The organism is Glycomyces tritici, from assembly GCF_030403505.1.
This window is the reverse complement of sequence record NZ_JAUEMJ010000005.1, coordinates 263,504-320,194: the sequence shown is the minus strand read 5'-3', so window position 1 is coordinate 320,194 and position 56,691 is coordinate 263,504. Positions and strand designations below refer to the sequence as shown.

The 56,691-nt window shown below is 71.4% G+C and carries 50 protein-coding genes and 2 pseudogenes (1 of these 52 running past the window's edge); 21 read left to right on the top strand and 31 right to left on the bottom strand.

The features are described from left to right. The 7 genes from QWI33_RS18300 to QWI33_RS18270 form a co-directional block, all read left to right on the top strand. A protein-coding gene (locus QWI33_RS18300) for an enolase C-terminal domain-like protein (RefSeq protein ID WP_289958588.1) crosses the window boundary here: on the top strand, positions 1-29 show its end. 1,333 nt of this gene lie to the left of the window's left edge; 29 of the gene's 1,362 nt are visible here — the last part of the coding sequence; its start codon lies off the left edge, out of view; its stop codon occupies positions 27-29. A 37-nt stretch (positions 30-66) separates the two neighbouring features. Continuing rightward, positions 67-1,068: a Bug family tripartite tricarboxylate transporter substrate binding protein gene (locus QWI33_RS18295; protein WP_289958587.1), complete on the top strand. Its 1,002-nt coding sequence runs from the start codon at positions 67-69 to the stop codon at positions 1,066-1,068. Between the two features lie 11 nt (positions 1,069-1,079). Continuing rightward, a complete protein-coding gene (locus QWI33_RS18290) occupies positions 1,080-1,580 on the top strand; it encodes a tripartite tricarboxylate transporter TctB family protein (RefSeq protein ID WP_289958586.1) in 501 nt (166 codons plus the stop codon). Positions 1,581-1,604: 24 nt separating this feature from the next. Beyond that, positions 1,605-3,122, top strand: a complete 1,518-nt coding sequence (locus QWI33_RS18285; protein WP_289958585.1) for a tripartite tricarboxylate transporter permease — start codon at positions 1,605-1,607, stop codon at positions 3,120-3,122. Between the two features lie 120 nt (positions 3,123-3,242). After that, positions 3,243-4,526, top strand: coding sequence for an MFS transporter (locus QWI33_RS18280; RefSeq protein WP_289958584.1), 1,284 nt, complete (start codon positions 3,243-3,245; stop codon positions 4,524-4,526). Between the two features lie 169 nt (positions 4,527-4,695). Further along, positions 4,696-5,739 carry an NAD(P)-dependent alcohol dehydrogenase gene (locus QWI33_RS18275; protein ID WP_289958583.1) on the top strand — a complete coding sequence of 348 codons (1,044 nt, stop codon included), beginning with the start codon at positions 4,696-4,698 and terminating at the stop codon, positions 5,737-5,739. Between the two features lie 411 nt (positions 5,740-6,150). After that, on the top strand, positions 6,151-8,754 hold the full coding sequence (locus QWI33_RS18270; RefSeq protein ID WP_289958582.1) for a S8 family serine peptidase: 2,604 nt from the start codon (positions 6,151-6,153) through the stop codon (positions 8,752-8,754). 45 nt (positions 8,755-8,799) lie between these two features. On the opposite strand, the gene QWI33_RS18265 is transcribed toward QWI33_RS18270, so the two are convergent. From QWI33_RS18265 to QWI33_RS18255, 3 genes are all read right to left on the bottom strand, one after another. Continuing rightward, positions 8,800-9,831 (bottom strand): type III polyketide synthase, encoded by a 1,032-nt coding sequence (locus QWI33_RS18265; RefSeq protein WP_289958581.1) that lies wholly within the window; start codon positions 9,829-9,831, stop codon positions 8,800-8,802. Further along, positions 9,825-11,030, bottom strand: coding sequence for an acyl-CoA dehydrogenase family protein (locus QWI33_RS18260; protein ID WP_289958580.1), 1,206 nt, complete (start codon positions 11,028-11,030; stop codon positions 9,825-9,827). Before QWI33_RS18260 ends, QWI33_RS18265 begins: the two co-directional genes overlap by 7 nt. Positions 11,031-11,156: 126 nt before the next feature. Continuing rightward, positions 11,157-11,978, bottom strand: coding sequence for a UbiA family prenyltransferase (locus QWI33_RS18255; RefSeq protein ID WP_289958579.1), 822 nt, complete (start codon positions 11,976-11,978; stop codon positions 11,157-11,159). 26 nt (positions 11,979-12,004) lie between these two features. Here QWI33_RS18255 and QWI33_RS18250 point away from each other — a divergent pair, with 26 nt between their 5' ends. The 4 genes from QWI33_RS18250 (at position 12,005) to QWI33_RS18235 (ending at position 16,411) form a co-directional block, all read left to right on the top strand. Beyond that, the gene (locus QWI33_RS18250; RefSeq protein ID WP_289958578.1) at positions 12,005-12,721 is read left to right on the top strand and encodes a methyltransferase domain-containing protein; all 717 of its coding nucleotides are present in this window, start codon (positions 12,005-12,007) and stop codon (positions 12,719-12,721) included. Between the two features lie 146 nt (positions 12,722-12,867). Beyond that, complete coding sequence (locus QWI33_RS18245) at positions 12,868-14,541, top strand: extracellular solute-binding protein (protein ID WP_289958577.1); 1,674 nt, start codon at positions 12,868-12,870, stop codon at positions 14,539-14,541. Further along, on the top strand, positions 14,538-15,524 hold the full coding sequence (locus QWI33_RS18240; protein ID WP_289958576.1) for an ABC transporter permease: 987 nt from the start codon (positions 14,538-14,540) through the stop codon (positions 15,522-15,524). Before QWI33_RS18245 ends, QWI33_RS18240 begins: the two co-directional genes overlap by 4 nt. Further along, a complete protein-coding gene (locus QWI33_RS18235; protein ID WP_289958575.1) occupies positions 15,521-16,411 on the top strand; it encodes a carbohydrate ABC transporter permease in 891 nt (296 codons plus the stop codon). Before QWI33_RS18240 ends, QWI33_RS18235 begins: the two co-directional genes overlap by 4 nt. Here the strand turns inward: QWI33_RS18235 and QWI33_RS18230 are convergent. From QWI33_RS18230 to QWI33_RS18190, 10 genes and pseudogenes are all read right to left on the bottom strand, one after another. Continuing rightward, positions 16,408-16,809, bottom strand: coding sequence for an arsenate reductase ArsC (locus QWI33_RS18230; protein WP_289958574.1), 402 nt, complete (start codon positions 16,807-16,809; stop codon positions 16,408-16,410). The genes QWI33_RS18235 and QWI33_RS18230 overlap by 4 nt on opposite strands. Further along, the gene (gene arsB / locus QWI33_RS18225) at positions 16,802-17,884 is read right to left on the bottom strand and encodes an ACR3 family arsenite efflux transporter (protein WP_289958573.1); all 1,083 of its coding nucleotides are present in this window, start codon (positions 17,882-17,884) and stop codon (positions 16,802-16,804) included. The genes QWI33_RS18230 and arsB overlap by 8 nt, the downstream gene beginning before the upstream one ends. Continuing rightward, entirely contained in the window at positions 17,881-18,267 is a 387-nt protein-coding gene (locus tag QWI33_RS18220; protein ID WP_289958572.1) for an ArsR/SmtB family transcription factor, read from the bottom strand. The genes arsB and QWI33_RS18220 overlap by 4 nt, the downstream gene beginning before the upstream one ends. 297 nt (positions 18,268-18,564) lie before the next feature. After that, the gene (locus QWI33_RS18215) at positions 18,565-19,344 is read right to left on the bottom strand and encodes a MerR family transcriptional regulator (protein WP_289958571.1); all 780 of its coding nucleotides are present in this window, start codon (positions 19,342-19,344) and stop codon (positions 18,565-18,567) included. Positions 19,345-19,348: 4 nt separating this feature from the next. Beyond that, the gene (locus QWI33_RS18210; protein WP_289958570.1) at positions 19,349-20,164 is read right to left on the bottom strand and encodes an alpha/beta fold hydrolase; all 816 of its coding nucleotides are present in this window, start codon (positions 20,162-20,164) and stop codon (positions 19,349-19,351) included. Positions 20,165-20,250: 86 nt separating this feature from the next. Continuing rightward, positions 20,251-20,358 (bottom strand): annotated as a pseudogene (locus tag QWI33_RS18205) (transposase); the annotation flags it as partial. Then, positions 20,359-20,451 (bottom strand): annotated as a pseudogene (locus QWI33_RS29590) (IS5/IS1182 family transposase); the annotation flags it as partial. A gap of 28 nt (positions 20,452-20,479) precedes the next feature. Continuing rightward, complete coding sequence (locus QWI33_RS18200; protein ID WP_353895513.1) at positions 20,480-22,522, bottom strand: alpha/beta hydrolase family protein; 2,043 nt, start codon at positions 22,520-22,522, stop codon at positions 20,480-20,482. A 267-nt stretch (positions 22,523-22,789) separates the two neighbouring features. Next, positions 22,790-23,299, bottom strand: coding sequence for an AAA family ATPase (locus QWI33_RS18195; RefSeq protein ID WP_289958567.1), 510 nt, complete (start codon positions 23,297-23,299; stop codon positions 22,790-22,792). Positions 23,300-23,320: 21 nt separating this feature from the next. After that, positions 23,321-24,811 (bottom strand): NAD(P)-binding domain-containing protein, encoded by a 1,491-nt coding sequence (locus QWI33_RS18190; protein WP_289958566.1) that lies wholly within the window; start codon positions 24,809-24,811, stop codon positions 23,321-23,323. A 102-nt stretch (positions 24,812-24,913) separates the two neighbouring features. On the opposite strand from QWI33_RS18190, the gene QWI33_RS18185 reads away from it, so the two are divergent. Continuing rightward, on the top strand, positions 24,914-25,267 hold the full coding sequence (locus QWI33_RS18185) for an ArsR/SmtB family transcription factor (RefSeq protein ID WP_289958565.1): 354 nt from the start codon (positions 24,914-24,916) through the stop codon (positions 25,265-25,267). Between the two features lie 67 nt (positions 25,268-25,334). Here the strand turns inward: QWI33_RS18185 and QWI33_RS18180 are convergent, their stop codons facing one another. Continuing rightward, positions 25,335-25,967 (bottom strand): GTP cyclohydrolase II, encoded by a 633-nt coding sequence (locus QWI33_RS18180; RefSeq protein ID WP_289958564.1) that lies wholly within the window; start codon positions 25,965-25,967, stop codon positions 25,335-25,337. Positions 25,968-26,058: 91 nt separating this feature from the next. On the opposite strand from QWI33_RS18180, the gene QWI33_RS18175 reads away from it, so the two are divergent. Both QWI33_RS18175 and QWI33_RS18170 read left to right on the top strand, forming a co-directional pair. Continuing rightward, entirely contained in the window at positions 26,059-26,538 is a 480-nt protein-coding gene (locus QWI33_RS18175) for a MarR family winged helix-turn-helix transcriptional regulator (protein WP_289958563.1), read from the top strand. 145 nt (positions 26,539-26,683) lie between these two features. Beyond that, the gene (locus QWI33_RS18170) at positions 26,684-28,201 is read left to right on the top strand and encodes an alpha/beta hydrolase (RefSeq protein ID WP_289958562.1); all 1,518 of its coding nucleotides are present in this window, start codon (positions 26,684-26,686) and stop codon (positions 28,199-28,201) included. 50 nt (positions 28,202-28,251) lie between these two features. Here QWI33_RS18170 and QWI33_RS18165 read toward each other — a convergent pair whose 3' ends face one another. The 4 genes from QWI33_RS18165 to QWI33_RS18150 form a co-directional block, all read right to left on the bottom strand. Continuing rightward, positions 28,252-29,307, bottom strand: coding sequence for a glucose 1-dehydrogenase (locus QWI33_RS18165; protein WP_289958561.1), 1,056 nt, complete (start codon positions 29,305-29,307; stop codon positions 28,252-28,254). Positions 29,308-29,667: 360 nt separating this feature from the next. Further along, positions 29,668-30,597, bottom strand: a complete 930-nt coding sequence (locus tag QWI33_RS18160) for an alpha/beta hydrolase (RefSeq protein WP_289958560.1) — start codon at positions 30,595-30,597, stop codon at positions 29,668-29,670. A gap of 29 nt (positions 30,598-30,626) precedes the next feature. Continuing rightward, positions 30,627-31,790, bottom strand: coding sequence for a damage-control phosphatase ARMT1 family protein (locus tag QWI33_RS18155; RefSeq protein ID WP_289958559.1), 1,164 nt, complete (start codon positions 31,788-31,790; stop codon positions 30,627-30,629). Beyond that, on the bottom strand, positions 31,783-32,373 hold the full coding sequence (locus QWI33_RS18150; protein ID WP_289958558.1) for a TetR/AcrR family transcriptional regulator: 591 nt from the start codon (positions 32,371-32,373) through the stop codon (positions 31,783-31,785). Before QWI33_RS18150 ends, QWI33_RS18155 begins: the two co-directional genes overlap by 8 nt. Positions 32,374-32,469: 96 nt before the next feature. Between QWI33_RS18150 and QWI33_RS18145 the strand changes: the two genes are divergently transcribed. Further along, the gene (locus QWI33_RS18145) at positions 32,470-33,642 is read left to right on the top strand and encodes an FAD-dependent oxidoreductase (protein WP_289958557.1); all 1,173 of its coding nucleotides are present in this window, start codon (positions 32,470-32,472) and stop codon (positions 33,640-33,642) included. On the opposite strand, the gene QWI33_RS18140 is transcribed toward QWI33_RS18145, so the two are convergent. Further along, positions 33,634-34,182, bottom strand: a complete 549-nt coding sequence (locus tag QWI33_RS18140) for a TetR/AcrR family transcriptional regulator (RefSeq protein ID WP_289958556.1) — start codon at positions 34,180-34,182, stop codon at positions 33,634-33,636. The two genes, QWI33_RS18145 and QWI33_RS18140, sit on opposite strands and share 9 nt — an antisense overlap. A gap of 93 nt (positions 34,183-34,275) precedes the next feature. Here QWI33_RS18140 and QWI33_RS18135 point away from each other — a divergent pair, with 93 nt between their 5' ends. Further along, positions 34,276-35,643, top strand: a complete 1,368-nt coding sequence (locus QWI33_RS18135; RefSeq protein WP_289958555.1) for a carotenoid oxygenase family protein — start codon at positions 34,276-34,278, stop codon at positions 35,641-35,643. A 6-nt stretch (positions 35,644-35,649) separates the two neighbouring features. On the opposite strand, the gene QWI33_RS18130 is transcribed toward QWI33_RS18135, so the two are convergent. Beyond that, positions 35,650-36,309: a TetR/AcrR family transcriptional regulator gene (locus QWI33_RS18130; protein WP_289958554.1), complete on the bottom strand. Its 660-nt coding sequence runs from the start codon at positions 36,307-36,309 to the stop codon at positions 35,650-35,652. Positions 36,310-36,390: 81 nt separating this feature from the next. On the opposite strand from QWI33_RS18130, the gene QWI33_RS18125 reads away from it, so the two are divergent. Both QWI33_RS18125 and QWI33_RS18120 read left to right on the top strand, forming a co-directional pair. After that, a complete protein-coding gene (locus QWI33_RS18125; RefSeq protein ID WP_289958553.1) occupies positions 36,391-37,329 on the top strand; it encodes an alpha/beta fold hydrolase in 939 nt (312 codons plus the stop codon). Positions 37,330-37,400: 71 nt separating this feature from the next. After that, the gene (locus QWI33_RS18120; protein WP_289958552.1) at positions 37,401-37,715 is read left to right on the top strand and encodes a DUF6355 family natural product biosynthesis protein; all 315 of its coding nucleotides are present in this window, start codon (positions 37,401-37,403) and stop codon (positions 37,713-37,715) included. Positions 37,716-37,758: 43 nt separating this feature from the next. On the opposite strand, the gene QWI33_RS18115 is transcribed toward QWI33_RS18120, so the two are convergent. The 5 genes from QWI33_RS18115 to QWI33_RS18095 form a co-directional block, all read right to left on the bottom strand. Next, positions 37,759-38,829: a LacI family DNA-binding transcriptional regulator gene (locus tag QWI33_RS18115; RefSeq protein WP_289958551.1), complete on the bottom strand. Its 1,071-nt coding sequence runs from the start codon at positions 38,827-38,829 to the stop codon at positions 37,759-37,761. A 130-nt stretch (positions 38,830-38,959) separates the two neighbouring features. Further along, positions 38,960-39,760: an SDR family NAD(P)-dependent oxidoreductase gene (locus QWI33_RS18110; RefSeq protein ID WP_289958550.1), complete on the bottom strand. Its 801-nt coding sequence runs from the start codon at positions 39,758-39,760 to the stop codon at positions 38,960-38,962. A gap of 106 nt (positions 39,761-39,866) precedes the next feature. Continuing rightward, positions 39,867-41,159, bottom strand: coding sequence for an ABC transporter substrate-binding protein (locus QWI33_RS18105; protein WP_289958549.1), 1,293 nt, complete (start codon positions 41,157-41,159; stop codon positions 39,867-39,869). Positions 41,160-41,311: 152 nt separating this feature from the next. Then, on the bottom strand, positions 41,312-43,000 hold the full coding sequence (locus QWI33_RS18100; RefSeq protein ID WP_289958548.1) for a DUF2264 domain-containing protein: 1,689 nt from the start codon (positions 42,998-43,000) through the stop codon (positions 41,312-41,314). A gap of 68 nt (positions 43,001-43,068) precedes the next feature. Further along, positions 43,069-45,303, bottom strand: a complete 2,235-nt coding sequence (locus QWI33_RS18095; protein WP_289958547.1) for a rhamnogalacturonan lyase family protein — start codon at positions 45,301-45,303, stop codon at positions 43,069-43,071. A 186-nt stretch (positions 45,304-45,489) separates the two neighbouring features. Here QWI33_RS18095 and QWI33_RS18090 point away from each other — a divergent pair, with 186 nt between their 5' ends. Then, complete coding sequence (locus tag QWI33_RS18090) at positions 45,490-48,258, top strand: exo-rhamnogalacturonan lyase family protein (RefSeq protein WP_289958546.1); 2,769 nt, start codon at positions 45,490-45,492, stop codon at positions 48,256-48,258. 257 nt (positions 48,259-48,515) lie between these two features. Here QWI33_RS18090 and QWI33_RS18085 read toward each other — a convergent pair whose 3' ends face one another. The 3 genes from QWI33_RS18085 to QWI33_RS18075 form a co-directional block, all read right to left on the bottom strand. Continuing rightward, positions 48,516-49,106, bottom strand: coding sequence for a DUF2017 domain-containing protein (locus QWI33_RS18085; RefSeq protein WP_289958545.1), 591 nt, complete (start codon positions 49,104-49,106; stop codon positions 48,516-48,518). Then, positions 49,106-49,402: an ATP-dependent Clp protease adapter ClpS gene (gene clpS / locus QWI33_RS18080; RefSeq protein ID WP_353895512.1), complete on the bottom strand. Its 297-nt coding sequence runs from the start codon at positions 49,400-49,402 to the stop codon at positions 49,106-49,108. Before clpS ends, QWI33_RS18085 begins: the two co-directional genes overlap by 1 nt. A 116-nt stretch (positions 49,403-49,518) precedes the next feature. Further along, positions 49,519-50,262, bottom strand: coding sequence for an SDR family oxidoreductase (locus tag QWI33_RS18075; RefSeq protein ID WP_289958543.1), 744 nt, complete (start codon positions 50,260-50,262; stop codon positions 49,519-49,521). Between the two features lie 134 nt (positions 50,263-50,396). Here QWI33_RS18075 and QWI33_RS18070 point away from each other — a divergent pair, with 134 nt between their 5' ends. After that, positions 50,397-51,224: an MmyB family transcriptional regulator gene (locus QWI33_RS18070; RefSeq protein ID WP_289958542.1), complete on the top strand. Its 828-nt coding sequence runs from the start codon at positions 50,397-50,399 to the stop codon at positions 51,222-51,224. Continuing rightward, entirely contained in the window at positions 51,224-52,033 is an 810-nt protein-coding gene (aac(3), locus tag QWI33_RS18065) for an aminoglycoside 3-N-acetyltransferase (protein WP_289958541.1), read from the top strand. The genes QWI33_RS18070 and aac(3) overlap by 1 nt, the downstream gene beginning before the upstream one ends. A 1-nt stretch (position 52,034) precedes the next feature. On the opposite strand, the gene QWI33_RS18060 is transcribed toward aac(3), so the two are convergent. The 3 genes from QWI33_RS18060 to QWI33_RS18050 form a co-directional block, all read right to left on the bottom strand. Beyond that, the gene (locus tag QWI33_RS18060; protein ID WP_289958540.1) at positions 52,035-52,223 is read right to left on the bottom strand and encodes a hypothetical protein; all 189 of its coding nucleotides are present in this window, start codon (positions 52,221-52,223) and stop codon (positions 52,035-52,037) included. A 296-nt stretch (positions 52,224-52,519) separates the two neighbouring features. Next, on the bottom strand, positions 52,520-54,334 hold the full coding sequence (locus QWI33_RS18055; protein WP_289958539.1) for a YcaO-like family protein: 1,815 nt from the start codon (positions 54,332-54,334) through the stop codon (positions 52,520-52,522). Beyond that, positions 54,327-56,555, bottom strand: a complete 2,229-nt coding sequence (locus QWI33_RS18050; protein ID WP_289958538.1) for a YcaO-like family protein — start codon at positions 56,553-56,555, stop codon at positions 54,327-54,329. The genes QWI33_RS18055 and QWI33_RS18050 overlap by 8 nt, the downstream gene beginning before the upstream one ends. Positions 56,556-56,691 lie beyond the last annotated feature (136 nt).

The following is a 56,691-nucleotide window of genomic DNA, read 5'->3' as shown; positions in this document are numbered from 1 at the left end:
TCAACCCGAAACGCCCCTCCCTGGGGTGAATTCGTGGCTATTCGATCACTAAGAGGAGCAGACACAATGCAACACCCCCTCCCCCGACGCGGACTGCTCGCCGGTCTTGCCGCCGTGCCCCCGCTCGTCGCGCTGTCGGCCTGCCAGGTGCAGGGCGGCGCCGACGAGGCGAACGCGACCTTCCCGACCCGCGCGGTCGACTTCTGGGTGCCCTTCGACGCCGGCGGCTCCGGCGACCTCATCAGCCGCGCGGTCGCCAAGGCCGCCGAAGAGCCGCTGGGCGAATCGCTTCCGGTCACGAACAAGCCCGGTGCCAACGGCGCCGTCGGACTCAAGGAGCTGCTGGCCGGCAAGGCCGACGGCTACACGATCTCCCTCGCGGTCAAGTCGCTGTTCGCCATCGGCCCGCTCATCGTCGACGACCCCGACGCGGTCGTGATCACCGACCTGCGGATCATCACCACGTTGACCAACGAGGGCTACGTGCTCGTGGTGCACGCCGACTCGCCGTACCAGACCCTTGAGGACCTGCTCGCGGCCGACCACGTGAACTACGGGACCACGGGCGTGGGCACCGGCTCGCAGCTCTCGGCCGGCCTGCTGTTCGGGCTCGCCCAGGTCGAGGCGACCGACGTCCCGTTCGACGGCGGCGGCCCCACCGTCACCGCGCTGCTGGGTCAGAACATCGACGCCGCGTCGCTGTCGCTCGCCGAGACGATGCCGCACATCGAGGCCGGTGACATGCGGCCGCTGTGCGTGTTCTCCGAGGAGCGCAGCGTCTACCTCAACGACGTGCCGACCGCGCTGGAGGCGGGTCACGACATCCTCGTCGACCAGCGCCGGTTCATCGTCGTCCCCGCCGACACCCCCGACGAGGTCGTGGGCGTGCTGACCCTGGCGTTCGAGGAGGCCCGCGAGGGCTCCGAGTACGGCCAGTTCCTCCAGGACAACTTCATGGAGCGCTGGGAGGTCGACGGCATGGAGGCGGAACTGCACCTGGCCGAGGCCACCGAGCAGTTCGCCGCCCAGATCGCCGCGTCCGGCGTCGAACTCGGCACCGCGGAATGAGCGAGGCGGTCATGGCCGATGCCGAAACCGAAGCGGCCCCGGGCGAGCAGCCTGAGGAGCCGCGCGCGGGCGGACGCGTCCAGTCGGTGGTCGCGGGTGCGATCCCCGTGCTGCTCGGCGCCGTCGCGGCCTGGTTGAGCTTCGGGCTCGACATCGGGAGCCTCACCGAGCCCGGGCCGGGGCTCTGGCCGCTGATCGTGGCCGGCCTGCTCGTGGCCTCCGGGATCGGGATCATCGCCGTGACCGCCAAGACCCGCAGGGACACCGAGGCGTTCACGCGCGGGACCGTGGCGGTGCTGGCCGCCGCCGGCGGCCTGGCCGTGTACGCCTCGCTGTACGAGATCGTGGGCTTCGAGGTGCCGACGGTGCTCCTGCTGTTCGCGTGGCTGCGGTTCCTCAGCCGCGAATCGTGGCTCATGAGCGCGATCCTGGCGGTCGCGGTCACCGCGGTCGCCTACGCCCTGTTCATCATCGGGCTCAACGTGCCGCTCCCGCACCTCATCGCCTTCTAGTCCGTCCCCTCTGGAGTATCGATCGTGGACTTCTCCTCCGTGCTCTCCGGGTTCGCGGTGGCGTTCGAGTGGCAGAACATCCTCTTCTGCCTGCTCGGCGTCACCGTCGGGATGCTGATCGGCGTGCTGCCGGGCCTCGGCCCCGCCGCGACGATCGCGATCCTGCTGCCCATCACCTACAACCTGGAACCGACGGCGGCCGTCATCATGCTCGCCGGGATCTTCTACGGCGCGCAGTACGGCGGCACCATCACCTCGGTGCTGCTGCGCCTCCCCGGCGAGGCCTCCACAGTGGTCACCGCACTCGACGGGCACGCGCTCGCGCGGCGCGGCGAGGCCGGACCCGCGCTCGGGATCGCCGCGATCGCCTCCTTCATCGGGGGCACCGCGTCGATCATCCTGCTCTCGTTCATCGCCCCGGCCCTGGCCGGCGTCGCGCTGGCGTTCGGCCCGGCCGAGTACACGGTCCTGGCGCTGATCGGGATCTTCCTGGTCGGCACGCTCGGGAACGGGTCGATCATCAAGAGCGCCGCCGCTGCGTCCGCAGGGCTCCTGCTCGCCGTGGTCGGGCTCGACCCGCTGCTGGGCACGCCGCGCTTCACGTTCGGCACCGACCAGCTCGCCGACGGCATCGACTTCACCATCGTCGCCATGGGGCTCTTCGGGGTCGGCGAGATCCTGTACAACCTCGAGCACCGGAACCGGCCGCAGGCCGCCGTGCCGTCGTTCGGGCGGGCGATCCCCAGCCGCCTGCACTGGCTCAGGTCGCGCCTGGCGATCCTGCGCGGCTCGGTCACCGGCTTCGTCCTCGGCATCCTGCCCGGCGGCGGGGCGACCATGGCCTCGCTGGTGGCGTACGCCGTCGAGAAGCGCGCCGCGAAGGACCCGTCCCGGTTCGGCAAGGGCGCCATCGAAGGCGTCGCCGGCCCGGAGTCGGCGAACAACGCGGCGGCGACCTCCTCGTTCATCCCGCTGCTGACGCTGGGCATCCCGGCGAACGCGACCATGGCGGTGCTGTTCGGGGCGCTCATGCTCCAGGGCATCACGCCGGGCCCGCAGCTCATGAGCGACCACCCGGACGTGTTCTGGGGCGTCGTGAACTCGATGTACCTGGGCAACCTGCTGCTGCTGGTGCTGAGCATCCCGCTCATCGGGCTGTTCGTGCGCATGCTGAAGGTCCGCCCGGGGGTCCTGGCGCCGATCACCATCGTCATCACGATGATCGGCACCTACTCGATCCGCAACAACGCGTTCGACATGCTGCTCGTGATCGGCCTGGGCCTGCTCGGGTACGGGATGCGCAAGCTCGGGTTCGAGCCGGGGCCGTTCGTGCTCGCGTTCGTGCTCGGCTCGCTCCTGGAGGCCTCGTTCCGCCGCTCCATGAGGATCTTCGGCGGCGACGTGAGCGAGTTCGTGCAGCGTCCCGTCTCCGGCACACTCGTGGCGATCCTGGTCCTGACCGTGGTCGTCGTGCCCCTGCTGCGCAAGGTCCGCACCCGCCAGACGGCGAACGCGGAACAGGAAGGCGTCAGGGCGGATTAGCCGGGTCCGCCCTGAAGCGGGGGTCGGGGGGGGGGGGGGGGGCGCCCCCCCCCCCCCCCCCGATGCGTTCCCGGGCAATTCGATTGACATCGATGCGGGGCTGCCGCATCGTTGGGTTCTGTGCCCCTTATCGACCGCGCCCGCGTGAATCCGTACCGGCTCTACCTCGCGATGCGGGTGGGGTTGTCCTTCCTGGTCGCCATGGCGTTCACGACCTCGATCGTGTACCGGGTCGAGGAAGGCGGCATGAACCCGTTCGAGCTGATGATGATCGGCACCGTGCTCGAGGCGACGTACCTGGTGCTCCAGCTGCCCACCGGGTTCCTGGCCGATCTGGTGAGCCGCCGGGCGTGCGTGGTGGCGGGGTTCGGCGTGTACGCGGGCGGGCTGGCCTGGATGGGGCTCTCGGCCGAGTTCTGGGTGCACCTGGCGGCGCAGGTGCTGCTGGCGCTCGGCGCGGCGCTCATGAGCGGCGCCCAGGAGTCCTGGGTCGCCGACGAGACGCAGCGGGCCGAGATGACCCCGGTCTACCTGCGCGCCACGCAGCTCAGCTTCATCGGCGGGATCACCGGCAGCCTGCTGAGCGGCGCACTCGGCACGGTCTCGCTGAGCCTGCCGATGCTCGTCGGCGGCACGCTCATGGGGCTCGGCACGGTCGCGCTCGTGCTCGTGATGCCCGAGCGGCACTTCCAGCGCCCCGCCGGGGACGGCACGGTGCGGACCGTGCTCGCGCAGGCGAGAGCCGAAGCGGGCGAGCAGGTGCGGGCGTCGCGCCGCGCGCCGCGGCTCGTGCCGGGCCTGGTCCTGCTGCTGGGGATGACGTTCGCGTTCGGGCTGTGGAGCGAGAGCTTCGACCGGCTCTCGGGCGCGTTCCTGCTGGAGGACATCGGGTTCCCCGCAGTGTTCAGCCTCGAGCCGGCCATGTGGTTCAGCCTCGTCTCGTGCGCGGTCGCGATCGGCGGCATCGGCGTCACCGAGTGGGCGACGCGGCGCACCGCGCGCCTCGGCTCGGGCGCGATCATCGGGATGCTGGTGCTGTTCACCGCCGTGACCCTCGCGGGCGTCATCGGATTCGGCCTGGCGCAGGGCTTCTGGGTCGCGCTCGTCTTCCTGCTGCTGGTCTCGGTGGCCCGGCCGCTGTACGAGCCGCTCGTGAACGGGTGGCTGGTGGTCAGGGTCGAGCCGAAGGTCCGCGCCACCGCATTGTCCGCAAGGGACATGTTCGACAGCGGCGGGCAGATCATCGGCGGGCCCGTCGTCGGAGCGATCGGCACCGCCTTCACCCTGCGGGCCGCGCTGCTCACCGGCGGCGCGCTGCTCGTCCCGGCGATCCTCTGCCTCGTCGGCATGGGCCGGAAGACCGGCGAACCGGAGCCCGAACCCGTGGCCGCCGCCGACCGCTGATCCGGGCACGGCTGCGCGGCCGGAGGGGCCTGTCGGCGCGCCCCGGTCAGGCCCGGTGCTTGGCACGGGGCCGAAACGGAGCGATGATGGATCGGAACCGGAAACGGGCGTACGTCGAATCCTGGCGCTTAAGCTCACCGGTATCACGACACCTGCCGAAGGAGCCACCGTGCCGACCGTCAACGCCTGGGCCGCGCCGTCCGCGACCGAACCGCTCGTCAAGACCACCGTCGAACGCCGCGACCTCGGCCCGCACGACGTGCTCATCGAGATCAAGTACGCCGGGATCTGCCACTCCGACATCCACACCGTGCGCGGCGACTGGGGCCCCCAGCAGTACCCGCTCGCACCCGGCCACGAGATCGTCGGCTTCGTCGCCGAAGTCGGACCCGAGGTCACGAAGCACGCCGCGGGCGACCGCGTCGGCGTCGGCTGCATGGTCGGCTCCTGCCGCGAATGCGAGCAGTGCCTCAAGGGCAACGAGCAGTACTGCCTCAAGGGCTTCGTCGACACCTACGGCGCGGTCGACGCCGACGGCACCGTCACCCAGGGCGGCTACACCACCCACATCGTCGTCGACGAGCACTTCGTCCTCCGCATGCCCGAAGGCATCCCCTTCGAGGCCGCCGCGCCCCTCTTGTGCGCCGGGATCACCCTGTACTCGCCGCTGCGGCACTGGGGCGCGGGCCCGGGCAAGAAGGTCGCCATCGTCGGCCTCGGCGGGCTCGGGCACATGGGCGTCAAACTCGCCCACCTGCTCGGCGCCGAGGTCACCGTCCTGTCGCAGTCGCTGAAGAAGCAGGAGGACGGCCTCCGCCTGGGCGCCGACCACTACTACGCGACCGGCGACCCGGCCACGTTCGAAACCCTCGCCGGGACCTTCGACCTCATCGTCAACACCGTCTCCGCCGAGGTCGACATCAACGCGTACCTGCGGCTCCTCAAGGTCGACGGGGTGCTCGTGAACGTCGGCGCGCCCGCCGAACCGCTCCCGGTGGGCATCTTCAACCTGATCTCGACCCGCCGCACCTTCGCCGGCTCGACGATCGGCGGCATCGCCGAGACACAGGAGATGCTCGACCTCTGCGCCGAGCACGGCATCGCCTCGGACGTCGAGATCATCGCCGCCGACCAGATCAACGAGGCCTACGAGCGCGTGCTCGCCTCCGACGTGCGCTACCGCTTCGTCATCGACACCGCGACCATGCAGTAAGGGCCGCAAGCAGACCGAACGCCGGGGCGCATCAGCGCCCCGGCGTTCGGCGTTCTCCTGCGGCAGTCGACGGAGCGCCGCGTGCGACACCCCGGCATTCGGGCGGGCGGCGCCGTTCCGGCCGGAGCTGCGACCGCTTGTGAGTTGCGGCACTTGCGAGGATGTTTCCACATGGTTCCTCGTGATTTCTCTCTTATGTCCATTTCGGTCTTTGCGAATGGGCTGTCATGGTGGGGCGCAAGGGAATCGCATGGCCATTGCATCTCGATCGCGAGCGGCGCCGCCTACCCCCGGCGCCGACAACCGTCACAACGAGGAGCCGTCTTGTCAGGTACGCAACGATGGCGTCGAGGACTCGCAGTCTCGCTAGTGGGAGCGCTCTCAGCGGCTTTTGCCGGTGGCGCGCCCGCTTTGGCGCAGACCGAGACCGACGCGACAGCACTGATAGATCAGAAGGTCGACCCCGAACTGCTGGCCGAGATCGACGCCGAAGGCGAAGCCGAACTCTGGGTGCAGTTCGAAGGCGCCCCGGACTACTCGGCCGCATACGACGCCGAGACCAAGGCCGAGAAGGGCGCCGCCGCCGTAGCGGCGGCGAAGGCGTTCGCCGAGTCCTCCCAGGCCGACGTCGCCGCCGCCCTCGACGAGGCCGGCGTGCAGTACGAGTCCTACTGGGCCTCGTCGTCGCTCAAGGTCACCGGCGGCACCGGCCTGCTCGAGACCGTCGCCGCCTTCGACGAGGTCGCCGAGGTCGTGAACGCCCCTGAGGTGGTGAACGTCGAACCGGTCGCACCCGCCGAGACCGAACTCGAAGCGGCCGCCGCCGGCTGGAACGTCGCCGACATCAACGCCCCCGCCGTCTGGGACCAGCTCGGCGCCACCGGCGAAGGCGTCGTCGTCGCCAGCATCGACTCCGGCGTCCAGTACGACCACCCCGCGCTGGTGAACCAGTACCGGGGCAACAACGGCGACGGCACCTTCACCCACGACTACAACTTCTACGACGTCGAAGGCGGTTGCGGCGCCGCCCCGTGCGACCTCAGCAACCACGGCACCCACACCGTGGGCACCATGGTCGGCGACGACGGCGCGGGCAACCAGATCGGCGTCGCCCCCGGCGCGGAGTGGATCGCCGCCAACTACTACGGCAGCAGCATGGAATCGGTGCTCAGGGCCGGTGAGTGGATGGTCGCGCCCACCGACTGGGCCGGGAACAACCCGGACCCGTCCAAGGCGCCCGACATCATCAACAACTCCTGGGGCCGGGACGGCGACGACGACCCGTACTTCGAGGACATCGTCGACCTCTGGCACGCCGCCGGGATCATCCCCGTGTTCGCCGCGGGCAACAGCGGCCCGGTCTGCCTCACCACCAACGCCCCCGGCGGGTACGCGAACGTGATCGCCGTGGGCGCCTACAGCTCCAGCGGCGCGATCGCCGACTTCTCCTCGCGCGGGCCCACCAGCGACGGCCGCGTCAAGCCGGACGTCTCCGCGCCCGGCTCGGGCATCCTCTCCTCGGTGCCGGGCAGCGCCTACGGCTCGCAGAGCGGCACCTCGATGGCCGCGCCGCACGTCGCCGGCACCATCGCGCTCATGATGTCGGCCGAACCCGCCCTCCGCGGCGACTACGGCCTCGTCTACGAGATGCTCACCGGCTCGGCCCGCTACACCGCGGACGACCAGTGCGGCGGCACCGCCGAGGCGAACAACGTCCACGGGTACGGGCGCATCGACGCGCTCGCGGCCGCCCAGGCGCTCCCCGACGGCGACTCCGGCTCCATCGCCGGCACCGTCACCGGACCCGACGGCGCGCCGCTGGCGGACGCCGAACTGGTCTTCGACGGGGCCTTCGACCGCCGCGCCACCACCGCGGCCGACGGCACGTACACCGTGAAGTTCGCCCTCACCGGGCAGCACGCGGTCACGGTCACCAAGTTCGGGTACGCGGCGGCCCAAGGCACGGTGACCGTCGCGGCCGACCAGACGGCCGTGTTCGACACGGTCCTGACCCCGCTGCCGACCACAGTGGTCACCGGCACCGTGGTCGACGGCTCCGGGCACGGCTGGCCGCTGGCCGCGACGGTGACGACGGCGGGCGGCGAGGTCTCGACCGAGACCGACCCGCTCACCGGGGAGTTCTCCCTGACGCTGCCCACCGGCGGCGTGGACCTGGTCGTGGAGACCGAGTACGGCGGGTACCAGACCGTCCAGATCGAGGCGAACGCGGCGAACTTGCACATCGCGGTGCCGGTCGCGAGCGGCTGCACCGCGCCCGGCTACGCGTTCGACCCGCTGGGCACCGGCTTCGAGTCCTTGACCACGCCGCTGGGGTGGACCGTGGAGAACCGCGGCCCCGCGCCGTGGACCTTCGACGACGCCTTCAACTACGGCAACCTCACCCCGGGCACGGGCGGCTTCGCCTTCGCCCGCCCGCCGGGCGGCGGCACCATGGACACCGACCTCATCTCGCCGGTGTTCGACCTGTCGAGCGCGCCGGAGCCGGTCCTGACCTTCGCCACCGACTTCCTCGGGCAGCTCCCGTACTCGGAGGCGGAGGTCGCGATCAGCACCGACGGCGGTCAGACCTGGGTGGACGCTTGGGCCGCAACGGGTTCGATCCGCGACAGCACGGTCACCGTGGACCTGAGCGCCTGGGCCGGAGCGCAGCAGGCGCAGCTCAAGTTCCACTACTACCACGCCTACCGCTCGGGATACTGGTGGCAGATCGACGACGTCCTCGTCGGCGGCACGCCGACCTGCGCCCCGATCGCGGGCGGACTCGTGCGGGGCACCGTGACCGACCAGAACGGCGCGCCCGTCGCCGGCGCGGTGGTCACCCACACCGCTTCGGGCCACTACGGCGTCTCCGGCGCTGACGGCGTGTACTGGACCTTCGCGGCCGGTGCCGGTTCGTCGCAGTTCTCGGTGGTGGACGCCGAGTCCGGCTCGGCGACGGGTTCGGTCAATGTCGTCGCCGACGACGTGACCGAAGCGAACTTCGCTCTCTCGTAACCATTGAAGAACGGGCCCGATGGCGATGCCACCGGGCCCGTTCCCTTACTCCTCGGGCTCGAGGAGCGCGGCGTAGAGGGTGAGGCCGGGGCCGAAGGCGAGGGCCACGACCGGCCCGTCCTGCGGCCCCAGCTCCTGCAGGACGAGCAGCACGGTCGCCGAGGAGCAGTTGCCGTGCTCGGCGAGCACCTTGCGGGAGGCCGCGAGCGCGCTCGGATCCAGTTCGAGGCCCTCTTCGATGGCGTCCAGGATGCGCGGACCGCCCGGGTGGACGGCCCAGGCCGCGACGTCCCGCACGTCGTGGCCGTGGCGGCCCAGGAGGTCCTTCACCAGCGGGCCGACCTGCTCGGCCAAGGCGTCCGGGACCTCCGGGGAGAGGCCCATGCGGAAGCCGAGGTCGGTGATGTCCCAGGTCATCTGGTGGCGCCGGTCGGTGTCGGTGCGGGCGGCGACGTCGACCACGCGCAGGCCGGAGGCGCCGGGCCGGACGACCACCGCGGCGGCGGCGTCCGCGAACAGCGCGTGCGAGACCATCTGCCCGGGATCGATCGTGGCCGGCTGCAGGTGCAGCGAGGTGAGCTCCAGGCAGAGCACGACCGCCGGCTGCTCTTGGGCCGCGACGTAGTCGGCGGCCGTGGCGAGCGCCGGGAGCGCGGCGTGGCAGCCGGTGTGTCCGATGAGGAGCCTGCGGGCGTCGGCGGGGAGCGGGAGCATCCGCGCGAGCTCGATGTCGAGACCCGGCGTGCGGTAGCCGGTGCAGGTGACGACGGTGAGCAGGCCGATCTCATCGGGGTCGGTGCCCGCCGCGTCCAGTGCGTTCCGGACCGCTTCGAGGCCGAGCGGCGGCGCGACCTCGCCGTAGCGGACCATGCGCTCGGCGGTCGACCAGTCGGCGACGGCCTTGAACTCGGCCGGGTCGGTGGCGGAGTGGCGGGTCCGCACGTCGGAGGCGGTGAAGATGCGCTGGGCGACGCGGCTGCGGGAGAAGTGCCAGCGGAAGACGTCCTCCCACAGCTGCTCCTGGGTGTAGAGCGGCGGCAGGGCGGCGCCGATGCCGGCGATCCGGGCGGTCACCATCGCGGGACTTCGGCGTCGTGGTCGGGGTCCTCGCCGAGGGCGGCGACGCCGAGCCAGTCGGCGCACACGTCCGAGGTGGCCGGCTGCAGCGCGCCGCAGCGGGCGTCGCGGTAGAGCCGTTCGAGGGTGTGCCCTCGCCGGGACGCGGAGGCGCCGGCGGCTTCGAGCAGCGAGGAGGCCACCTGGACGGCGGTGTCCCCGGCCGTGAGCTTGGCGCGCCAGACCCACTGGTTGGTCACGGGATCGCCTGGGGCGCTGTCGATCCGCGCGGCGGTCTCGGCGACGACGAGTTCGGCGGCGGCCACCATGGTGTCGGCGCGCCCGAGCCGGGCGCGGGCGGCCGGGAGGCGGCCGAGGCCGCGCCGGCGCAGGTGCTCGGCGGCGGCGTCGACGGCGGCGCGGGCGACGCCCGCGTAGACGGCGGAGTAGGAGGCGACCAGCCACTGCGGCATGGCCTCGGCGATCATCAGGGTGAGGCCTTCGACGCCGCCGAGGAGGGCCTCGGGGCCCACTTCGAGGTCGAAGTGGACGTCCTGGCTGCCGGTGGCGCGCATGCCGAGCGAGTCCCAGGTCTCTTCGACGCGGATGCCCTCGCCCGCGGGGACGAGGAAGTAGGAGACCTGCGGTTCCTCGGCGTCGGCCTCGCGGGCGGTGACGAGGTAGGCGTCCACGTGCCCGGCGCCGGAGACGAAGGCCTTGCTGCCGATGATGCGGTACCCGGAGTCGGTGCGGCGGTAGGCGGTCGAGGTCTGGGAGAGGCGGGAGCCGCTGCCGCGCTCGCTCATCGCGACCCCGTAGAGCGCGCCGCCCGCGGCGGCTTCGAGGGCCTTGTCGCGGGCCTCGAAGGAGCTCTTCGGGGCGCCGAGGAGGCGCACGAGGTCGTCCGGGGTCTGGGCGAGGGCGCCGGTGACCGAGGCGTGCATGTTGAAGACGAGCGCCGTGGAGCCCGCGCCGCGCGCGAGGGCGGAGGCGACGCGCGCGTACTCGGCGAAGGACGCGCCGAAGCCGCCGAGTCGCTCGGGCACCATGAGCCCGAACAGGCCGGCGGCGCGCAGGTCGGCGAAGTCCGCTTCGGGGAACCGGCCGTGTTCGTCGTGCACCGCAGCGCGTTCGGCGAATTTCGGGGCGAGTTCGCGGGCCAGGGCGAGGGCGCGGGCGCCGCCGTTCGGGCCGTCTGCGGGGTGCTCACTGGTCGTCAACGCACGCTCCTCGGATGCGGGGCCCGGCAGCACCGGGTGAACCTCTGCGAACCAGTGTCCACGGAACCCGCGTTTCGATCAACCCCGAGCACGTGCGCTTGAGGGGCTGCCGGGCGCGACCGGGGATCAGTACGCGAACCCGGTGTGCAGCAAGAGGGCCACGTCGATGAGGGCCACCAGCATCACTGCGCGGAACGCCGCCCGGGAGCGGGGCCGGCGGTCGAGGAGGAATCCGGTGACGAGGATGCCGGCCGAGAGGGGCGCGGCGGTGAGGGCGAGCGGCGTGGGCGCACCGTTCGGACCGAAGACGAGCAGACCGGAGGCGGTGAGCACCAGCGCGGCGGCGGCGATGCGGCTGGGCCAGGGGCCGAGGCGGTGCGGCAGGCCGCGCACGCCGGTGGCGTCGTCGTCGGCGAGGTCGGGGAGCACGTTGACGAAGTGCGCCGCGGAGCCGAGCGCCGCTGCGGCGCCGATGAGCCAGGGCGGCGGGAACGGGTCGCCGTTCGACAGGAACGCGGGGAGCAGGCCGAAGGCGATCGCGAACGGCACCACGGAGTATGCGGTGGCCTTGACACCCAGGTCGTAGGCCCAGGCGCAGGCGAGTGCGGCGAGGTGCGCGGCGGCGGCGAGCGGGGCCGAGAAGAGCGAGAGGAGCACGGCGGCGACCGCGGAGGCGATGAACGCCGCCCGGACGGCGGCAGGCCGGATCTCGCCGGCGGCCAAGGGCTTGTCGGTGCGGCCGACGCGGGCGTCGCGGGGCGCGTCGACGAGGTCGTTGAGCCAGCCGACGGAGAGCTGCCCGGCGAAGACCGCGGCGATCGCGCAGGCCGCCGACGCGGGCCCGCGGTCCGAGCCCAGGGCCAGTCCGGCGGCTACGGCGGAGACGGCGACCGCCGGCAGCGGATGGGAGGCCCGCACCAGCGCCCAGCTCGTCGACAACTGCTTCACGGCCATCAGTGTGTCACTCTGACGGGATGAGCGGAACCCCCGAATCCTTGGCGCCCAATGATCCGGCGATGTACGACCGGCTGGCCGCGGAGTGGTGGCGGCCGCGGGGCGTGTTCGCGATGCTCCACTGGCTGGCGGCGGCGCGGGCCGCACTGGTGCCGCCCGCGCCGTACGAGGACGCGGTCCTGGTGGACCTCGGCTGCGGGGCCGGGCTGCTCGCGCCGCATCTGGAGGGCAAGGGGTACCGCCACCTCGGGGTGGACCTCTCGCTGGAGGCGCTGCGGCAGGCCGCCGATCACGGCGTGCTCGGCGTCCAGGGGGACGTGCTCGCGGTCCCGCTGCCGGACGCGTGCGCGGAGGTCGTCGTGGCGGGCGAGATCCTGGAGCACGTGCCGGACCTCCCCCGGGCGGTCGCGGAGGCGTGCCGCCTGCTGCGGCCGGGCGGGCTCCTGGTGATCGACACGCTCGCGGCGACCGCACTGTGCCGGTTCCTCGCGATCGGTGTCGCCGAGCGGATCCCGCGCATCGCGGTGCGCGGCGTCCACGACCCGGCGCTGCTGGTGGACCGCGGGCTGCTCGTGGCGGAGTGCGCGAGACACGGTGTGGCGCTCGAGCTGCGCGGGATTAGGCCGTCGCTGATCGACTTCGCGCTCTGGCTCCGCGGCCGCCGCGCCTCGGTCCGGATGCTGCCGGTGCCGACGACGGCGGTGCTCTTTCAGGCCCGGGGCCGCAGGCGCTGGTAGTCGGCGCGCTCGAGTTACTTCTGGGAGGGGTGTTGCACCCGTCTCATCGAGCCGGTTATATTTGTTTGGTCATACCATTAAACAACGGCCCCCTCAGCCTGCACATTTACCGGCGAATCCTGTATCCCCCAACGAAAGGCATCGCCATGGGCGACACCTCAAGCAACGTCCCCGCGTTCCGAATCCAGCGTCGCGGCCTGTTCCAGGCCGGCGCCGCGGGTGCGGTCGCAGCCTCCCTCGCCGGGTGCGCGGCCCTCGAAGAAGGCCCCGAAGGCACCGCCGCCGGGTCCGACGAACTCGCGGAACTGCTCCCGAAGTACACGCCGTACGAAGGCGGCATCGAACCCGACCTGCCCGGCCAGCCCGACGGCTCCGTCACCCCCGGGTACCTCTCGCGCCCGGCCGAACCGGTCACGGCCGTCACCGAACCCGTGATGACCACCGGCGAGGAGATCACCGCGGTCACTCCCCTGTGGAACCCGACGCCGCCCGGCCTGCCCGACAACTCGTACTTCACCACGGTCAACGAGATCCTCGGCGGCACCGTCGTCTTCAACATCGCCGACGGCAACAACTACCTCGACAAGATCACCACCACCCTCGCCAGCGGCGACGTGCCGGACATGTTCCAGATCCCCGGCTGGGAGATCGTGAACCTCTCCGACTTCAGCGAGGCCGCGAACGAGCTCTTCGCCGACCTCTCCCCCTACCTCGCCGGCGACAAGGCCGCCGCGGACTACCCGCTCCTCGCCTCCTACCCCACGGCCGCCTGGGCCATGGGCGTCTTCGGCGGCAAGCTCCTCGGCATCCCCTGGGAACGCGCGCCCTACACGAACGCGCTGTTCGCCCGCCAGGACATCCTCGACGAACTCGGCCTCGAGCAGCCCACCAACCTCGAAGAGCTCCTCGCGATCGCCGAAGAGGTCAACGACCCCGGCAAGAACCGCTGGGCGTTCGCCAGCCTCGACCAGACCGTCCAGGAGGCCATGGGCGTGCCCACGCTCTGGAAGGTCGAGGACGGCAAGCTGGTCCACAAGTTCGAGACCGAGGCGTTCGCCGCCGCGATCGAGTTCACCCGGCAGGTCTTCGACAAGGGCCTCGTCCACCCCGACTACGTCGCCGACCGCAACACGAACTCCAAGGAGATCATCGGCTCCGGCCAGGCTGTGTTCTACGAGGACGGCCTCGGCGCCTGGCACGAGATGTACCAGACCTACCGCAACGTCGAGGGCTTCAACCTCCAGGTCGTCGACCCGCTCGCCCGCGAGGCCGGCGGCACGCCCACGATCTGGCGCGACGACCCCGCCGGCATGTTCACCTTCATCAAGAAGGACCTCTCCGAGGAGCGCATCCAGGAGTGCCTGCGGGTCGCCAACTGGTGCTCGGCACCGTTCGGCACCGTCGAGTACGACCTGGTCTCCGACGGCGTCGAAGGCGTCCACTTCACCATCGACGCCGAAGGCGTGCCCCAGCGCACCGACCTCGGCCAGACCGAGGTCGCGCCGACCTACATGTTCCTCTCCGGACGCTCCAACGCCAACAACCGGTTCCAGTACCCCGGCATGGTCGAGCGGCTGCACGAGTGGGAGACCAACGCCGCGCCGTTCCTCGACCCCAGCCCCTTCCAGGGCCTGCGCGTCGAGATGCCCTCCGACCTCTCCGCCGAGAACGAGCCGATGAAGGACGCCCACCACGAGATCTACCGCGGCCAGCGCGACGTCGCCGCATGGACCCAGATCGTCGAGGACTGGCGCGCGAAGGTCGGCGACTCCGCCCGCGAGTACTACACCAAGGTCGCGAAGGACAACGACCGCCTGTGAGCACCGTGACCGAGCAGGAGTCCCCGGCCGAGCAGGCCGGGGACTCCCCCAAGCGGAAGGCGAAGGCCAAGGCGCACTGGCGGGAGCGGCTGCGCCGCGACTGGCCGCTGCTCCTCATGGCCGCGCCGATGATGATCCTGGTGTGGGGGTTCTGGTGGATCCCGACCCTGGGCAACGTGGTCGCCTTCCAGGACTACAAGCCGTTCACCGGCGGCATCCTCGGCTCGCGCCTGGTCGGGTTCACGCACTTCCAAGTGCTGTTCGCCGACTCGGAGTTCCTGCGGGCCATGGTGAACACGCTGTCGATCACCGCGTTCCAGCTGGTGTTCTACTTCCCGGTGCCGATCGCGCTGGCGCTGCTCATGCACTCGATCGCGTCCGAGCGGCTGCGTTCGATGCTGCAGAGCGTGGTGTACCTGCCGTACTTCTTCTCCTGGGTGCTCGTGATCGCGATCTTCCAGCAGATGCTCGGCGGGGCGGGCCTGCTCTCGCAGATCCTGCGCTCCAACGGGTTCGACGGTGTGGACTGGATGACCGATCCGGACACGTTCATCCTGCTGGTGACCTCGCAGGCGATCTGGAAGGAGGCCGGGTTCGGGGCGATCATCTTCCTCGCGGCGCTGGCCGCGATCGACCCGGCCCAGTACGAGGCGGCGGCGGTGGACGGGGCCGGGCGCTGGAGGCGCCTGTGGCACATCACGCTGCCGGGGATCCGGCCGGTGATCGTGCTGCTGCTGATCCTGCGGCTCGGTGACGCGCTCAACGTCGGGTTCGAGCAGTTCTTCCTGCAGCGCAGCGCTGTCGGGTCGCAGGCCTCGGAAGTCTTCGACACGTTCGTGTACTACAGCGGCATCCGCACCGGCGACTTCGACTACGGCGCCGCCGCGGGGCTGTTCAAAGGCGTGGTCGGGCTCGTGCTGATCCTGGCCGCCAACAAGTTCGCCCACATGCTGGGCGAGCGGGGGGTGTACTCCAAATCATGAGTTCTCGGAACCGTCCCGCTTGGGAAGAGAAGCCGACTGCCGCCGGACTGGCGGCCAAGGGCGCGAGCATCGTCGTGATCGCGCTGCTGATCCTGTTCCCGCTCTACACGATCGCTTTGACGAGCCTGTCGAGCGGGGACACGGTGAACCGCGTCGGCGGGCTCGTGATCTGGCCCGGCGACGGGGTCACGTTCGAGGCGTACGAGCAGATGTTCCGCAACCCCGTGGTGCTGCGGTCGCTGGTGGTCTCGCTGGGGATCACGGCGGTCGGGACGTTCATCAGCGTCGTCGTGTCGATCCTGGGCGCGTACTCGCTGTCGCGGCCGGGGTCGTTCGGGCACAAGACGATCCTGTTCTCGGTGCTGCTGATGTTCGTGATCTTCCCGGGCCTCATCCCCGTGTACCTGTGGGTGAGCGCGATCGGGCTGCGCGACAACTACCTGGCGATCATCCTGCCGATGGCCGTGTCCGCGTTCAACGTGGTGGTGCTCAGGGCGTTCTTCATGAGCATCCCGCAGGAGCTGTTCGACTCGGCCCGGATCGACGGCGCCGGGGAGTTCCGGGTGCTGTGGCAGATCGTGACGCCGCTGTCGAAGGCGGTGATCGCCGTGGTCACGCTGTTCTACGCGGTGGCCTACTGGAACAACTGGTTCAACGCGTTCCTGTACCTGGACGACACCGGGAAGTGGCCGCTCGCGCTGGTGCTGCGCACGTACGTGGTGGAGTCGGCGCCGCTTCCGCAGGCCTCGGGCCTGCAGGACGCGCCGCCGACCCTCGCGGTGAAGATGGCGATCGTCATGATCGCGATCATCCCCGCGCTGATCATCTACCCGTTCGTGCAGAAGCACTTCAAGAAGGGCGTGATCATCGGCGCGGTGAAGGGTTAGGGAAGCAGTTCCTTGAGCAGGGCCTCTACGCGGGCCTTGATCTCATCGCGGATGACCCGGACGGGCGCGATCCCCTGCCCGGCCGGGTCGTCCAGCTTCCAGTCGAGGTAGCGCTTCCCGGGGAAGACCGGGCAGACGTCGCCGCAGCCCATGGTGATGCACACGTCGGAGGCCTCGACCGCGTCCACCGTGAGGATCTTCGGCGACTGGTTCGCGATGTCGATGCCGACCTCCCTCATGGCCTCGACGGCGATCGGGTTGACGCTCTCGGCGGGGGCCGAGCCGGCCGAGCGCACTTCGACGCGGCCTTCCGAGAGGTGGGCGAGCCACCCGGCGGCCATCTGGGAGCGGCCGGCGTTGTGGACGCAGACGAAGAGGACTGACGGCTTCTCAGACATCGATGGTGTTCCTTTGCGGTCGGGCGTTGAAGAAGCGGCGGGCCCACAGGCTCACGTAGACGAGGCCCACGAGCACTGGGACCTCGATGAGCGGGCCCACCACTCCGGCCAGGGCCTGGCCGGAGGCGGCGCCGAAGGTCGCGATGGCGACGGCTATGGCGAGTTCGAAGTTGTTGCCCGCGGCGGTGAATGCGAGCGTCGTGGAGCGTTCGTAGCCGAGGCCGACGGCCTTCCCGAAGAGGAAGGATCCGGCCCACATGAGCGCGAAGTACACCAGCAGCGGCAGCGCGATGCGCACGACGTCCATGGGCCGGTCGAGGATCGCCTCGCCTTGCAGGGCGAAGAGGACCACGATAGTGAAGAGCAGGCCGTAGAGGGCGAACGGCCCGATCCTTGGCAGGAACCGCTCCTCGTACCAGTCGCGGCCCTTGCGGCGTTCGCCGATGCGGCGGGTCAGGTACCCGGCCGCGAGCGGGACGCCGAGGAACACGGCCACGTTGAGGGCGATCTCCCAGCCGGAGACCTCGAGCCCCGTGGCGTCCAGGCCCAGCCAGCGCGGGAGGGCGTCGAGGTAGAGCCAGCCGAGGCCGCCGAAGGCGATGACCTGGAAGACCGAGTTGAGGGCGACGAGGACGGCGGCGGCTTCGCGGTCGCCGCAGGCGAGGTCGTTCCAGATGATGACCATCGCGATGCAGCGGGCGAGCCCGACGATGATCAGGCCCGTGCGGAATGCGGGCAGGTCGGGCAGGAAGATCCAGGCCAGGGCGAACATGAGCGCGGGCCCGACGAGCCAGTTGAGGACGATCGAGGAGACGAGGAGCCGCTTGTCGGCGGTGACCGAGTCGAGCTTGTCGTAGCGGACCTTCGCGAGCACCGGGTACATCATGAGCAGCAGGCCCGCGGCGATCGGGAGGCTGACGCCGCCGATCTGGACCGCGTTGAGCGCCTTGCCGACGGCCGGGACCCATTGGCCGAGGGCGATGCCCGCGAGCATGGCCGCGCCGATCCAGACGGGCAGGAACCTGTCGAGCGTCGAGAGCCTGGCGGGGGCCGCGGTGGCGAGGTCGGCGCTCACGCGTGGCCCTCCTGCGCGGCGGCGGGCTGCGGGACGGCCAGCACGGTCGAGAGCAGGCCGAGCGCTTCCGCGCGGGCCCGGTAGTAGACCCAGGTGCCGCGGCGTTCGGCCGTGACGAGCCCGGTCTCCTTGAGCACCTTGAGGTGGTGGGAGATGGTGGGCGCGGTGAGGTCGAACGCGTCGGTCAGGTCGCAGACGCAGACCTCGCCGCCCGCGTGGGAGGCGATGAGCGAGAGCAACCGCAGCCGCACCGGATCGCCGAGGGCCTTGAAGGACGGGGCGAGCCGCTCGGCCTGGTCGGCGTTGAGCGGCTCGCTCACGAGGGGCACACGGCAGTCGTCCAGATCGCCGCGAACGACGAGGTGAACAGGTTGCTTCGACATGCGCCTATTTTGGCAGACGTCTAATCAAGCGGCAACGAGGCTCCCGCTCGCTGAGACCACACCTCCACCTGGGCGAAACCGCGCCAGCGAGGCCAGTGGGCCTGCGGCGTCGTCCCGTTCGGCTACAAGACGACCCACGGCGCTTAAAGGCCGAGCCACGGGCCTCGCCCCGAACCCCGATACTGCGCAGCGGGCGATGCAGATGACCGCGAAGCGGCTGGAGGGCTGGTCGTTCCAGAAGATCGCAGACCGGTGAACGAAAACAGGGAGTGCCTTGCGGAAGGTGAGAGCGTGGCGTCATTGGCGGGGGATTGAGACGCCTGCGGCTCGGAGTTTCGTCTCGATCAGCGCGGACAGGCGGGCCGAAGTCGGCGACTGGTCGTCGCCGTAGCTGCGGATCATGCCGTATCGGGCGGCGTTGTCGTCGGACCTGACTTGGAGGCTGGTAATGATCTGCAACAGTGCGGGATTGGCCAGAAAGTGGTCGGCCACAGCGGTCGCGAGTCCCTCGATCCGAGGGTCGTCCGGCTCCCAGGAAGCGGCCTCCCCCTGGCGCTTGACCAAGGCGATGAACCTGGTGTCGCCCAGGGCGTTCTCCACCTGATCGAGGTAGTCGTCGAACCCGTCGGGAACCAGCGCTCTGGCCAGCACCAGACCTTCCCGGGCGATCGCCACGTCCTCGGAGGGAATCCCGAACTCGTCGGCCCGGTCCAAGAGCGCGAGCGCGCGGTCAGGGAGCAGGGCCTGATCGCCGTCGGCGAGGCGGTGCAGCATCCCGCGCCTGGCGATCAGTTCCTCGATCCGTTCATTGAGGCGCCGCTCGACATCGGCGAGCGCCGTCGCGAACTGCTCGGCGTCGGCATCCAGCATCGGCCCGATCTCGGCCAGCGGGACGCCGGCCTCGGCCAGCGTCCGCACCCGGACCAGGCGAAGCAACTCGGCGGACCCGTATCGGCGATACCCCGAGCGGTCGCGTCGAGGTTCTTCGAAGAGTCCGAGCTTGTGGTAGTGCCGCACGGTCTTCACCGTGACGCCGGCGAACGCCGCCGCCTGGCCGATCGTGATGCCGCCGCTCATGAGCTCAGTGGACCTCCTGGTCGAGGATGGCCGAGATCTCGCGCACCGCGTCGGCCACGGCGCCGGAATCGTTTCGCAGCACCTTCTCGTGGTTGCTCGCGACCTTAGCGCTCACCTGCACGTTCGGGTGAGCGGCGAGCACCGGCCCGAGCGTTGCGCGCATCGCCTCCATCGATTCGGCGCTGCCGCCGGTGTTGCCGCCGGAGGCCACGATGAAGCGCACCGGACAGGTCACCTTGCCGTAGACCGGTTCGATCCCCGCGACGATCTCGTTGAGTTCGATGTTGATCTCGGCGTGCTGAGCAGCGCTCATCCGCGCAGCCATCCCCAGCGGGCGGGCCAGCGGCAGCGCCAAACGCATCTGGTGGAACGTCCGCCGGATGTACTCCCGGTTGGCCTCGCCGGTCAGCCCCCACGGGTAGGCGCCGTCGACCGAGACGACCCCGGCAGCGCGGTCGGGGTTCCGGGCGGCCCAGTGCACTGCGAGTACAGCACCGTAAGACCAGCCCACCAGCAGCGGCCGGTCCACATTCCTCGCCTCCAGGACGGCGTCGATGTCACGCAGGCACGCTTCGAACGAGTAGTCCGCCGACCGCTGCGAATCGCCCCGGGCGCGCTCGTCGAAGGTGAGGTGGCGCCATGCGGACCCGAGGTCGGCGATGACCTTCCGCCAGTGCTTGTGGTTCGCGTACGAGCCGTTGAGGTAGACCACGGGCCTACCGGTACCGCCGGTGTCGTGCACCGCCAGTGCCGTGTCCTCGAGGGGGACCATGCCTGACCAGGCCGAAAGGGTTGCGTCGGGTGAGTTGGTGTTGTCCATGCGGCCAGTCTGAGCCCTGACCCAAGGTCAAGGTCAAGCCCGCGAAGCAATCAAACAGTTTCCGCAGTTCAGGCGGCCCGAAGAGCTTAGAGCGTGTCCCAGTTGGCGAGTTTCTTGTAGCAGGTGATGGCTGCTGCGAGGGTGAGGAATGCGGCGAAGAGGTGACCGTGGCGCTCGTATCGGATGGTGAGGCGCAGGCTCGCTGCACCCACGATCGCGCGCGACCAGTCGATGTCGTCAGCCTCGCCGAGCCGGTCGAGGACGTCCCGATGGAGCCTCGCCCACAGCGGCGGCGGTCTGAGGAGGTGGTGCCGGTCAGCGGGTCGAGGTGAACCGGATGTCGTCTACGAGCGCTGAACCGTCCCTGGAGCCGTCGAATACCAGTGACACCGTCTGGAGGTTCGCGGGGTCGAGGGACGATTCGGTTGATGTGAAGAAGCCCAGTGGCACGATGTAGGTCTGCAACACCGGCTCGGTCAGGGCGGTGGGGTGCATCCAGGCGGCCTTCAGATATTGGGCGCTCTGCAAGTGTTCGAGGGGCATGATGTCGGCGAGGGGCAGCTCGGCCGATACGCCGGCCCGGTCGGTAAGCCGCACCGTCACCGCGTCGGCGAGGTGCGATTCCTCGGTCAAGGCCACTGCGTCGAACACGACCTCGCTTGCCGTGCCGGGGCCCGCCTCGGCGGTGACCTGGGGGTCCTCACCCCCGGATTGCCATTCGAGCGATAGGACGCTGTCCTCACCGGGGCCGCCGCGCAGCGGCAGGGGGATCTCTTCCGCTGTGGTGAACCCCGATGCCGTGGGCGCTGCCGCGGGGTGTGTCGTAGCGTCGGTGAACTGATTGACGTATGCGGTTTCGGGAAGGAAGGCCGAGGCGGCCCGGTGGTCGCGGAGCAGTGATGCCTGGGACTGGTCCTCGGTCAACGTGGTCCGCAGGAACGAGGACGCGTAAACCTGGGCGATGCGCTGCTGATCCTCCGGCGCGATGAGCGCTTCAGTGTCGAGGAAGTGCTTGGGGATGCCGTTGCCCACGTCGTACCGGCCCCAGCGGCTGTTGAACTGGCCGTGGTTCGCCCCGCCCGCATAAAGGACGGCTTTCAAGTAATCGCCCTCGCCGGTGAACGACACCCGCTCGTACTGGTCGAGCCCTCCAAAGGAGGTGACGTCGGCGTCGTAGGAGCCCTGGACGGCCAGGTAGTTGACGTCTTCGAGCTGGATCGGCCCGTCCTCGGGAAGGTACTGGCGGTCCGAGGGCGCCAGCGCCAGGAGCGACCGGATGCCGAAGTCGTGGCCGAGTGCGACCGTGCCGTCTCCGGGAAGGCTGTCGTGCCCGTTCAGATAGGCGGCCAAGGCGATCGCCTCGCCACCGCGTGAGTGTCCGATCAGGCCGATGCGCTCCATGTCGACGCGGCCGGTGAACGGCGACGTGCCGTCCTGGCTCCACTCGCTCCACACGCGGAGGTGTTCGAGCAGCAGCCAGCCGCGCGCGACGTCAACGCCCGTGAGGCCGCCGGAGCGGTCGAGCGGACCGGTGTTGAGGAAGTTCTGGTCGACCGCGGCGGTGATGAAGCCCTGACTGGCGAGCAGTTCCGCAAGGTAGGCGAACCCGTCTTCGGAGGCCGTCGCGTTGCTCTTGTTGCCGTGGGCGATGAGCACCAGCGGGAAAGGGCCATCGCCTTGCGGGTACCACACTCTGCCGTTGAGCGGCAGGTGCTCGATATCGAAGCCCCACAAGGATGTTCGCTGCTCGCTCCAGCCCGTTACGATCCCGGAGGCGTCGATTGCGGGCGTCTCCAGATCGACCGAACGTCCGTATGCCTCCCGCAGGTCGGTGCCGCTGCCATAGACGAGTTCGGCGACCTCGAACGGGCCCGGCGCTGCCGGGTCCTGCTCGACCGCTGCGATCGGGTCGCCGTCATCGACGGGCGCGGGTCCGCCTTGGCTGGAGGTGAGCAGCCAGAGCGTCGGCGCCGCCAGGACGACCAGCGCCAGGACGAGCGCCAGAACGGGGCGCCCGAACCCTTGAGCCGGTCGGGATCGCAGGCTTCCGAGGGACCCCCCGAGCAGGGAGGCGCCCACGGAGAGCACTGCGATGGTGGCGAGCCAGGCGGTCATGCTCGCTCCGGCGCCGAGGGTCGCCAGCAGGATCAGGCAGGCGCCGAGTGTCCACAGGTAACTCCACGCGAGCGCCTTGAACCGTCCCACGGTGACGAACAGGAGCGCGGTGACGAGGCCGGACGCCGCCACCGCGATCAGGATGTTGATCGCAGTCTGCGAAGCGAGTACCCCTGCGGTGCCGGGCACGTGCTGATCCCCGGTGCTCCACCCGACCACCACAGCGGTCCCGAGAGCGAGCATCACCGCTGCCCCATGCCAAGCCGGCCGCGGCTGCTCGCTGACGCGTCCCCATCGACGGAACCCCCGCCGAGGGCGCGGCTCGTGCTGCTCGGACTCGGCCACGTCGCGGTTGCCCGAGTGTCGAGTCATCCGTCTGCGAAACATGAGCTTGAGGCTATCCAGGTCAGGGCGGGACCGGTCCCGGCCGCCCGCCGGGCGTTGACATTGGACAATATTGCCCCTGGTAGGGCGGTTTACCTTTGGAAATGCAACTAGTGAAACCGTCTCCTACGGGCAGCCGAGGGCGTGTTGCAGGAGCCGCGTCATCACGGCGTCCAGGGGCGCGTCGGTGTCGATCTCCAGGGTCGCCCCTGCGCGCAGGAGCGGTTCGACCTCGGCCTGGTCGCGCAGTGCGCGCTCCAGCTGGCCGGGGTGCTTCCCGTAGTCGTTGCCGGTGCGCGCCAGGAGCCTGCGCCGCACGACCGCCGGTGCGGCGCTGAGGAGGACGACGCGGTCGAAGTCGGCGCGGAAGCGGCCCTGGTTCTCGACGCAGCCGCTCACGAACAGCGCCTCGCCCTCCGCGTCGTCCCTGCTGGCACTGTCGAGCAGTCGCCGGATGCGGGCCTCGTTCCAGACCCAGCCGGGCTCGGCGGTCGGCTTCGGCGGCTCCACGTCGGGCCCGGGCGAGCAGTAGCCGCCGTAATCGGTGTCCACCGCCGCATGGCCGCGGGCCGCGAGTTCCGCGACGACGGTGGACTTCCCGACCCCTGATACTCCGGTGATGAGCACGCGCTTCATCCCGCCAAGCTAACAGGCGGGTCAGCCGCAGCAGCCCGACTGCAGCTGGGGCAACTCGACCCGCTCCCCCGCGCGGCCGTGGAGGACTCCCGTGGCGAGCCCCCGGGCGCCGACGGTGACCGGCTCGGGTTGCGCAGTGCCGCAACCGGAGTCGGCGCTCGTGCCGCACCCTGCGTCGGCGTCAGCGGCGGCGGTGGTGCCGCAGCAGCCCGCGGACTCCCCCGCGTCGGCGATCGAGGTGGCGTCGAGTGCCCGGCTGGAGGAGCAGACCCCGGTCTCGGGCAGCTCCAATTCGACGGCGTCGGCGGCCTCGCGGTCGCCCGCGAGGGCCGCGGCGATGGACCGCACCTGCTCGTACCCGGTGGCCAGCAGGAAGGTCGGCGCGCGGCCGTAGCTCTTCACACCGGCGATGTAGAAGCCCTCGTCGGGGTGGGCGAGGTCGGCCTCACCGTGCGGCGGAACCGTACCGCAGGAGTGGAAGTTCGGGTCGATGAGCGGGGCGAGCTTCGCCGGGGCCTCCACAGTGGCGTCCAGGTCCAGGCGCACCTCGCGCAGCAGTTCGAGGTCGGGCCGGAAGCCGGTGGCGGCGGCGACGTTGTCCGCCTCGATCGCCACGGCGAGGCTGCCGGTCTTCCCGGTCACGGTCACCGATCCGTCTGCGGCCGTGTCGAATCCGGCGATGGTGAACCCGGTGACCAGTTCGATCGCACCCGACTCCACGAGGGCCTTGAGCCGGGTGCCGATCGTGCCGCGCGCCGGTAGCGCGTCGGCCGAGCCGCCGCCGTAGACCTTCGCGGCGGACGGGCCCCGCACGGCCCAGGTGATCTGGGTGCCCGGTGCGGTCTCGGCGAGTTCGGCCAGCACGATGAGGGTGTTGGCGGCCGAGTGGCCCGCGCCGACGACGAGGGTGCGCTTGCCCGCGAAGCGGGCGCGGTCAGCGCCGAGGACGTCCGGGAGCGGACCGGCCTGCCACGACGCGTCGGCGGTCTCGCCCGCGGCGGGCAGGCCGTGCGCGCCGAGCGGGTTGGGCCGGCCCCAGACGCCCGACGCGTCGATCACCGCATCGGCGACCACATCGGACCATGCGCCCGCGTCGCTCACGGTGCGCAGCAGGTAGGCCCGGCCTTCGCGGCCGATGGTGTGCGTCTTGTCCGCGTCCACCCGGCTCACACCGGTGACGCGGGTGCCGTAGCGGACATGGGAGCCGAGTGCGGCGGACAGCGGCTCGAGATACCGCCCGATGAGCTCGGCGCCGGTGGGCAGGCCGTCGGCGTCAGGCTCGGTCCAGCCGGTGCCCTCAAGGAGTCGCCTTGCGGCCGTGTCGATGTCGAAGCGCCAGGGAGAGAAGAGGCGGACGTGGCCCCACTGGCCGATCGCCGCCCCGGCGCTGGGGCCGGCCTCGAGCACGATCGGGGTGATGCCGCGTTCGAGCAGGTGGGCGGCGGCGGCCAGGCCGACCGGTCCGGCCCCGATGACGGCGCAGGTGGCGGCCGGGCGGGTGGTGAGAGACATGGTGACCTCCTTGCAGTGGTCGCGCCGATCGCGATCACATCAACTGATGTAATTAATACCAGCGATTGCTGTTGATAGCAAGTTCTGTGGTTTACTTGATCCATGAGCCGCCTGATCGAGATCGAGTTGACCGACGTCACCGCCGAGTCCGACGAGAAGCTCGTCGAGCGCGCCCGCGACCTCGCACCCCAGTTCAAGGCCCTCGCCGACGAGAACCGGCTGGCGATCGTGATGCTCCTTTCCGAGCGCGACCGCACCGTGCGCGAGCTCACCGAGGCGACCGGGCTCGCGCAGACCCTCGTCTCCCACCACCTCGCGCCGCTGCGCGAACTCGGCCTCGTCACCGTGACCCCCAAGGGCCGCAGCAACATCTACGCCCTGTGCTGCGACGCCTTCACGGGGCCGATGCGGGCCCTGGCCGGCCTCTCGACCGCGACCGGACCAAAAAGCTGCTGAGTCAAGGGCTGCTGAGACACGCGAAAGGGCCCCGCATCATCGCGATGCGGGGCCCTTTCGGCGTTCGTCAGGCGGCGAGGCCGGCCAGTGCGATCGTGTGGCCGGTGCGCTCGACCTTGGCGCTCAGGTACCGGACGTTGCTGCCGGTCGCGAAAACGCCCGTGGGGACGGTCGCGGTCACGTCGGCGCCGAGGTCGCGGAGCTGACGGGCCTTGTCGGGGTTGTTGGTGAGCAGCTCGAACGGGCCGGTGCCGAGGGCCTCGAGCATCTGGGCCGCGGCGGTGTAGTCGCGGCCGTCCTCGGGCAGGCCCAAGGCGGCGTTGGCCTCGTAGGTGTCGAGGCCGCCGTCCTGCAGGGCGTACGCGTCGAGCTTGTTGTACAGGCCGATGCCGCGGCCCTCCTGCCTCAGGTAGAGGAGGACGCCGCCGCGTTCGCTGATGCGCTCGACGGCCTCGCGCAGCTGGGGGCCGCAGTCGCAGCGGGCCGAGCCGAAGACGTCGCCCGTCAGGCATTCGGAGTGGAGGCGCACGAGCGGCGCGGTGCCGGGGGCGGGGTGGCCCAGGACGAGGGCGAGGTGCTCCTGGCCGTCCGCGAGGCCTTTGAAGGTGACGGCCTCGGCGGTGGTCGCGTAACCGTCGGGGAAGGTGAGGGGGATCGTGACGCGGGTGCGGACCGCGGCGGTCGCGTGAACGGTTTCCATGTCGTCTCCGATGCTCGACCGTTTCAAATTTGAACTGCTTTGATTAAGGTACAGTTGAGTTCAAATTTGAACAAGGAGTTAGGCTGGAGGCATGGGTCACACGAATTGGCTGAACGAGGAGGAGATGAGCGCCTGGATCGCGTTCATCTCGGCGGCGACCCTCGTCGACCGCGAGCTCGACCAGCAACTCAAGGAGGACATGGGCCTCTCCCACCTCCAGTACCAGATCCTCATGACCCTCAACCGGGCCGAATCCGGCGCGATGCGCATGACCGAGCTGGCCGAGCGGATCATCAACTCCAAGAGCGGCCTGACCTACCAGATCGGCCAGATGGAGAAGGCCGGTCTCGTCACGCGCCGCCAATGCGAGTGGAGCAAGAGCGGCGTCCTCGCCGAGATCACCCCCGAGGGCCGCGCGACCCTCGAGCGCGCCGCGCCCGGGCACGTGGAGGCCGTGCGGGAGGTCCTCATCGACGTGCTCACGCCCGAGGAGCGCAAGGCCGTGGCCGACGGCCTCGGCCGGGTCCGCGACCGCATCGCCGAGCGCAAGCAGGGCGGCACCTGCTGGTAGCCGCACTGCGGAAAACCGGACCACCGAAGGTACAGCCTGCGGGATCCCCAGCGGGGCAACACCTTTCATAGACTCTCAGTGGCAAAAGGAACTACCGGGTCGCCTCCCCGCGATCCGGTGCACTTCGGGCAGAAGGACTTCCTGCATGAGAGCAACCACCCGCCTCCTCGCCGCGGCCGGTTCGGCCGCGGTCCTCGCGATCACCCTCCTCACCGCCGCGCCCGCCGCCGCGGGCTCGGCGCACCACGGCATCGACTGGCAGCCCTGTCCCGACGCGGACCCGGCCGAAGCGGTCGAATGCGCCACCATCGAGGTCCCCCTGGACTACGACCGCCCGCGCGGCGAGAAGATCGAGATCGGCCTGGCCCGCAGGCAGGCCGCGAACCCCGACGAGAAGCTCGGCACGATCCTCATGGACCCCGGCGGGCCCGGCGGTTCGGGCGTCGGCGACCTCCAGCAGTACAACCCGCTCACCGGCGAGGCCGCCGAGCGCTTCGACATCGTCGGCTTCGACCCGCGCGGCGTCAACACCAGCACGCAGGTCCGCTGCGGCGTCGACGCCGTGGCCGCAGTGGACGCCGTCGGCGTCCCGACCGACCCTGACTCGTTCGAGGCCCTCGAGGACGCCAACGCGGCGCTCACCGAGGACTGCCGCGAACGCACCGGCAAGCTCTTCGACCACGTCTCGAACCTCGAGACCGTCGAGGACATGGAACGCATCCGCCGCGCGCTCGGCGAGGGGAAGCTGAACTACCTCGGCTTCTCGTACGGGACCATCATGGGCCAGCAGTACGCCGAGGCCTACCCGCGCAAGATCCGCACCATGGTGCTGGACGGCAACATGGACCACAGCCTCGAAACCGTGTGGGACTTCATGAGCACCGAGACCGCGGCGGTCGAGGAGAACTTCGCCGCGTTCACCGCCTGGTGCGAGGGCGCGCCCGAGTGCGCGCTTCACGGCGAGGACGTCAGAGCGCTCTACGGCGACCTCAAGGCGAAGGCCCGCGCCGGGGACCTCATCGACCCCGACACCGGTGAGCCGCTGGACTTCTACGCACTGTCCATGCAGTACACGTTCGCCGCGAACTCCCCGCAGGCGTGGCCGAGCCTCGCCGAGGCGTACGTCGCCATGCGCGACGGCACGCCCCTCAGCGGACTCGCCGCACTCCAGGAGGAGGACGAGCTGGAGCACCTGTACTACCCGGCCTGGTGCCAGGACTACGGCTGGGAGATCGAGGACTACGAGGAGCTGGCCGAACTCCAGCGGCGCCTGACCGAGGAGTACCCGAACGTCGAGTGGAGCCCGTATGACAACCATGCGCTGACCTGCGTCGGCTCCGGCATCGAGCACACCAACGAACGCGAGGAGCTGGACGTCGACCACGCCCCGCCGATCGTGTTCATCGGCAACGAGCACGACCCCGCGACCGTGTACGACTGGACGCTGGCCTCCGCCGAGCAGGCCGACGGGCACCTCGTCACCTACGAGGGCTACGGGCACACCGTCTACGGCGGCATCTCAGCGTGCATCGACGACGCCGTGAACGCCTACTTCGTGAACCGGACCGTCCCTGAAGAGGGCCTGAGCTGCCCGAACCTGGACTTCCCGGGGATGGACGCGCTCAGCGACCGGCGAGTGCCGCGCACCGCCGGCCCCTTCTAGCGCCGATTGGCAGCGGCGGCCGGGCCCCCCAGCCCGGCCGCCGCTTTCCCTTACCCCCCAGTGAGGTCGATGACGACTTTCACGTCGTCGGGTTCACCGCGGAAGGCCTCTTCAAACCGGCTCAACGGCACGCGGCGGGTGATGATGCGGCGGAGCCAGTCGCGATCGGCCTCGGCGAGCTGCCGGGCCGCCTCCGCATAGTGGTCCAGATTGGCGTTGACCGTACCGAAGACCACGTCGTTCTCCAGCACGATCTGCCGGTTCACGCCGCCCGCGTCGACGTCGGCCGTCCGGCCCGCGGCCGACACGCCCGTGAGGCAGGTGATCCCGAAGGCGCCCGTGGCGCTGATCGCGTCGAACACGAGCTCGGCGACACCGGTGGCCTCGATGACGATGTCCGGCTTGGCCGCGGCGACCGCGGCGGCCATGCTCTCGTAGTGGTAGGCCGCGCCGAGGTCGGCGACGAGCTTGGGCTTGGGCCCGTGGTCGTTATGGTCGTAGACGTGAACCTCGAGTCCGCGCCGCGCCCCGATCAGCGCGGCGAGCAACCCGATCGGGCCCGCCCCGGTGACGAGGACCGACTTCGGCTCGAACCACGCGCGGGAACCGATCCGGTCGATCTGGTCCCAGGCCTTGGCGAGCACGCTCATCGGCTCCAGCAGCACGCCCACATCGGACAGCTCCGGGTCGAGCTTGACGGCGTACTCGGCCTCGACGGTCCACAGCTCGCTGCCGTACCCGTCGAGCTGCTTGATGCCGCGCTCGGTGTAGTCGCCGTTGCGGCACGAGTCGAACTGGCCGCGGGCGCACGCGCCGCACGGCTCCGGGTCGGGGCGGCGCACCACGCCGACCACCAGGTCCCCCGGCGCGAAGCCGCTGCCCGAAGGAGCGGTCTTGACGCGGCCGAGCGACTCGTGCCCGATGACCATCCGGTCGGCGCCCTCGGGCGCCCAGCCGTACTCGCCGTTCGCGAGCTCCTTGTCGGTGCCGCACACGCCGAGTGCGAGGCCCTCGACGAGCAGCCCGCCCTCCCCCGGCTCGGGGTCGTCGATCTCGGCGAGCTCCAGAGTGCCCTGCTTCCCAGGGGCGAAGGTCAACGCGCGCATGGCGGTCCACTCCCTCTCATCGAGCTCGTGCGCGGGCCGCACGGCACGCCGGCAGGGAGCATCCGCTCATGGTCCTCGATGCGCGAAGCCATAACGTCCCACTCCCTCCAAGGCGGCCGGTCCTTCGTCCCGCTCGGCTACCCAGCCGGGCCGGGTGTATGCCTGCGGTGGACCAGATCACCGGCGCCGCCGGGCGGGATCCGCCGACCGTGGGAGCGCACGGCGACCGGTGTCGCCGGTACCCACCATGCCACGGATCAGGCGCCACCGCAGGTGGATCGGGTCGAAGCGGTCGGCGGAGGGCAGGCGCGCCCGCGCTGCGGGAGGGCGGGCGGGCCCGTCGTCAGGAGTCGGGTCGTGTCAGGCCTGGAGGCCCTTCACGAAGAAGTCGAGGGAGTGCGAGACCTCCGGGAGGCTCGGCGCGTGGTTCAGGTGGCCGTGCGTCATGCCCAGGGCCACGTAGGACTCGACCGGGACGCCGACCTCGCGCAGCTGGCGCTCCAGCAGGTCGGCCGAGGCGCGCAGGTCGTCGTACTCCGAGACGACGAGGCGGGTGGGCGGCAGGCCGTCGAGCCGGGCCGCCCCCGGGAGCGCGTTCGGCGGGATGTCGCTGATGCGGCCCACGTAGTTGCGGACCATCCCCTCGACCCCTTCGGCCTCGAAGCGGAACGGGAGGGCCGCCATCTCAGCGCTCAGCGCCGGGCTCAGGGCCGGGTTCGGATAGTGCGCGAAGGGATAGGCGAGGAGCAGCACGTCGGCGGGGCGGCCGCCGAGGTCCCTGGTGCGCAGCGCGGTCGTCAGCGCCAGCGCCGCACCGGCGCTGGCGCCGCCGAGGCCGATCGGGGCGCCTTGGGGCAGCGGCTGCTCGCACCACCAGTCCCAGGCGACGAGCACGTCGTCGCTGGGCACGGGGTACTTGACCGTGTCGTCGGCGAGCCGGTAGTCCACCGAGGCGACCGCGACGCCCGCGCGGCGGGCGAGCTCGATGCTCACGACGTGGGCTTCGAACATGTCGAGGTCGCCGTACTTGAAGCCGCCGCCGTGGCACCAGAGCACCGAGCCGGCGAGCTCGCATTCGGGGCGGTAGAGGCGCAGCGGGATCGGGCCGTGCGAGCCTTCGATCACGGTGTCCTCGATCGCGACGCCGGCGGCGTCCCAGGCGAGGGCGTCACCGATGTACTCGCGCATGTAGGCCTGTGCGAGCGCGTCTTTCGCCGCTTCGGTCTCGCCTGGTGCGGTGGCCTGCTCGAGGCCTCGGAACATCGTGGTGAAGTACTCGTCGACCGGCAACGCCGCCTCCTCGGATCAGTGCGGCTGCATCAGTGCAGCACTTGAATCATGGCGTGCGTGCCGCTGATCCGCCAGTCCGGGGAAGCGTTGTCCAACTCGGTGAGACGGGCCGGGGGGATGCCGACCGCGAGGTCCGATTTGGCGGTGCGCAGGGCGGCCACGTCGCCCGGGAAGTAGGCGACGACGTCGCCGAAGGGCGTGGTCGGGTCCCATGCGCGGTCGCCGACGAGGCGGCGGTAGTTCAAGTCGCCCTTGAGGATCACGAGCCTCGCGGCCCGGTAGTCGGCGGCGAGATCGGGCGGCAGGTGCCGGTAGGTGGAGGGCAGCGCGTAGAAGCCGTGGGTGCGCACGCGCAGCGACTCGTCGCGGATCGATTCGCGCAGCCGCTGGGCGAGGGCCTGCACGGGCTTGTTCGGGTCGGCGTCGAGCGCGTCGAGGGTGGCGAGCAGGTCGTTGCCGGTGGCGTCCGAGACGAAGTAGGGGTGCGGTTTGAGGTGGAGCTCGACGGTTCCCGTCTCCAGGAGCGCGTCGACGAGGGCGAGGTCGGCGGTGAGTTCGCGGCCCGCGTTGTCGGCCACCACGATCACCGGTCCGCTCCCGGGCCCGTCGACGAGGTCCCAGACGGCGGCGCCGTCGTCGACGACGATGCCGCTGCGGCCCGCGATGTCGGTGGTGGTGCGGAAGCCGAGGTCGGCCTGGTTGCCCCAGAGGCTCGCGTAGAGCAGGGCCCGGCGGCGCTCGGCGTGGTCACGTTCGCCGAGTGCGGCGTAGGCGTCGAGGTCGGCCCGGAGTTCGGGGCCGGCGAGCTGCGCGTGCTTCTGCGGGGCGAAGAGGTCGACACCGCACCAGGGGCTCTCGGCGTCGAAGTACTCGGTCGCGTCGAGGAGGCGGCGGTAGAAGTACGACTCGGCCCACAGGTACGGCAGGCCGCTCCAGGGCCGGCCGGCGCACGCGGCGATCTCGGCGGCCCAGAACGCCTGGTTCGGACCGGGCGGGACCTCGGGCGGGACGGTGCCGTCGAGGGACTCGGCGAGCAGGGCTTCGAGCCGGGCGCGGAGGCGCGGCGGGTACGGGTGGTCGGCGATGAGGTTCGCGATGAGCACCGGGTGGCGCTCGTGGAAGCAGGAGCGGCTGAACGAGCCGGGCCGGTCGATGCCGATGCGCGGGGGCAGGTTCGGGCGCAGGTCAGCCATTGCCACTCCGTTCGTTCGCGGTGGTGCCGACCAGCGCGGTGATCGCGGGCCGGAGTCGTTCGGGGTCGTCGCCGGTGAGGACCAGGTGGTGGAGGGTGCCGGTGAGGGCCAGTGCGACCGCTTCGGGGTCAGTGCGCGTGGCGAGGCGGCCGAGGCCGCGTTCGGCTTCGAGGTACGCGGCGGCGGCCTGCTCGATCGCGTCGAGGGCGGTGGCGTCGCCGAGGACGTCGCGGACGCGTCGGGCGAGGTCGGGCCGGAGGATCTGGAGGCGGGCGAGCGCGGCGAGGGCGTCGCGGGGGACGGCCAGGAGGGCGTCGCCGAGGTTGGCGGCGGGGTCGCCGGTGCCGGCGCGTGCAGTGAGGCGGCCGGCGGCGGCGATGACGACGAAGGAGCGGTCGACGGCGTAGGCGGCGAGGAAGTCGTCGAGGTCGGTGAAGTGGGCGTAGAGGAGTCCGGCGGCGACGCGGGCTTCGGTGGTGACGGCGCGGCCGCTGAGTCTGCCGGGCCCGTCGCGGAGGATCACGCGCTCGGCGGCGGTGAAGAGCTGCTGCCGCAGCTCGGGGATGGCGACTCCTCTTGGCACGGGCCCAGTGTAGCGGGCGGCGCGGGGGCGCCCGGCACGAGTTTGAACAATCGTTCATACTTGTGATGAACACATGTTCAAACTAAGGAGGCGGCTATGGCGGAGCACGGGAAGCGCACGGCGATCGTGGTCGGGGCGGGTATTGCGGGGCTGGCAGCGGCGCTGCGGCTGCATCGGGCGGGCTGGCGCGCGGTCGTGGTCGAGCGCGCGCCCGCGCGGCGCAGCAGCGGGTACATGCTCAACCTGATCGGCGGCGAGTATGACGCGGTCGAGCGGCTGGGCCTGCTGCCCGCGTTGGCGAAGCGCGACCTCGGGGCGTTCACGTCGATCCTCGTGCGGGCCGATGGCAGCGCCAAGTTCACGGTGCCGCAGGCGATCGTGGAGGCCGCGCAGGGCGCGCGGGCGATGTCGGTGTTCCGGGGCGACCTGGAGACGGTCTTGTTCGAGGCGGTCGAGGAAACGGCCGAGTTCCGGTTCGGCACGACGGTCACCGCGATCGCGCAGGACGCGGGCGGGGTCGTCGCGACCCTCAGCGACGGCTCCCAGGAGCGCGCGGACCTGCTCATCGGGGCCGACGGCCTGCATTCGGGCGTGCGGCGGCTCGTGTTCGGCGAGGAGTCGCGGCTGCGGGTCGACCTGGACCACATGGTCGGCGCCTTCCCGCTGCACCGGGTCCCGGCGGACCTCGCAGAGGGCAGCGGCACCACGTTCATCGGCCCGCACCGCACCGCGGCCGTGATCAACCTCGGCCCCGGCCGGTCCTCGGCGTTCTTCACCTACCGCAGCGCCGACACCGAAGCGGACCTCGCGCGCGGGCCGGCCGCCGCACTCGGCGAGGCCTTCGGGGACCTCGGCGGCGGCGTGCCCGACGCCCTGGCCCAGCTCGAGGAGGACTCCGGCGCCTACTTCGACTCGGTGAGCCAGATCCGCATGGACTCGTGGAGCGACGGCCGGGTCGTGCTGCTCGGCGACGCCGCCTGGTGCGTGACGCTGTTCGCCGGTTACGGTGCGGGCCTTGCGATCGCGGGCGCCGATGCGCTCGGCGAGGCCCTGGAACGGCACGGCGCGGACGTCACTGCGGCGCTCGCGGAGTGGGAGGCGCGGCTGCGCCCGGAGGCCGAGAAGCGCCAGGCCTTGGCGCGCAGGGGGATCGCCCGGTTCGCACCGCCCACGCGGTTCCACGTCTGGTTGAGCGACATGATGATGCGCTCCATCACCCTGCCCGGCGTCCGGCAGCTGGTGGAGCGGTCGATCAGGAACTCACGCTGAACCCGAGATCGCCCGCAGGCCGTCCACGACCTCCGCGGCGCTGGGGGCGCGATCGGGGTCGATGAGGTGCTGGGTCATCACGCCCATGATGAGGGCGAAGTGGAGGGAGCCGGCGGCGCGGCCGGCGGCTCCCGCGCCCGGGGTGAGGTGGCGTCCGAGTCCGTCGCGGGCGCGCTCGTGGGTGTCGGCGAGGCGCGACCGGAGCTCCGGGTCGTGCAGGGTCTGCACGAGGATCTCGAGGTTGGCCCGCCACAGGCCCGGGTCGGTGCGGAACGAGGCGATCATGCCCTCCCAGAACGCGAGCAGCCGCGCGCCGGCGTCCCCCGCGCCGGGGTCGACCGCCATCATGCGCTCGGCCAGCTCCCCGGACATCTCGACCATGGCCTGCAGCAGCAGCTTGTCCTTGGTGCCGTAGTGGTATCCGATGGACCCCAGGTTGGTGTGCGAGGCCTCGACGATGTCGCGGGCCGTGGTCCGGCTGTAGCCGCGCTCGACGAGGCAGCGCTTCGCGCCTTCGAGCAGGTCCTCTCGGTGTCCCATGCGGCGATCCTAGCGGGCGTCCCGGATTTATACATCCGTATGATACGTTCGTATAAATCGACGCGTCCCCGCGTCGGACCAGAGAGGACCCCCATGCGCTTCGAGCGATACACCCGCGGCAACTTCGCGCCCGTCACCGAGGAGGTCACGGCCTACGACCTCCCGGTGAGCGGCGCGATCCCCGCCGACCTCAACGGCCGCTACCTCCGCATCGGCCCCAACCCCCTCGGCATCGAGGACGCCTCGGCCCACATCTGGACCCTCGGCGAGGGCATGGTCCACGGCGTGCGACTGCGCGACGGCCGCGCCGAGTGGTACCGCAACCGCTGGATCCGCTCGGCCTCGGTCGCGGACAGGCTCGGCGAGCCGCGCCGCGGCCGCACCGCCGAGGACGGGTTCGACATGCGGTTCGACTTCGCCCCGAACGTCCAAGTCGCCGGGCACGGTGGTCGCGTCTACGCCCTCATCGAGGGCGGCATCGCGCCCTACGAGCTCACCCCCGAACTGGAGACCGTCGGCCCCTGCGACCTCGGCGCGACCCCCGAGGGCTTCACGGCCAACGCCCACACGAAGTTCGACCACCGCACCGGCGAGATGCACTCCCTCGCGTTCCGGTACGGGACCGACTTCCTCCAGCACATCGTCTTCTCCCCCGGCGGCACCGCCGAGCGGGTGACGAACATCCCCGCGCCCACGCTCCCGTACATGCACGACTTCGGCCTGACCGAGCACTACGTGCTGATCTACACCTCGCCGGTCGTGTTCGACCCGCGGCGCCTGGCGACCGGAGTGCCCTTCGGGTGGAACCCAGAACTGCCCGCACAGGTCGGCGTCATGGCCCGCGCGGGCGGTGCCGTGCAATGGATCGACCTGCCGCCGGGCATGGTCGGCCACACGCTCAACGCCTACGAGGAGGCCGGGTCCATCGTGGTCGACGTGGCCTGGCACGCCGGCAGGTTCGACCTCGCCGATATCGGCGCCGGACGCCCCGTGCTCGAACGCTGGACCCTCGACCTGGCCGCGGGCAAGGCCCGGACCGAGCTCCTGCACGACCGGCCCCAGGACTTCCCGCGGCTCAACGGCCAGTACTCCGGCCGACCCCACCGGTACGGGTACACCGCGTCGACCGAGCTCTACGCCGCGCCGAGCGCGATCGACGCCGACCGCCCGGACGAGGGGTTCTCCAACGCGGTCCTCAAGCACGACCTCGTCTCCGGGACGACCGAGGCGCACGAGTTCGGCCGCGACGCCGCCGCGGGCGAGACCGTGTTCGTGCCCTCCGCCACGGCCGCGGCCGAGGACGACGGCTACAACCTGCTCTACGTCCACGATCCCGAGCGCGGCGCGGCGGACCTGGTGATCCTCGCCGCGCAGGACTTCACCGGCGAACCGCTCGCCCGGGTCCACCTGCCCGCGCGCGTCCCCCTGGGCCTGCACGGGAACTGGATCCCCGAGGCGTGAGGCCCGTCAGCCGAGCAGGCCGGACAGGAGCGCCGCCAGCGCGGTGACGCGGCGGTCCCGCGGGTCGGGGTCCGCTGTGGAGAGTTCGTCGAAGAGGGCGGAGATGCGCGGGCGCTCGCCGCCGGCGGCCACGTGGCCGAGGTACGCGACGGCCCGCCGGGACTGGTCGGCGGCGGCGAACTCGTTGCGCGCGAAGGTGGCCACGAGGGCGTTGAGGAGGGCGAAGACCTCGAGTTTCGACGCGGCGTCCCCGGGGTGGTCGGCGAGGACGCCGAGCACGTGGTCGAGCACCGCGACCCCGCCGGGGCCGAGGGCCGGGCGGGTGACCGCCAGTTCCGGGAGCCAGGGGTGGCGCACCATCACCTCGTGCAGCCCCTCGGCGACGGCTACGAGGTCGGCGACCGGATCGCCGGTGGGCGGCGCGAGGCGGCATTCGGCGGCGGTCGCGTCGATCATCAGGTCGAGCAGGTCGTCCCGGCTCGCGACGTAGCGGTAGAGCGATGCCGCGCCGGTGCCGAGTTCGACCGCGACACTGCGCATGGACACCGCGTCCAGTCCGCCCCGGTCGGCGACGCCGATCGCGGCGGCCGTGATCTCGGCGCGGTCGTGCGCGGCGGGGCGGCCGGTGGCGGCGCGCTCGGGTCGCAGCCAGATCACGTCGGTCATGTCACTCCTCCGGGTGTTTGCGAACAGTGTACTCGAAGGCTACAGTTCGAGAACAGCGTTCGCTAACTCCGAGGAGGAGCCATGAGCCAGTCCCCCACCGGCTACGCCCGCAACGGCACGGTCGACCTCGCCTACGAGGACCACGGCGGCGCGGGCGGCGAGCCGCTGCTGCTCGTCATGGGCTCGGCGGTGAGCCGCTTCTGGTGGCCGCAGGGCCTCATCGCGGCCCTCATCGAGCGCGGGTTCCACGTGGCGTCCTTCGACAACCGCGACGCCGGGCAGTCCACGCACTTCCCCGAGGCGGCGGCATCCCCCGTGGCGGCGCTCTTCCGCAAGCGCGCCCCCGCCTACACCGGCGAGGACGTCGCCGACGACGCCGCGGCCGTCATGGACGCCCTCGGGTGGGACTCGGCCCACCTCTTCGGGCACTCCAACGGCGGCCTGCGGGCGCAGCGCCTCGCCTTGCGCCACCCGGACCGGGTGCGCAGCCTCGTCTCCTCGGCGGCGGTCTCCAGTGACGCCGGGAGCCTCAAGCTGCTGCGGTACATCCGATTCGGCTTCGTCGCGAAGATGGCGAGGCTGCAGTTCCCCGAGACCCGGGAAGGCGACATCGCCCTCGCGATGGCCGTCTCGCGGGCGCTCGCCTCGCCGGGCCACCCGTTCGACGAGGCGGAGGCGATGGCGCGCATCGAGCGGGACGAGGTGAGCTCCCTCCAGGACCCGAAGTCCATGGGCCGGCAGCTCGGCGCGCACTGGAGCGGCGGCGGCCTCGCGCAGCTGCGGCTCCCGGTCACGGTGATGCACGGCGGCGCCGACCAGCTCCTGCGCACCTCGGCCGCCCGCGACCTCGCGAACGGCATCCGCGGTGCACGGCTCGTCATCGTTCCCGGGGTCGGCCACGACATCCCGCCCGCCTTGTGGGGGTTCTATGCGGACGAGATCCGGGCGACCGCGGCGCGCGCGGTCCGCACCGGCCCGGCGGGCTTGCGCGGTAGCACCAGCGCGCCCGACATGACCTGAGCCTTTTGTCCAAATTGTACGGTGTTAGCCTGCTCGCGATATTTGTCATCGACGTGAAGGAGCAAGCTCTCATGCGGATCGCCAAGACCGCGACCTCTGTCATCGCCGCCGGGATGCTGGCGGGTGCGGGCGTCATGGCCCTCGCCGCTCCGGCGCACGCCGCTCCGTGCGGCTGGCAGGGCGACGGCACCCAGGACTACAACCACTGCGGCGACACCAATGTCATGCTGACCGTGGAGCACGTCTTCGGCGACGACGACCACTTCTGCGCGCGGCCCGGCATGAACAACATCAACGCCGGCAACTCGCCTTACAACACTTGGCGAACGGTCTACGCGTACTACGACGGCGGTCCCGCCAACTGCTTCTACGGCTGGTACCGGTAAGCCCGGTCCGGGTGCCGCGTCCAGGACGCGGCGCCCGGGTGGCTCAGGCCGCGACGAGCGGGCGGACCGAGCCGCGGAGCACCAGGTGGGTACCGAGGACCGTGTGCGGGGGCGGGCCGCCCTGGCGGGCGTGCTCGAGCGCGAGGCGCACCGCGGTCCGGCCCAGTTCCTCGTGGGGCTGGTAGACGGTGGTCAGGTCGATGTCCGCGGCCGGGGGCAGGTCGTCGAAGCCGACCATCGAGAGGTCCTCGGGCACGCGCAGCCCGTGCTCGAGGAGGGCCTGGCGCGCGCCCGCCGCGATCTGGTCGTTGCCCGCGAACACCGCCGTGTAGTCGGGCGGTCCGGCGGCCAGGCGCTCCTTCATCATCCGGTAGCCCTCGAAGCGCTCGAAGGTGCCGTCGACCTCCAGGCCCGGGTCGTGTTCGGCGCCGTAGGCCGCCAGGGCCTTGCGGTAGCCCTCGATGCGGGCGTCGGCCGTGGTGTAGCCGGCGCGGCGGCCCAGGTACAGGATGCGCTTGTGGCCGTTGGAGAGCAGATGGCTCGTGGCCGCGAACGCGCCGCCGGTGTTGTCGTACTCCACGACCACGGCGGGCACGTCCGGGCCGAGCGGGGGCCGGCCGCAGAGCACCAGGCGGGAGCCGATGGCCGCGAGCGCGTGCGCGTACCGGCTCATGCGGGCGCGGTACTCGGCGTCGGCGTTCACGTTGCCGACGAGGATCACGGCCTCGGGGTGCTGCTCGCGCATGAACTGGACCATCGCGAGCTCCCGTTCGGCGTCGCCGCCGGTGGTGCCGATCTGGCACAGGCGGCTGTCCTCGGCCGCCTGGGTCTGGACCCCTTGGGCCACATGGGCGTAGTGCGGGGAGATCACCGAGTTCACGATGATGGCGATGCTCTTGCGAGTGGTCCCCTGGAGGGCGCGGGCGTGGTGGTTGGCGACGTAGTCGAGCTCTTCGACGGCTCGCATGACCTTGCTCCGGGTGGCGGGCGCGGCCGGGTAGGTGCCCGAGAGGATGCGCGAGACGGTGGCGACCGAGACGCCGGCCCGCTCGGCCACCTCGCGGATAGTGGTGTGGCGCGTCCCGTCGCCCGAAGCACTCGCTTTGCGCGCCAAAGTATTCACCTCGGTTAAACAGTTTCAAGAACGGTTACGGAAACAATGATTCCCGGTCGGTGCCGGTGTGTCAAGTTTCGAGGCCCTGCGGGGCCGTGCCGGCCGGGATCGCCGGGCGAGCCCTGCCGCGCTACCGCTGCCCGCCGGGGGCCGCTGCGCGCACGGCCCTCGAGCCTTTGCCGCCGCCGGCGTGGATGCGCAGGATCAAACGCATCGGGAGCAGGCGGCTGAGGGCCGTGATGACCTTGCTGTGCCAGCCGGGAATGCTGAGCGCCTTGCCTTTGCGCCAGTCCCGCAGCGCCGCCTTGACCAGGGTGTCCGCGTCCAGCCACAGGAAGGCGGGGACCATCGACATGTTCATGCCGGCGCTGTCGTGGAACTCGGTGCGGGTGAAGCCCGGGCACAGCACGGTGACGCGGACGCCGTGCGGCTTCGCCTTGGTGTGGGCGGACTGGCTGAAGTTGATGACCCAGGCCTTCGAGGCCGAGTAGGTGGAGCTGGGGAAGAACCCGAGGACCGAGCCGGTGTTGACGATACCGCCGCTGCCGCGTTCGATCATGGCGGGCAGGGCGGCGATCGTGAGGCGCAGAACGGCCTCCACGTGCACCCGCGACATCGCGATCTCGGCCGCCGCCGAGGTCTCCAGGAACTCCGTGGGGTGGCCGAATCCGGCGTTGTTCACCAGCAGGTCGAGACCGGCCCGGCAGCGCTCCTCGACCCGGATGAGGTCCGCCTCGTCGGCGAGGTCCGCCGTGACGGTCTCGGTGTCGGCGCCGAGCGAGGCCGCGAACGCCTGCAGCCCTTCGCGGTCGCGGTCCACGAGGATGAGGCGGTACCCCTCGGCCGCGAGCGCTCTGGCGAAGGCCGCGCCGATGCCGGCCGCCCCACCGGTGATGAGCGCGGTCGGCCGGGGTGCTCGCTCGCCATGCATCGGGCGAGTCTATCGAGGCGGCGATGCGCCACCCGCGCAGCGGGATTGGTGGAAACAGGGTGGGGGGCGGTCCTCCTCAGGCCGCCCCCCACCCGCCGGGGTGGCCCTACTGCTCGCTCTGGAACAGGGTCTCGGCCTCGGTGAAGAACAGGTCGGCGGCTTCGGCCGGGGTCATCTCGCCGTACTGGACCTGGCCGTACACCTCGGTGAACTTGGCCTCGATCGCACCGGCGGCGGCCGGGGGCACCACCGGGGCCTCGATGAGGTACTGCTCGACGGTGGCCTCGTAGTCGAGCACGACCTGCGAGGCCTCGTCGATCTCGACGCTGTCGAGGCCGGTCTTGGTCGAGGGGATGCCGCGGTTCGTGCCGAGGATCGCGGCGGCCTCGGGGTCGGAGAGCATGAAATCGATGAGCTTGGCGCTCTCCTTCGGGAACTCGGAGTTCGCCGCGATCACGAACTGCACGGACGGGCGCAGGTGGAGCCCGAGGTTGGACGGGTCGGCGGAGGGCGGCGGGGCGAGGGCGAGCCTGCCGCCGCTCTCGGCCACGGCCGCCCAGTAGCCGCTCATCGCGGTGTCCCAGCGCAGCTCGGTGGCCATCACGCCGGCGGCGATGCCGGGCGCGGTGGCTTCGGCGACGACGTCCGGCGGGGGCATCGCGCCCGAGGCGACGAGCTCGGTGGTCGAGGACCACCACTCGACGAGCTGCTCCTTCGTGAAGGCCAGGCTCGCCGCGTCGTCGGCGTAGAACGCGGCGCCCTGCTGGCGCAGCCACAGCTCCATGAGCAGGTACGAGCTCGCCCAGTCGGCGCCGCCCCACTTGCCTTCGCCGAGCGCCTCGCTCACCTGCGTGACGAGGTTGCCGTAGTCCTCCCAGGTGTATCCGGCCTCGGGCGGCGTGATGCCGTGCTCCTCGAACCAGTCCGGGCGGTAGATGAGGCCGAACATGTTGCTGCCGACGGGAACGGCGACGAGCTGGTCGTCCAGCTCCGCCGTGTCGAGCACGCCGTCGCGGAAGTCGTCGGTCGCGACCACGCCGTCGAGGGGCAGCAGCATCCCGGTGGCGCCGAACTGGCGCAGGCGCGGGTAGTCCATCTGGAAGACGTCGGGGAGGTCGCGCGAGGCCATCCGGCCGGTCAGGCTCTCCCAGTAGGCCGGGTAGTCGGCGAAGTTGATCTGGACCTTGATGCCCTCGTTCTTGGCCATGAAGAGGTCGACGGCCTGCTTGGTGGCCTCGGCGCGGGCTTCGTCGCCCCACCATTCGAACCCGATCTCGACCGGGTCCTCGGCGGTCCCGGACGGGCCGTCGTCGCCGCAGGCGGCCGTCGCGCCGAGCGCGGCGGCGGCGGTCGCCCCGGCGAGGAGGCTCCGGCGGCGGAGGGGATTGTGGATCGACATTGATGCACTCCTTCTGATGGTGAGGGGAGGGATGGGAAGCGGGCGGGGTCGCATCCAGGTTGTTAAATCGTTTTAACTTTTGATGTGTCACCTTAGAACGCGCTTTCCAACGCTGTCAAGGTGCCAGCGCGGTCAAGGTGCTTCGCGGGGCGTCAGTCCCTGCCCGCGAAGATCCGGGCGCGGAGCACGTGCCGGCCGGGTTCGATCGCGCCGGTGAGCACCGGCAGCATCGTGGCGGGCCAGTACAGGTGGGTGCCGGGCATCGGCGCGATGAGCCCGGCGCAGCGGTTGCCGCCGTCGTCCACGAGCTCGCTGCGAATCCCCTGCGAGACTACGGCGACGCGGTCGTTCGCCACCGCCGCCTGGCCGCCCTGCGGGACGCACCAGCCGCCTTCGCCGGTGTGGAGCCGGCGCGCGGTCGTGATCTCGTGCCTGCGGGAGTGCCAGCCGTCGCACGCGCCCTCGAGGGTCGTCGTGACCGTGACGTCCTCCCAAGGCCGCCAGGTGATCACGACCGTGCCGTCCGGGTGCACCACGCCGTCGTCGGAGTCCTCGCGGCCGCGCCAGTGACGGCCGTCCTCCGAGAACACCAGGGCCCCGTCGGGAACGGCCGCTTCGAGACCGGGCCCGTCGACCGAGTGCGAGAACCCGGCGAGCGAGGAGTACGCGAGGCGGCCGTACGTGTCCTTGCCGCCGCGCATCATCGCCCGCCACGCCTGCCCGTTCAGGCGGGTCACATGGCCGCCGGTGTCGCGCACATGGACGGCGCGCGCAGCCGGGTGCGGCTCGACCACCGGGCCGGGCGATGCGGCCGCCGCGGCCCAGAACGGGTGGTCGGGGCCGGCGAGCAGCCCGGTGAACACCTTCGCGGCCCACCAGGGCGAACCGGCCGTGAGGTACTGCTCGACCAGCGCGTCGTTCGGGTAGCCGTACCCGACGCTGAGGCGCCCGTCCGGTTCGAGGATCGGCTTGTCCCACCACCATTCGAGGTGCCGCCGCGCGAACCCGGCCGCCTCGGCCCACGGCACCGCCTCCACGTCGGCGGCGGCCAGCGCGCCCCAGAGCGAGCCCTGGGCGAAGCGGTACCCGAGACTGCGTCCATAGGGGACGGCGGCGCCGTCGGCGGCGAACCAGGAGCGGAACCTCCGGGCGAACGCGGCGGCGGGCCCGACGAAGCGGTCGTCGCCGCAGATCCGATAGTGGAGCAGGCCGTAGGTGTGGAAGGCGAACGGGTTGTAGTAGTCGACCCGGTTGCCGGGGCCGTCTTCGAAGGCGCCGTCGCCGAGGTGGAACTCCCCCAGCCGCTTCAGGTGGGCTTCGGCGATCGCGGGGTCGCGTGCGACGCCGACGCGGTCGAGGCCGTGCCCGGCGAGGACGGGGAAGAACCGCCAGTTGCTGTCGATGACCTCGGTCTCGTAGGCCTTGGTGAGCCAGGCGGCGATGCGGTCCCTTGCTTTGGGCGGCAGCGGGTCCCAGAGGCGTTCGGGGGCCGTGGCGAGGGCCCAGCCCACGGCGGCGGACTCGACGCAGCGCTGGCTGCGGGGGGCGGGGTCGCCGATGTACCAGTCGTCGCCGGGGTCGAGGGCGCGGGCGAGGGTGGCGTTGAGGGATTCCCAGAGGTCTCGGGGCGCAGCGTCCTTGGCGGGGGCGAGTCCCCAGAGCGGGCGGGTGAGCAGTTCGAACCAGTTCTCCTGGTGGGAATGGTTCGACATGGTCACCGGCATCTCGTCCGGTCCCCTGGCGGCGAGTGCGACGGCGGGCCGGACGAGGGCCGCCGCCGCTTCCTGCCAGCCGGTGAAGGTCGGTTCGAGCGGCCCGAAGGCCCGCAGAGGCGTGGTCACAGAGCTGGTGCTTTCCGTTGCGGTGGGCCGCCGCCGCCCGCTCGTGGCGGACGGCGGCGGCGGGTCGGTCAGTAGGTGATGTCGGGCCGGGGCGGCGTGCTCATGCCCGCGCCCAGGAAGTAGTCGACGTGGTGGGACTGCATGTAGCCCTTGACGGTCATGTCGTTCCGGTAGCCGGGGTTGTGCGCCAGGGTGTACAGCCGGATGTCGCTCGGCCGGTCGGTGGTGAAGATGATCAGCTGGTTGTACGAGCTGTTGGGGAGCACGACCTCCTCGCGCCAGTCGCCGAAGACGTCGGCGAGGAGCGTGGGTTGGCTGCGCGGCCCGAGGACCCCGCCGTAGCCCGTGGTCTGCTCCAGCCGCGGCGCGCTGTTGGTCGGGGTCGGGTTGCTCGGGTCCCACTTCTCGATCTTGCCGCTGTTGAACAGCTCCATGGTGATGTCGCCGTCCCACCACAGGCCCATCTGCGGGTAGGGCCGCAGACTGGTGTCGGGCTCGGTCAGCCGGTTGGTCGGGGCGTTGTAGAGGCCGTCGAAGGACCAGACCTCCATGCCGGGGTGCCGCGGGTCGATGTCGCCGGCCATGCCGCGGCCGACGTCGGCGGTGCCGCTGAGGGTGTGCTTCCAGATCATCCGGCCGGTCGCGGCGTCGTAGTAGTACTCGCGCAGGCCGCTGGGGTTGTCCTGCTGGACGCCGTAGCCTTCCAGGCCGGGGCGGCTCGGGTCCATGTCGGCGATGTGGAACCGGTCGCCGTGGATGATGCCCTGGGAGCCCAGCGAGTACTTGAGGGTGCCGTCGCCGTTGAGGACGAACCCGATCTCGGCGAACTCGTCGGTGCCGTTCCCGTCGACGTCGATGCAGCGGCTGTTGTGCCCGTCGGGATGGTTGCCGTTGCCGCGCAGCCATTTCCACTGCATGTCGACGTTGGTGCCGTCGAAGTCCCAGGCGGTGATCATGAGGTTGAACCCGCCGTTGCCGATCCGGTTCTTCATGAAGGCGACCAGGCTCGCCTTTTCACCGTCGAGGTGGCAGGCGGCGAAGCGGGCGTACATCGGGCCGTCGGCGAGGTAGTCCGTGGGCACCTTCGCCGAGTCGCGCAGTGCACCGGTCCGTCCGTCGAGGATGGCGATGAACTGCTCGGTGTTGTTGGCGTGGTTGAACCTGACGCCGTTGCCGAAGGTGACGCCGTTGGCGATCCTGACCGCGACCTCGGATCGGCCGTCGCCGTCGAAGTCGTAGACGGTGACGCCGTCGTTGTGGCCGACGTCGATGGTGGCCGAGCCGCCTTCGATGTTGTTCTGGTCGGTGCTGTTGGGGCCCATGTTGACCTCCCAGAGGAAGGTCCCGTCGTCGGCGTAGGCCTCGATCTTCTGCGGTGAGGTCTGGCGGTCGACCACGTAGTCGTAGTCGCCGTCGCCGTCGAGGTCGCCGACCCAGGTGAAGTTGATCGGGCCGCCGTTGCGCAGCGGGATGCGCACGGCCGGTTCGTCGGCGTGGTTGGCCGTCAGCGTGAATCCCGGGCTCCGCTGCTGCTCGACACCGCCGACGACCGGGGCGACCCGGTACTGGTTGGACTGGGACAGGTTCGCGGCGCGGTCGAGGTAGTTGGTGCCGCCCGTCAGCGGGCTCGCGTTGAGCTTCACCTCGGTGCCGCCGCCCGTCGACCGGTAGACGTTGAAGCCGATGCCGGTCGGGTCGAGGCCGAGCAGACGCCAACTGACCAGGACGTTGCTGCCGTTGCGTACCGCCACGACGCCGCGGTCGAGGTCCTCCATCCGGCGGGAGCCCTCTGCCGGGCCGCCGCCCGTCGAGACGTCGAGGTAGTCGACGTTGACCAGGCCGGAAGCGGTGGTGGCGACGACCCGCACGGTGTTGGCACCCGCGTTCACCGGCACGGTGACCGTGTTGGCGGACCAGGCGTTCCAGGCGCCGGTGTTCGCGAACCCGACCGCGCTCCGCACGGTCGAGCCGTTGACCTGGACGTCGGCGGGGCGGGTGTCGCTCCCGCCGTTGGCGTAGCCGATCTCGATGGTCGCGGTGCCCGCCTGCGGTGCGTTGAACGTGAAGGCGACAGCGGCGCCGAGGGTGTTGGGGGTGTTGCAGAAGCCTGTTCCGGAGTAGCCGGAGTGATTCGTGTCGACCGTGCCGTCGCAGGCGGCCGGCGGTTGCTCCGCCTCGTACCTGCCGTCCTGCGCGTACGAGGGCGCGGCGCTCGCGGTGAAGCCGCCCACCGCGGCCAGCAGGGCCACGGCGGCTCCGGCGACCCAGCGGCGCCATGGCACCTTGTGCGTAAACGTTTCCATGATTGCCTCAATCATGCCTGTTGAACAGAGCGCCGATGCGGGCGGGCGGGATCGAATCTACGAGCTGGCCCGCTTCGGTCGGCTGATCCGCAGCCGGTTGACTAGGCATCGACGCATGGCTATATTAAACCATCCCGATGTTAAAACGGTTTAATCCTCGATGCCGAATTCCCTTCTGGAGGCACCATGACCGACCCCTCACCGGCCGCCGCACCGCGCGCGCTCACCGAGCAACCGCACGGTTTCAGCCGCCGCGGCGTCCTCGCCACCGCCGCAGGCGCCGCAGCCGCCACCGCCCTCTTCGAATCCGCACCCGCCCACGCGCAGACCGACACCGCGGCAGACGCCGGCCCCGACTCCGTCCAGCTGCGCTGGCTCGAAGGCCGGCCGGCCGAGTCCCCCGGCTCGACCTGGGGCGTCCCGTGGGGCCGGGGCCGCTTCCCCGCCGACCAGACGTTCAAGCTCACCGCCGACGACGGCGCCACGGTCCCCGTGCAGACCTGGCCGCTCGCCTACTGGCCCGACGGCTCCCTCAAGTGGACCGCCCACGCCGTCGGCCCGGCCGCGACCGCCGAGACCTTCACGCTCAGCGCCGGAGAGCCCGCCGCCCCCGCGTTCGCCGTCTCGGTCACCGAGACCAGGAACCACATCGACGTCAACACCGGCGTCATCACCGCCCGGATCGGCAAGAGCGGCGGCGACCTCGTCAAGCACATCAAGCGCGGCGGCCGCACCCTCGTCAAGGGCGGGCACCTGGTCAACATCACCCAGGACGAGGCCCCCGACCCCGAGACCGGCTCCGTCAGCCGCGACCGGTACACCAGCGACATCGACGAGGTCACGGTCGAGCAGGACGGCCCCGTGCGCGCCGTCGTCAAGATCACCGGCAACCACCGCAAGAGCCGCGGCAAGACCTGGCTGCCGTTCACCGTGCGCCTGTACTTCTACGCCGGCGGCGAGTCCTTCCGCATGGTGCACACGTTCGTCTACGACTCCGACGGCGACGACGCCTTCATCGCCGGCCTGGGCGTGCGCTTCAAGGTCGCGCTCACCGACGAGCACTACGACCGGCACGTGCGCTTCGTCGGCGAGGGCCACGGCCAGCTCACCGAGGCCGTCAAGGGCATCACCGGACTGCGCCGCGACCCCGGCGCGGCCGTGCGCGCCGCCCAGATCGCAGGACAGAAGCTACCCGATCCCTCCACTTGGGACCAGCGCGTGACGACCCGCCTGCACTGGATCCCGAACTGGGGCGACTACTCGCTCGCCCAGCTCAACAGCGAGGGCTACGCGATCAAGAAGCGCACCAAGGCAGGCCACGGCTGGGTGCCCGTGGACCAGGGACGCCGCGCGTCCGGGTTCGGGTACGTCGGCGGCGTCTCCGGCGGGTTCGGATTCGGCATGAAGGACTTCTGGCAGCGCCACCCCACCGGCCTCGACGTCCGCAACGCGCACACGGACGAGGCCACGGTGACCGTGTGGATGTGGTCCCCCGAGGCGCAGCCGATGGACACGCGCTTCTACCACGACGGACTCGGCCAGGACACCTACCCCGAGCAGCTCGACGCCCTCGAGATCACCTACGAGGACTACGAACCCGGCTTCGGCACCCCCTACGGCGCCGCCCGCACCACCGAACTCCAGTTCTGGGTCACCGAGAGCACGCCCTCGCACGAGCGCCTCGGCGCGATGGCCGACGTCGTGCGCGCCCAACCGCAGGTCATCGCCCCCACCGAGCACATGAGCGCGGCCGGGGCCTTCGGCGGGCTCTTCGGTCCGGTCGACCGGTCGCACCCGGTCAAGGCGGACGTCGAGGACACACTGGACTTCCTGTTCGAGCACTACCGCACCGAGCAGGAGCAGCGGCACTGGTACGGGTTCTGGGACTTCGGCGACTTCATGCACTCCAAGGACCACGACCGGAAGGTCTGGCGCTACGACGTCGGCGGCTACGCCTGGGACAACTCCGAGATCTCCCCCGACCAGTGGTTCTGGATGGCGTACCTGCACACCAACAAGCCCGAGGTGTTCCGCTTCGCCGAGGCCATGACCCGCAAGACCAGCGAGGTCAACTGCTACCACATCGGGGAGTGGGCCGGGCTCGGCACGCGCCACGGCGTGCAGCACTGGGGCGACTCCTCGAAGCAGGTGCGCGTCTCCAACGCCAACTACCGCAGGTACTTCTACTACCTGACCGCCGACGAGCGCACCGGCGACATGCTCCACATGCTCGCGAGCAGCGAGGAGACCGCGCTGGTGCTCGACACGGCCCGCAAGATCCGAGACCCCGCGGTGCCGTGGGTCCCCGACCGGAACGCGATCGACATCGGCTTCGGCACCAGCTGGGCGGCCCTCGCCGCCGCGTGGCTCACCGAATGGGAGCGGCGCGGCCCGGACTGGGAGTTCTGCCGCGACAAGGTGCTCGGCACGATGGAGACCATTGCGGCGCAACCGAACGGCTTCGCGCAGGGCTCGGCCCTGTACGACATGGACACGGGGCGGTACGCGATCGCCGAACGGCCGGTGACCGAGCGCAGCAACCTCAGCAACTCCTTCGGCCGCATCGAGATCTGCGCCGAGCTCATCCAGCAGATCGACATGCCGGCGTTCGAGGCGGACTGGCTCAAGTACTCCCGCTTCTACACCGCCACCCGCGAGGAGCAGGAGGCCGAGTACGGCGGGCGCTTCGGCGACCTGTTCCTGTACTCCTATACGCGCGCGAACGCGTTCGTGTACCAGCGGACCGGGGACGAATCGCAGGCCAGGCTCGCCTGGGACCGGTTCCGGGGCGCCAAGGACGCGCCGGACTACACGCCGCGCGAGACCGAGGCCGTCGAGACGACGCTCAACCCGATCGCCTGGTGGCCCAACGGCGGGACGAACGACATCGCCCAATGGGGACTGGCCGCGATCCAGATCCTCCACCTGGTCGGCGACTTCGCACCCGACGAGTAACCCTTCAATGCGGCTCTGAACTGGGGATTCGATCGCCTGTCGGACCCTTGTGGGAGAGTGGTCCTTTTCGGTTGGTCGGAGGCGGACAGCGGGTGGGTAAGGGGCATCCCCTATGCCCGCCCCGCCCCGCCTCCGCCCAACCGACCACTCCGCAAACGGCCCCCCACGGCCCGCCCCGCGCGCCGCCGTCGCCGTCGCCGTCGCCGTCGCCGTCGCCGTCGCCGACCCTGGTGTCCCCGCCAGCCCGGACCGCTCTCCTACAGGGACCGCATCATCGCTTCGACCAGCGTGTCCTGCAGCGTGGTGAGCCAGCCGTAGGCCAGCACGAGCGGGCTGCGGGGGTCGTCGTCCGGGAGGTCCATCAGCTCGTCGAAGTCCTCGTCCGCGACGATGCCGAGCCGGGACGCGATGACGAGGCGCAGGTCGTTCAGGGCCCCGAGCCACCGGCGGCACTCGTCCGGCGTCAGGCGCAGCGTCTTCCGCCCGCGCCCCTCCGGGGCCAGCGCCTCCAGCGCCCGGATCACGGCCTGCGCGTCGTCGCGCTTGCGGGCCCGCAGGTCGTGCTCGGTGTACCGGCGGAACTCGGCGGCAGCGGCCTGCGCGTCGCCGTCCGGGCCCGGATCGGTGTAGGCGTCAGGGAAGAGGCGGGCCAGCGCGGGGTCCTCGGGGAGTTCGGTGGGGCCCTCGCTGAAGGCCGAGGCGATGAGGTCCTCGGCGGTGGCGCCGGTGCCCTCGCGGGCGTCGATGAGCTCGATCATCTGCTCGGCGTAGGCGCGCAGCAGCCCGGCCTCGATCTCGTTGAAGGACGCGGCGGCACCGCCGCCCTCGGCTTTGAAGTAGCGGCTCATCAGCGGTCCTGCCTGAGCGTGGCCCAGAGGCCGTAGCCGTGCATGGCCTGCACGTCGCGTTCCATCTCCTCGCGGGTGCCGCTGGAGACGACCGCGCGGCCCTTGTTGTGGACGTCGAGCATCAGCTGGTTCGCCTTCGCCTCGGAGAAGCCGAAGTACGACTGGAAGACGTACGCGACGTAGCTCATCAGGTTGACCGGGTCGTTGTGCACGAGCGTGATCCACGGGACGTCGGGTGCGACGGTCGCGGAAGGCGTCGCGGCTCGCTCGGTCTCGAGCGCCGCGGCGCATCGCACGGGCGGGAGCACGGGTGTACTGGCTGGCACGTGCCCATGCTGCCATCCGGGTGCGGGCGGCGGCGCGCGACGGTCGGGTCCGGGGAAGGCGTCACCGCCTTCCCCGGCCGCTGCGGCTAGACCATGCCGCCGTTGGCGCGCACGACCTGGCCGTTCACCCAGTGGCCTGCGGGCGAGGCGAGGAACGCGGCCACTTCGGCGATGTCGCGCGGCTCGCCCAGCCGCTCCAGCGGGTTCGACTTCGCCAATCGGGCGACGAGCTCGTCGCTCTTGCCGTCGAGGAACAGCTCCGTCGCGGTCGGGCCGGGCGCGATCGTGTTCACGTTGATGTTCCGGCCGCGCATCTCGCGTGCCAGCACCATCGTCAAGGCCTCCACCGCGCCCTTGCTCGCGGCGTACGCGCCGTAGGTCGGGAAGTACGTGCCCACCACCGACGTGGAGAACAGCGTGATGGACCCACCTTCGCGGACCCGCCGGGCGGCCTCGCGGGCGACCACGAAGGTGCCGCGGATGTTGGTGCGGTGCAAGGCGTCCATCTGGTCCAAGTCGAGGTCGGCCACCGGCGCGAGGTACATGCGGCCGGCCGAGTTCAGCACCGCGTCCACGCCGCCGAACCGGGTCTCGGCCTCGGCGAACATGCCGGCGACGGCCGTCTCGTCGGCCACGTCCGCGCGGTACGCCAGCGCCTGGGCTCCGGCGGCGACCGCTTCCTTCACTGCTGCGGCGGCCTCGTCGGCGTTCCCGGCGTAGCCGACCACGACCGAGTAGCCCTGCTCGGCGAGGCGGCGGACGACGGCGCGGCCGATGCCGCGCGAGCCGCCGGTGACGATGGCGACGCGGGTGCCGTTGTCGATGGTCATCAGGTGCTCCTTCATTCGAGGTGTGGCACCCATCGTGACCCTGAATGCCGAGGTCAGCCGCGGTTGCGTTGACCCCGGGGTCGCCAACCCCCCTCACGCCCGCCCTCCCGGGCCGCGGCGTGGATGATTGGGGGGTGGACGCTTCTGCACTCGCCGCCTTCCTCCGCTCGCGCCGCGACCGGCTGCGGCCCGCCGATGTCGGGCTGGCCGGCGGGCCGCGCCGCCGCGTGCCGGGCCTGCGCCGCGAGGAGGTCGCGTTCCTCGCGAACGCCTCGATCGACTACTACATCGAGCTGGAGCGCGGGCGCGGTGTGCAGCCTTCGGCGCAGATGCTGCTGGCGCTCGCGCGGGCGCTGCGCCTCACCGGCGACGAGCGTGCGCACCTGTTCCACCTGGCCGGGCACCCGGCGCCGCCGCCCGGGGAGCCGTCGCGCGCGACCGATCCGTCGCTGCTGGCGCTGCTCGGGCGGTTGGACGGGACGCCGGCGCGGATCATGACGGACCTGCTGCAGCCGCTCGCGCAGAACCGGCTCGCGGCCGAGCTGCTGGGCGAGCTGGACCCGGTGGGCGAGCCGGGGTATGCGACCAGCACCGTCTACCGGTGGTTCACCGACCCGTCCGCGCGGACGATCTACCCGGCCGAGGACCATGGGCGCCATGCGCAGTCGTTCGTGGCCGATACGCGGGCCACGGTGGCGAGGCGCGCGCTCGCGGGCGGCGGTGCCGAGGCGGAGAAGATGGTCGCCGACCTGCTCGACCGCAGCGAGGAGTTCGCGCGGGTGTGGTCGGCGTGGAACGTGGCGGTGCGCCGCTTCGACCGCAAGCGCCTGGTCCATCCGGCGATCGGCGTGATCGAGCTCGAATGCCACCACCTGTTCACCGAGGACGGCGGCCAGCGTCTGCTGTGGCTCGCCCCGATCGAGGGCACGGACGCCGCCGAGAAGCTGGCTAGACTCGGCTGATGAGCGAGACTCCCCGGGTGCTGACACGATCGGACCTGGCCGCCGACCTGCGGCGGCTCGGCCTGGCCGAGGGCGATGCCGTGATGGTCCACGCGGCGTTCGGGCGCGTCGGGCCGGTCCTCGGCGGCCCGGATGCGCTGGTCGACGCGATGCTGGACGTCATCGGTCCGCAAGGGACGGTGCTGGGCTACCAGGACTGGGAGTTGAGCGTCGACGTCTGGGACGACGACGGCCGGGTCGTGGAGGGGCTGCGCGAGCACGTGCCGCCCTTCGACCCGGCGACGGCCCGGCCGGCGCGCGACCACGGGGTGCTGGCGTCCGTGATCGGGACGCGTCAGGGTGTGCGCCGCAGCGGTAATCCGGGGGCCTCGGTGGCGGCGGTCGGCGCCCGCGCCGAGGAGTTCACGGCCGACCATCCGCTCGACTACGGGTACGGGGAGGGTTCGCCGTTCGCGCGCCTGGTGGCGGCGGGCGGGCGGGTGCTCATGGTCGGCGCGCCGCTCGACACGATGACGATCCTGCACCACGCCGAGCACCTGGCCGTGCTCCCGGGCAAGCGCCGCATCAGGGTCGAGTACCCGTTCGCGACGCCGGAGGGCACGCGCTGGCGCACGGTCGAGGAGTTCGACACGAGCCGACCGGTCGTGCCCGGGCCTGCGGAGGACTACTTCGGGCAGATCGTGGAGGACCATCTCGCGACGGGCGCGGGTCGGCGGGGCCGCATCGGGGACGCCGACAGTGTGCTCGTCGAGGCAGCGGCCGTGGTGGCGTTCGCCGTCGCCTGGCTCGAATCGCGGTACGGGCGCTGACTCACCGGTCCGGCCTGGTGCGCCAGGCGAGGGCGGCGGCGATGACGAGTGCGGCGAGGAGCGGGAGCGCCAGGGCCGCAGCGATACCGGGGTAGCCGAAGAGCGCGAGTCCGGCGCCGCCGAGGCTCGCGCCTGCGAAGGTGCCGAAGGCCATCGCGGCGGCGTTGACGCTCAGCGCCGCTGAACGCACCGGTCCGCCGCTGCGGATGAAGAGCGCGGTGACGGCTGCGGCGGTGACCGCGTGGCCTGCCGACTGGAGTGCGGTCCCGGCGACGGCTGGGGCGAGCGAGGGCGCGGCGATTCGGCCACACTTCGCCGCTCTGGGTCGGGCGCAGTCATGGCGGCGCTCGCGTTCGGGTCACCGCGTGGTCCGGCTCGCCACGTGACGAGACGTGACGCGCCGACACGGTTCCGGTGGCCGACAATGAACCCGACAGGTGCTCACCGCGACCGGACGGGCGCGGTCGGCCCGAGGCGAAGGTCGCGTCACCAGCCCGGGTACGGGACGGTCTCGGCGGGGGCGGTCCAGCCGAGTGCGGACGCGGCCGTGGCGAGTCGGGCCTGCGGGTCAAGGGGGAACGCGGCCGGTTGGACGCGGGCGAGGCCCGGTGCGACGGCGCGGGCGACGCGGTAGCCGGCTTCGGCGACGCGTTCGGCGGTGGCGTCCACGATGACGACGCGGTGGTCGCGTTCGAGGGCGGAGCGGATCGAGTCCGGTTCCGGCGCTTCGGGTTGCGGGTCGCCGGGGGTCGTGCGTTCCCGCACGAGCGCGGCCACGCGCGGGTCGAGGCCGAGCTGGACGTGGCCCATCGGGTCGATCAGGCCGCGGAACCCGGGCCCGAAGGCGTCCAGGTAGCGGCGTGAGGGGTCGTACGGTGCGAGGCCGGCCACGGCGCCGTTGCCGAGGGCTTCGGCGTTGCGGATCAGGCTGTGGGGCGAGTCGAGGTCGCGTACGGAGGCGTGCTGGATGAGGGCTTCGACGACGGCGAGTTCGGCGGCCCGCTCACCGGAGCGGTCGGCCGCGAAACCGAGCGAGACGAGGTCGCGGTCGGGGTCGTCGACGACCGCGAGCCGGACCGGGATGCCGGCGGTCGAAGGCACTTGCAGGAGCCGGAGTCCGAGTTTGCTTGCACCCCAAGCGGATTGGATCGCGGTCGGTACTGGCGCGGGCGGGAGCCTGGCTTCGCGGCCCGCGTGCCACCAGACAGCGACGGCGTCGTGGGCGGCGACGTGCGCGCAGGCCCGCTCGGCGGCCTCGGCGAGGGTGCGGCCGGCCTTCATGCCGGTGAAGTTGTGCCCGTGGAAGACCTGGGCCGGGGTGAGGCCGGCTTCGAGCCAGCCGACGTGGACCAGACTCAGCGGCACCCAGCAGCGCCCGCCGCGCTCCTCCCCCGCCAGCCACCACAGGGGACTGTCGGAGTGGAACGGCGCGAAGGGGAAGCCGGGCTCGGCGTGGAGGGCCGGGTCGTGCGGTTCCCAGTCGGGGATCGAGACCGCCTGCTCGCCTTCGAGTTCGGCGAGGGAGGCCAGGCGGCGCTCGCCTTGGCCGAAGTACGCGCCGCAGTAGTGCTCGACCCCGGAGAGGACGGCGGCCTCGTCGTCCTCGTCGAACGTGCCGGCAGGGGCGAGGGCGTCGACCTGGAAGCGGGTGTCGACGCTCGCGAGGTACGGCAGTTCGGCGTGGAGGTGCCGGAAGCCCGGCGGGAGCGCGGGGTCGGGCGGCCGGGCGGCGACGCGACGCAGGACGCCCGTGAGCGGGTCGACGGCCGGGGCGGGCCGGAGCGGGTGGGGTTCCCAGGTGCCGGTGCCGGGTTCCCAGCGGGTGAGCGCGCCGGGCGGGGACGGGTCGAGGCGGGCGGCCCCGGTCTTCAACGTCGGTCCGGATGCCGGTGGACGGCACAGGGTTTCGGCGTGGCTCGGGTCGGCGACGGTGGCGCGCAGGCAGGCGGCGGCGGCCGATGCGTCGCCGGGTTCGAGGCGCATCCGGTGCCAGCGCCCGCCGAAGGGCCAGACCGCGGTTCGCGGGGCCGCTATCGCAGGCGGCGAGTCGGGAGCGCCGAGCTCCTGTGCGGCGCGGTTCGCGGTCGCGAGCAGCGCTTCGCAGGAGTCGAGCACCAGGTCGTCGCGGTCGAGTTCCGGCGGGGCGACCGGCGCGGCCGCCGCGAGTTCGGTGATGACGTCGGCGCCGTCCGGGCCCAGCAGGACCTCGGGTGCGGCGCCGACGATCCACCGCGACCCGTCCTCAGCGGCGACGAGCGACTCGCCGCCGAGGCCGTAGACCCAGACCGGCGTCTCAGGCATGGGGAATCGGGAAGTAGTTCAGTGCCGACTCCGCCAGCGGCGCAGTGCGCCAGCCGTTCTGGACGGCCAGGTCCTGGAGGACGCCCTTGCCGAGGAACGGGAACGCGGCGGGCGCGTTGCCCACGGTGCCCGGCACGATGACGCGGACGGCGGCCATGCCGGTGGAGGCGATGTCGGGCGTGGTGAGGTCGACGACGATCACTTCGAGGCCGCGCGCTTCGACGGCGGCGCGGTAGGCGTCCACCGTGCGCTCGGGCAGCGAAGGGGTCGCGGCGAGCAACCGGGTGACGCCGGGCTCCAGCAGGTGCGCCATGCGCTCGATCGAGCGCGGGTCGAGGAAGACCTGCTGCTGGACCATGAGGTCGTCGCAGTCGCGCATGTCCTCGCGGTAGTCGTCGAGGTAGCGGCGGTCGGCCCGCCAGGGCTTGAAAGAGCGGCTGTTGAGCTCGCCGCTGCGCATCGCGGCCCAGTGGGCGCCGCGCGGGTCGGCCAGGTCGCGGGTGCCCTCCTGGAGGGTGAGCGCCTCGGTCCAGGCCTTCGCGACCGCCGCCTCGGGGGTGTGGCGGGAGGCGAAGCCGACGTTGACGAACGCGTCCGCGTCGTTGTGGAGGACCCCGGCGGCGACGGGGACGCCGAACTCGTTGTCGAGCATGATGATCGAGGGCCGCTGGCCGTGCGCGGGGTCGACGCCGTCCCACAGGCGCTCCAGGTCCGCGGTGGACTCGCTGGCGGGCAGCGGGTGGCCGTTGATCCACCACACCATGGTCGCGTGGCGCTCGATGACCTCTTCGAGACCGGAGACGATCGCGTAATCCAGGTTCGGGCCCGCGGCGATCCCCGCGAAGGGGCAGAAGTTGGTGACGGGCGCGGCCGAGTACCCGGCGGTGAACCAGTTGACGTACACCATGCTGGCCGGGACCAGCACCGGTTCATTGCGGGTGAGGGAGCGGCCGGGGACCCAGTGGACGTCGAGGTCGCGGGTCAGCGGCGTGAACGGGAACCCCGCGGTCCGGTACTGCTCGTCGGAGTACAGGACCAGGTCCTCGGGGTCGAGCACGCGCATGGCGCCTTTGTGCAGGTCCGCATAGGACCCGTAGGTGACCGGCAGCGTGTCGAGGAGGTTGCCGCAGTAGCGTTCGACGGCCTCGCCGACGGCGCTCGCGGCGGCCTGCCCGGGGTCGTCGAAGGCCGAGCCCTGGCAGGAGGTGTTGTTGGCCCACCGGCTGATGAGGCGCATGTTGGCCACGTCGGTCTGGGCGGTGGCGAGCGCGGGCGGGACGCTCGGGTGGTGGGCGATGAACCGCGTGCGCTGCACGAGGCCGGTGACGGGGTCGACGAGGTCGGCCGGGTCGTGCGGGAGGGTCGAGCCGATCACGCTGCCCGGCAGCGGCAGCACGGGGTGGGTGCGGGTCTCGCCGTTGGTGCCGATGTGGGCGACGGTGTCGCCGGGCAGGCCGTCGGAGCCGTCGAGGAGTGCGGCGAGGGCGTCGAACGCGCGGCCCATCTCGTGCGGTGCGAGCCCGCAGTCGCCGGTGAGCGAGGGGGTCCGCAGGGCCCGGTGCGCCGCGGGGTCGACGGCGGCGGCGAGCCGCCGGGCGGCGAAGTCCTCGTAGTTCGCGCCTACGCCGGGGGTCACGGCCGGGCCCGCCCAGATCTCGGAGCGGGCCGCTTCGACGGCGACCCAGGGGGTGCGGGCGTCGGCGCAGTGGCGGTCGAAGAGCGCGAGCGTGGCCTCGTCGCCGCCGCGTACGCAGTGGACGAGGAGTTCGCCGGTGCGGAAGGCGCGGTGGATGACCCGCTGCCAGTCGGAGGGGTCGATGCTGCGGGCGGTGCGGCCGCGGGCGCGCAGGGCCTGGAGGAGGGCGTCGACGGCGGCGGGGTCGCCCAGGAGCAGCGGGTCGCCGGGTTCGGCCGCGGACTCCTCGCCCGGTTCCCAGACCGGTTCGGCCGCAGGCGGTGCGAGGAGGCCGGCCGGTTCGGGCGCGGTGAAGGCGCCGCCGGACTCCAGGGCGGCCCGCAGGTCGGCGGCGGACTCGGCCCAGTCGGCGGGCAGCAGCGGCGACGGGTGTCCGGCCAGGGCGTCGACGAGGCGCAGCATCGCGTCGGGCGCGACGTCCACGGTGAACGAGGCGCCCGTGGGGGTCGTGACGAGCGCGCGCTCACCGCTGAGGGCGCGGATCTCGGCTCGCGGGGCGGCGACGGCGGTCGGGTCGGTCGGCATGGACGCTCCTGAGGATGGCGCTAACGTTGGTGTTGGTCGCTCCGCGACCCCTCGCGGGGTCGCGGAGCGCCAGGGAGTGGGGGCGCCCCCCCCACGCCGGGGGGCCCCCGGGGGTTCCGGGGCCCCCCGCGAGCCC

Excerpts from the sequence above, each read along its gene's own strand:
- QWI33_RS18295 (WP_289958587.1), top strand. The coding sequence starts at position 67 with ATGCAACACCCCCTCCCCCGACGCGGACTGCTCGCCGGTCTTGCCGCC.
- QWI33_RS18290 (WP_289958586.1), top strand. The coding sequence starts at position 1,080 with ATGGCCGATGCCGAAACCGAAGCGGCCCCGGGCGAGCAGCCTGAGGAG.
- QWI33_RS18265 (WP_289958581.1), bottom strand. The coding sequence starts at position 9,831 with ATGGTGACCGCCCGGATCGCCGGCATCGGCGCCGCCCTGCCGCCGCTC.
- QWI33_RS18250 (WP_289958578.1), top strand. The coding sequence starts at position 12,005 with ATGAGCGGAACCCCCGAATCCTTGGCGCCCAATGATCCGGCGATGTAC.
- QWI33_RS18245 (WP_289958577.1), top strand. The coding sequence starts at position 12,868 with ATGGGCGACACCTCAAGCAACGTCCCCGCGTTCCGAATCCAGCGTCGC.
- QWI33_RS18235 (WP_289958575.1), top strand. The coding sequence starts at position 15,521 with ATGAGTTCTCGGAACCGTCCCGCTTGGGAAGAGAAGCCGACTGCCGCC.
- QWI33_RS18230 (WP_289958574.1), bottom strand. The coding sequence starts at position 16,809 with ATGTCTGAGAAGCCGTCAGTCCTCTTCGTCTGCGTCCACAACGCCGGC.
- QWI33_RS18220 (WP_289958572.1), bottom strand. The coding sequence starts at position 18,267 with ATGTCGAAGCAACCTGTTCACCTCGTCGTTCGCGGCGATCTGGACGAC.
- QWI33_RS18215 (WP_289958571.1), bottom strand. The coding sequence starts at position 19,344 with ATGAGCGGCGGCATCACGATCGGCCAGGCGGCGGCGTTCGCCGGCGTC.
- QWI33_RS18210 (WP_289958570.1), bottom strand. The coding sequence starts at position 20,164 with ATGGACAACACCAACTCACCCGACGCAACCCTTTCGGCCTGGTCAGGC.
- QWI33_RS18200 (WP_353895513.1), bottom strand. The coding sequence starts at position 22,522 with ATGCTCGCTCTCGGGACCGCTGTGGTGGTCGGGTGGAGCACCGGGGAT.
- QWI33_RS18195 (WP_289958567.1), bottom strand. The coding sequence starts at position 23,299 with ATGAAGCGCGTGCTCATCACCGGAGTATCAGGGGTCGGGAAGTCCACC.
- QWI33_RS18190 (WP_289958566.1), bottom strand. The coding sequence starts at position 24,811 with ATGTCTCTCACCACCCGCCCGGCCGCCACCTGCGCCGTCATCGGGGCC.
- QWI33_RS18185 (WP_289958565.1), top strand. The coding sequence starts at position 24,914 with ATGAGCCGCCTGATCGAGATCGAGTTGACCGACGTCACCGCCGAGTCC.
- QWI33_RS18180 (WP_289958564.1), bottom strand. The coding sequence starts at position 25,967 with ATGGAAACCGTTCACGCGACCGCCGCGGTCCGCACCCGCGTCACGATC.
- QWI33_RS18175 (WP_289958563.1), top strand. The coding sequence starts at position 26,059 with ATGGGTCACACGAATTGGCTGAACGAGGAGGAGATGAGCGCCTGGATC.
- QWI33_RS18170 (WP_289958562.1), top strand. The coding sequence starts at position 26,684 with ATGAGAGCAACCACCCGCCTCCTCGCCGCGGCCGGTTCGGCCGCGGTC.
- QWI33_RS18165 (WP_289958561.1), bottom strand. The coding sequence starts at position 29,307 with ATGCGCGCGTTGACCTTCGCCCCTGGGAAGCAGGGCACTCTGGAGCTC.
- QWI33_RS18155 (WP_289958559.1), bottom strand. The coding sequence starts at position 31,790 with ATGGCTGACCTGCGCCCGAACCTGCCCCCGCGCATCGGCATCGACCGG.
- QWI33_RS18145 (WP_289958557.1), top strand. The coding sequence starts at position 32,470 with ATGGCGGAGCACGGGAAGCGCACGGCGATCGTGGTCGGGGCGGGTATT.
- QWI33_RS18140 (WP_289958556.1), bottom strand. The coding sequence starts at position 34,182 with ATGGGACACCGAGAGGACCTGCTCGAAGGCGCGAAGCGCTGCCTCGTC.
- QWI33_RS18135 (WP_289958555.1), top strand. The coding sequence starts at position 34,276 with ATGCGCTTCGAGCGATACACCCGCGGCAACTTCGCGCCCGTCACCGAG.
- QWI33_RS18130 (WP_289958554.1), bottom strand. The coding sequence starts at position 36,309 with ATGACCGACGTGATCTGGCTGCGACCCGAGCGCGCCGCCACCGGCCGC.
- QWI33_RS18125 (WP_289958553.1), top strand. The coding sequence starts at position 36,391 with ATGAGCCAGTCCCCCACCGGCTACGCCCGCAACGGCACGGTCGACCTC.
- QWI33_RS18120 (WP_289958552.1), top strand. The coding sequence starts at position 37,401 with ATGCGGATCGCCAAGACCGCGACCTCTGTCATCGCCGCCGGGATGCTG.
- QWI33_RS18110 (WP_289958550.1), bottom strand. The coding sequence starts at position 39,760 with ATGCATGGCGAGCGAGCACCCCGGCCGACCGCGCTCATCACCGGTGGG.
- QWI33_RS18105 (WP_289958549.1), bottom strand. The coding sequence starts at position 41,159 with ATGTCGATCCACAATCCCCTCCGCCGCCGGAGCCTCCTCGCCGGGGCG.
- QWI33_RS18095 (WP_289958547.1), bottom strand. The coding sequence starts at position 45,303 with ATGGAAACGTTTACGCACAAGGTGCCATGGCGCCGCTGGGTCGCCGGA.
- QWI33_RS18090 (WP_289958546.1), top strand. The coding sequence starts at position 45,490 with ATGACCGACCCCTCACCGGCCGCCGCACCGCGCGCGCTCACCGAGCAA.
- QWI33_RS18085 (WP_289958545.1), bottom strand. The coding sequence starts at position 49,106 with ATGAGCCGCTACTTCAAAGCCGAGGGCGGCGGTGCCGCCGCGTCCTTC.
- QWI33_RS18075 (WP_289958543.1), bottom strand. The coding sequence starts at position 50,262 with ATGACCATCGACAACGGCACCCGCGTCGCCATCGTCACCGGCGGCTCG.
- QWI33_RS18055 (WP_289958539.1), bottom strand. The coding sequence starts at position 54,334 with ATGCCTGAGACGCCGGTCTGGGTCTACGGCCTCGGCGGCGAGTCGCTC.
- QWI33_RS18050 (WP_289958538.1), bottom strand. The coding sequence starts at position 56,555 with ATGCCGACCGACCCGACCGCCGTCGCCGCCCCGCGAGCCGAGATCCGC.